The organism is Schaalia radingae (assembly GCF_900106055.1).
In the GTDB taxonomy this organism is placed as follows: Bacteria; Actinomycetota; Actinomycetes; order Actinomycetales; family Actinomycetaceae; genus Pauljensenia; species Pauljensenia radingae_A.
Map to the genome: position 1 here is coordinate 1,268,775 of NZ_LT629792.1, position 57,671 is coordinate 1,326,445.

The 57,671-nt window shown below is 59.2% G+C and carries 52 protein-coding genes and 1 tRNA gene (1 of these 53 only partly in view); 39 read left to right on the forward strand and 14 right to left on the reverse strand.

The genetic code is table 11. The features are described 5' to 3' along the window. Nucleotides 1-76 precede the first annotated feature (76 nt). From rplS to BLT69_RS05640, 8 genes are all read left to right on the forward strand, one after another. Nucleotides 77-430: a 50S ribosomal protein L19 gene (gene rplS / locus BLT69_RS05605; protein ID WP_058236715.1), complete on the forward strand. Its 354-nt coding sequence runs from the start codon at nt 77-79 to the stop codon at nt 428-430. 64 nt (nt 431-494) lie between these two features. Next, a complete protein-coding gene (gene lepB / locus BLT69_RS05610) occupies nt 495-1,223 on the forward strand; it encodes a signal peptidase I (RefSeq protein WP_227469358.1) in 729 nt (242 codons plus the stop codon). Continuing rightward, a complete protein-coding gene (gene rnhB / locus BLT69_RS05615) occupies nt 1,223-1,906 on the forward strand; it encodes a ribonuclease HII (RefSeq protein ID WP_092648592.1) in 684 nt (227 codons plus the stop codon). Before lepB ends, rnhB begins: the two co-directional genes overlap by 1 nt. A gap of 7 nt (nt 1,907-1,913) precedes the next feature. After that, entirely contained in the window at nt 1,914-2,216 is a 303-nt protein-coding gene (locus BLT69_RS05620; protein WP_058236717.1) for a DUF2469 domain-containing protein, read from the forward strand. Between the two features lie 144 nt (nt 2,217-2,360). Beyond that, nucleotides 2,361-2,801: a YraN family protein gene (locus tag BLT69_RS05625; RefSeq protein ID WP_092648593.1), complete on the forward strand. Its 441-nt coding sequence runs from the start codon at nt 2,361-2,363 to the stop codon at nt 2,799-2,801. Further along, the gene (locus tag BLT69_RS05630) at nt 2,798-4,375 is read left to right on the forward strand and encodes a YifB family Mg chelatase-like AAA ATPase (RefSeq protein ID WP_058236718.1); all 1,578 of its coding nucleotides are present in this window, start codon (nt 2,798-2,800) and stop codon (nt 4,373-4,375) included. Before BLT69_RS05625 ends, BLT69_RS05630 begins: the two co-directional genes overlap by 4 nt. Then, entirely contained in the window at nt 4,350-5,522 is a 1,173-nt protein-coding gene (gene dprA / locus BLT69_RS05635) for a DNA-processing protein DprA (RefSeq protein WP_092648594.1), read from the forward strand. Before BLT69_RS05630 ends, dprA begins: the two co-directional genes overlap by 26 nt. Before the next feature lie 9 nt (nt 5,523-5,531). Continuing rightward, the gene (locus BLT69_RS05640; protein WP_257590269.1) at nt 5,532-6,464 is read left to right on the forward strand and encodes a tyrosine recombinase XerC; all 933 of its coding nucleotides are present in this window, start codon (nt 5,532-5,534) and stop codon (nt 6,462-6,464) included. A 9-nt stretch (nt 6,465-6,473) separates the two neighbouring features. On the opposite strand, the gene BLT69_RS05645 is transcribed toward BLT69_RS05640, so the two are convergent. Further along, complete coding sequence (locus BLT69_RS05645) at nt 6,474-6,980, reverse strand: M23 family metallopeptidase (RefSeq protein ID WP_070727394.1); 507 nt, start codon at nt 6,978-6,980, stop codon at nt 6,474-6,476. A gap of 372 nt (nt 6,981-7,352) precedes the next feature. Here BLT69_RS05645 and rpsB point away from each other — a divergent pair, with 372 nt between their 5' ends. The 13 genes from rpsB to BLT69_RS05710 all read left to right on the forward strand — a co-directional run bounded on the left by rpsB (nt 7,353) and on the right by BLT69_RS05710 (nt 20,048). Then, nucleotides 7,353-8,258, forward strand: coding sequence for a 30S ribosomal protein S2 (gene rpsB, locus BLT69_RS05650; protein WP_092648595.1), 906 nt, complete (start codon nt 7,353-7,355; stop codon nt 8,256-8,258). A 45-nt stretch (nt 8,259-8,303) separates the two neighbouring features. After that, on the forward strand, nt 8,304-9,134 hold the full coding sequence (gene tsf / locus BLT69_RS05655; protein WP_070727228.1) for a translation elongation factor Ts: 831 nt from the start codon (nt 8,304-8,306) through the stop codon (nt 9,132-9,134). Between the two features lie 60 nt (nt 9,135-9,194). Continuing rightward, a complete protein-coding gene (gene pyrH, locus BLT69_RS05660; RefSeq protein ID WP_371935789.1) occupies nt 9,195-9,929 on the forward strand; it encodes a UMP kinase in 735 nt (244 codons plus the stop codon). 2 nt (nt 9,930-9,931) lie between these two features. Continuing rightward, nucleotides 9,932-10,489, forward strand: a complete 558-nt coding sequence (gene frr, locus BLT69_RS05665) for a ribosome recycling factor (protein ID WP_058236723.1) — start codon at nt 9,932-9,934, stop codon at nt 10,487-10,489. A 77-nt stretch (nt 10,490-10,566) separates the two neighbouring features. Then, entirely contained in the window at nt 10,567-11,391 is an 825-nt protein-coding gene (locus tag BLT69_RS05670; RefSeq protein ID WP_257590270.1) for a phosphatidate cytidylyltransferase, read from the forward strand. Further along, on the forward strand, nt 11,388-12,620 hold the full coding sequence (rlmN, locus tag BLT69_RS05675; RefSeq protein WP_092648597.1) for a dual-specificity RNA methyltransferase RlmN: 1,233 nt from the start codon (nt 11,388-11,390) through the stop codon (nt 12,618-12,620). The genes BLT69_RS05670 and rlmN overlap by 4 nt, the downstream gene beginning before the upstream one ends. Next, on the forward strand, nt 12,613-13,164 hold the full coding sequence (locus tag BLT69_RS05680) for a DivIVA domain-containing protein (RefSeq protein WP_058236726.1): 552 nt from the start codon (nt 12,613-12,615) through the stop codon (nt 13,162-13,164). Before rlmN ends, BLT69_RS05680 begins: the two co-directional genes overlap by 8 nt. Next, on the forward strand, nt 13,164-14,396 hold the full coding sequence (gene dxr / locus BLT69_RS05685) for a 1-deoxy-D-xylulose-5-phosphate reductoisomerase (protein WP_092648598.1): 1,233 nt from the start codon (nt 13,164-13,166) through the stop codon (nt 14,394-14,396). The genes BLT69_RS05680 and dxr overlap by 1 nt, the downstream gene beginning before the upstream one ends. Continuing rightward, a complete protein-coding gene (locus BLT69_RS05690) occupies nt 14,396-15,649 on the forward strand; it encodes a M50 family metallopeptidase (RefSeq protein ID WP_092648599.1) in 1,254 nt (417 codons plus the stop codon). Before dxr ends, BLT69_RS05690 begins: the two co-directional genes overlap by 1 nt. A 50-nt stretch (nt 15,650-15,699) precedes the next feature. Further along, on the forward strand, nt 15,700-16,863 hold the full coding sequence (gene ispG / locus BLT69_RS05695; RefSeq protein WP_070727237.1) for a flavodoxin-dependent (E)-4-hydroxy-3-methylbut-2-enyl-diphosphate synthase: 1,164 nt from the start codon (nt 15,700-15,702) through the stop codon (nt 16,861-16,863). 77 nt (nt 16,864-16,940) lie between these two features. Next, on the forward strand, nt 16,941-17,813 hold the full coding sequence (locus BLT69_RS05700) for a carbohydrate ABC transporter permease (protein ID WP_058236729.1): 873 nt from the start codon (nt 16,941-16,943) through the stop codon (nt 17,811-17,813). Then, the gene (locus BLT69_RS05705; protein ID WP_058236730.1) at nt 17,800-18,654 is read left to right on the forward strand and encodes a carbohydrate ABC transporter permease; all 855 of its coding nucleotides are present in this window, start codon (nt 17,800-17,802) and stop codon (nt 18,652-18,654) included. Before BLT69_RS05700 ends, BLT69_RS05705 begins: the two co-directional genes overlap by 14 nt. A gap of 29 nt (nt 18,655-18,683) precedes the next feature. Continuing rightward, a complete protein-coding gene (locus BLT69_RS05710) occupies nt 18,684-20,048 on the forward strand; it encodes an ABC transporter substrate-binding protein (protein WP_092648600.1) in 1,365 nt (454 codons plus the stop codon). A 39-nt stretch (nt 20,049-20,087) separates the two neighbouring features. On the opposite strand, the gene BLT69_RS05715 is transcribed toward BLT69_RS05710, so the two are convergent. Further along, the gene (locus BLT69_RS05715) at nt 20,088-21,158 is read right to left on the reverse strand and encodes an aldo/keto reductase (protein WP_307876259.1); all 1,071 of its coding nucleotides are present in this window, start codon (nt 21,156-21,158) and stop codon (nt 20,088-20,090) included. A gap of 110 nt (nt 21,159-21,268) precedes the next feature. On the opposite strand from BLT69_RS05715, the gene BLT69_RS05720 reads away from it, so the two are divergent. The 3 genes from BLT69_RS05720 to BLT69_RS05730 are packed head-to-tail and all read left to right on the forward strand — an operon-like array spanning nt 21,269 to nt 24,402. After that, nucleotides 21,269-23,044: a proline--tRNA ligase gene (locus tag BLT69_RS05720; RefSeq protein WP_371935806.1), complete on the forward strand. Its 1,776-nt coding sequence runs from the start codon at nt 21,269-21,271 to the stop codon at nt 23,042-23,044. Then, nucleotides 23,044-23,535, forward strand: coding sequence for a peptide deformylase (gene def, locus BLT69_RS05725; RefSeq protein ID WP_070727246.1), 492 nt, complete (start codon nt 23,044-23,046; stop codon nt 23,533-23,535). The genes BLT69_RS05720 and def overlap by 1 nt, the downstream gene beginning before the upstream one ends. A 3-nt stretch (nt 23,536-23,538) precedes the next feature. Continuing rightward, the gene (locus BLT69_RS05730) at nt 23,539-24,402 is read left to right on the forward strand and encodes a class I SAM-dependent methyltransferase (protein ID WP_092648602.1); all 864 of its coding nucleotides are present in this window, start codon (nt 23,539-23,541) and stop codon (nt 24,400-24,402) included. Here the strand turns inward: BLT69_RS05730 and BLT69_RS05735 are convergent. Further along, the gene (locus BLT69_RS05735; RefSeq protein ID WP_058236735.1) at nt 24,389-25,144 is read right to left on the reverse strand and encodes a DUF981 family protein; all 756 of its coding nucleotides are present in this window, start codon (nt 25,142-25,144) and stop codon (nt 24,389-24,391) included. The genes BLT69_RS05730 and BLT69_RS05735 overlap by 14 nt on opposite strands. Nucleotides 25,145-25,357: 213 nt before the next feature. Here BLT69_RS05735 and BLT69_RS05740 point away from each other — a divergent pair, with 213 nt between their 5' ends. The 5 genes from BLT69_RS05740 to aspA all read left to right on the forward strand — a co-directional run bounded on the left by BLT69_RS05740 (nt 25,358) and on the right by aspA (nt 31,219). Next, a complete protein-coding gene (locus BLT69_RS05740; protein WP_092648603.1) occupies nt 25,358-25,858 on the forward strand; it encodes a DUF3145 domain-containing protein in 501 nt (166 codons plus the stop codon). Nucleotides 25,859-25,861: 3 nt separating this feature from the next. Next, nucleotides 25,862-26,179, forward strand: a complete 318-nt coding sequence (locus tag BLT69_RS05745) for an acyl carrier protein (protein ID WP_058236737.1) — start codon at nt 25,862-25,864, stop codon at nt 26,177-26,179. A 53-nt stretch (nt 26,180-26,232) separates the two neighbouring features. Continuing rightward, on the forward strand, nt 26,233-28,947 hold the full coding sequence (locus tag BLT69_RS05750) for a fumarate reductase/succinate dehydrogenase flavoprotein subunit (RefSeq protein WP_092648604.1): 2,715 nt from the start codon (nt 26,233-26,235) through the stop codon (nt 28,945-28,947). Continuing rightward, nucleotides 28,944-29,699, forward strand: a complete 756-nt coding sequence (locus tag BLT69_RS05755) for a succinate dehydrogenase/fumarate reductase iron-sulfur subunit (RefSeq protein WP_058236738.1) — start codon at nt 28,944-28,946, stop codon at nt 29,697-29,699. The genes BLT69_RS05750 and BLT69_RS05755 overlap by 4 nt, the downstream gene beginning before the upstream one ends. A 62-nt stretch (nt 29,700-29,761) precedes the next feature. Beyond that, nucleotides 29,762-31,219 (forward strand): aspartate ammonia-lyase, encoded by a 1,458-nt coding sequence (aspA, locus tag BLT69_RS05760; protein ID WP_227469364.1) that lies wholly within the window; start codon nt 29,762-29,764, stop codon nt 31,217-31,219. Nucleotides 31,220-31,310: 91 nt separating this feature from the next. Here the strand turns inward: aspA and aceE are convergent, their stop codons facing one another. Beyond that, complete coding sequence (gene aceE, locus BLT69_RS05765) at nt 31,311-34,061, reverse strand: pyruvate dehydrogenase (acetyl-transferring), homodimeric type (RefSeq protein WP_070727254.1); 2,751 nt, start codon at nt 34,059-34,061, stop codon at nt 31,311-31,313. 301 nt (nt 34,062-34,362) lie between these two features. Here aceE and BLT69_RS05770 point away from each other — a divergent pair, with 301 nt between their 5' ends. Then, on the forward strand, nt 34,363-34,764 hold the full coding sequence (locus tag BLT69_RS05770) for a DUF3052 family protein (RefSeq protein ID WP_058236741.1): 402 nt from the start codon (nt 34,363-34,365) through the stop codon (nt 34,762-34,764). 81 nt (nt 34,765-34,845) lie between these two features. Further along, nucleotides 34,846-34,919: transfer RNA gene (locus BLT69_RS05775), tRNA-Val, on the forward strand. A gap of 3 nt (nt 34,920-34,922) precedes the next feature. Here the strand turns inward: BLT69_RS05775 and BLT69_RS05780 are convergent. From BLT69_RS05780 to BLT69_RS05795, 4 genes are all read right to left on the reverse strand, one after another. Continuing rightward, nucleotides 34,923-35,798 carry a Cof-type HAD-IIB family hydrolase gene (locus tag BLT69_RS05780; protein ID WP_227469359.1) on the reverse strand — a complete coding sequence of 292 codons (876 nt, stop codon included), beginning with the start codon at nt 35,796-35,798 and terminating at the stop codon, nt 34,923-34,925. Between the two features lie 45 nt (nt 35,799-35,843). Continuing rightward, entirely contained in the window at nt 35,844-36,077 is a 234-nt protein-coding gene (locus tag BLT69_RS05785) for a hypothetical protein (protein ID WP_092648605.1), read from the reverse strand. Between the two features lie 84 nt (nt 36,078-36,161). Further along, on the reverse strand, nt 36,162-37,622 hold the full coding sequence (gene der / locus BLT69_RS05790; protein ID WP_371935766.1) for a ribosome biogenesis GTPase Der: 1,461 nt from the start codon (nt 37,620-37,622) through the stop codon (nt 36,162-36,164). A 5-nt stretch (nt 37,623-37,627) separates the two neighbouring features. Beyond that, nucleotides 37,628-39,190 carry a UDP-N-acetylmuramoyl-L-alanyl-D-glutamate--2,6-diaminopimelate ligase gene (locus BLT69_RS05795; protein WP_092648606.1) on the reverse strand — a complete coding sequence of 521 codons (1,563 nt, stop codon included), beginning with the start codon at nt 39,188-39,190 and terminating at the stop codon, nt 37,628-37,630. 66 nt (nt 39,191-39,256) lie between these two features. Between BLT69_RS05795 and pepN the strand changes: the two genes are divergently transcribed. From pepN to BLT69_RS05830, 7 genes are all read left to right on the forward strand, one after another. Continuing rightward, the gene (gene pepN, locus BLT69_RS05800; protein ID WP_092648607.1) at nt 39,257-41,821 is read left to right on the forward strand and encodes an aminopeptidase N; all 2,565 of its coding nucleotides are present in this window, start codon (nt 39,257-39,259) and stop codon (nt 41,819-41,821) included. Beyond that, the gene (locus BLT69_RS05805; RefSeq protein ID WP_058236747.1) at nt 41,818-42,630 is read left to right on the forward strand and encodes a DUF881 domain-containing protein; all 813 of its coding nucleotides are present in this window, start codon (nt 41,818-41,820) and stop codon (nt 42,628-42,630) included. Before pepN ends, BLT69_RS05805 begins: the two co-directional genes overlap by 4 nt. 2 nt (nt 42,631-42,632) lie before the next feature. Beyond that, nucleotides 42,633-42,965 carry a small basic family protein gene (locus BLT69_RS05810; RefSeq protein WP_058236748.1) on the forward strand — a complete coding sequence of 111 codons (333 nt, stop codon included), beginning with the start codon at nt 42,633-42,635 and terminating at the stop codon, nt 42,963-42,965. 10 nt (nt 42,966-42,975) lie between these two features. After that, nucleotides 42,976-43,713 carry a DUF881 domain-containing protein gene (locus tag BLT69_RS05815; protein ID WP_092648608.1) on the forward strand — a complete coding sequence of 246 codons (738 nt, stop codon included), beginning with the start codon at nt 42,976-42,978 and terminating at the stop codon, nt 43,711-43,713. A gap of 106 nt (nt 43,714-43,819) precedes the next feature. After that, nucleotides 43,820-44,257 carry an FHA domain-containing protein gene (locus BLT69_RS05820; protein WP_058236910.1) on the forward strand — a complete coding sequence of 146 codons (438 nt, stop codon included), beginning with the start codon at nt 43,820-43,822 and terminating at the stop codon, nt 44,255-44,257. Beyond that, the gene (ftsR, locus tag BLT69_RS05825) at nt 44,254-45,021 is read left to right on the forward strand and encodes a transcriptional regulator FtsR (RefSeq protein ID WP_092648609.1); all 768 of its coding nucleotides are present in this window, start codon (nt 44,254-44,256) and stop codon (nt 45,019-45,021) included. Before BLT69_RS05820 ends, ftsR begins: the two co-directional genes overlap by 4 nt. Before the next feature lie 154 nt (nt 45,022-45,175). Further along, complete coding sequence (locus BLT69_RS05830; protein WP_058236911.1) at nt 45,176-45,700, forward strand: MerR family transcriptional regulator; 525 nt, start codon at nt 45,176-45,178, stop codon at nt 45,698-45,700. Nucleotides 45,701-45,702: 2 nt separating this feature from the next. Here the strand turns inward: BLT69_RS05830 and BLT69_RS05835 are convergent, their stop codons facing one another. The 4 genes from BLT69_RS05835 to BLT69_RS05850 are packed head-to-tail and all read right to left on the reverse strand — an operon-like array spanning nt 45,703 to nt 53,552. After that, nucleotides 45,703-48,204 carry a YhgE/Pip domain-containing protein gene (locus tag BLT69_RS05835; protein WP_092648610.1) on the reverse strand — a complete coding sequence of 834 codons (2,502 nt, stop codon included), beginning with the start codon at nt 48,202-48,204 and terminating at the stop codon, nt 45,703-45,705. After that, nucleotides 48,205-50,871: an MMPL family transporter gene (locus tag BLT69_RS05840; protein WP_092648611.1), complete on the reverse strand. Its 2,667-nt coding sequence runs from the start codon at nt 50,869-50,871 to the stop codon at nt 48,205-48,207. It abuts the gene before it with no gap. 36 nt (nt 50,872-50,907) lie between these two features. Then, the gene (locus BLT69_RS05845) at nt 50,908-52,428 is read right to left on the reverse strand and encodes an Hsp70 family protein (protein ID WP_092648612.1); all 1,521 of its coding nucleotides are present in this window, start codon (nt 52,426-52,428) and stop codon (nt 50,908-50,910) included. A gap of 5 nt (nt 52,429-52,433) precedes the next feature. Continuing rightward, entirely contained in the window at nt 52,434-53,552 is a 1,119-nt protein-coding gene (locus BLT69_RS05850; RefSeq protein ID WP_058236754.1) for a hypothetical protein, read from the reverse strand. Nucleotides 53,553-53,689: 137 nt separating this feature from the next. Between BLT69_RS05850 and BLT69_RS05855 the strand changes: the two genes are divergently transcribed. Then, nucleotides 53,690-54,055, forward strand: coding sequence for an RNA polymerase-binding protein RbpA (locus BLT69_RS05855; RefSeq protein ID WP_058236755.1), 366 nt, complete (start codon nt 53,690-53,692; stop codon nt 54,053-54,055). Here the strand turns inward: BLT69_RS05855 and lnt are convergent. Together lnt and BLT69_RS05865 are read right to left on the reverse strand one after the other, a co-directional pair. Further along, nucleotides 54,052-55,623: an apolipoprotein N-acyltransferase gene (lnt, locus tag BLT69_RS05860; protein ID WP_058236756.1), complete on the reverse strand. Its 1,572-nt coding sequence runs from the start codon at nt 55,621-55,623 to the stop codon at nt 54,052-54,054. The two genes, BLT69_RS05855 and lnt, sit on opposite strands and share 4 nt — an antisense overlap. Beyond that, nucleotides 55,608-57,671, reverse strand: partial view of a DEAD/DEAH box helicase gene (locus BLT69_RS05865; protein WP_092648613.1) — the 3' portion only. 693 nt of this gene lie beyond the right edge of the window; the window shows 2,064 of its 2,757 coding nt (coding positions 694-2,757); its start codon lies off the right edge, out of view; its stop codon occupies nt 55,608-55,610. The genes lnt and BLT69_RS05865 overlap by 16 nt, the downstream gene beginning before the upstream one ends.

Below are 57,671 nucleotides of genomic sequence, written 5' to 3' on the forward strand. Positions count from 1 at the left end.
ATCTGCTCAAGAATTGCGGACCAAGATCCGCCGTATAAACGGGACTGACCTGCGGCAGAAACGTTGAGGAGTAAAAATGCAGAAACTGGATGCTGTTGATGCACCGTCATTGCGCGATAACATTCCGGTTTTCCGTGCTGGAGACTCGGTGAAGGTTCACGTACGAGTCGTTGAAGGTAACCGTAGCCGTATTCAGGTCTTCCAGGGGATCGTTATTGCACGCCGTGGTCACGGCGTGTCCGAGACGTTCACCGTCCGAAAGATCTCATTCGGTGTCGGCGTTGAGCGTACCTTCCCGATCCACACGCCTACCATTGACCACATTGAGGTCACTTCCCGCGGTAATGTGCGCCGCGCGAAGCTGTACTACCTGCGTGATCGTCATGGCAAGGCGGCGCGTGTGCGCGAGCACCGCGAGTTCACTGAGTGAACGAGACTCACGAGCGCCCGGTACCTCCACGGTACCGGGCCTCAGTTTCAGAGGAAGTCGACGCGTGAACTACCAACCGATCCAGCACAGGAAGCGCTACCACGACTCCGACCAGGATGACTCTTTGCAGAAGAAGCCAAGCGGTTTCTCATGGTTGAAAGAGTGCGCCATCATCGTGGTGGGCGCACTCGTCCTGTCCACCGTCATTCGCGCTTTTATTTTCCAGATGTTCTGGATTCCCTCGCCCTCGATGCGTTCCACGCTCGTCGAAAATGACCGCATCGTCGTCTCACGAATTTCGACCTTCCGAGGCGATATCGAGCGCGGTGACGTGATCGTGTTCAACGATGCAAAGGGATGGCTTCCTCGCGCAGAATCAGAAGGTGCAGGGAGAATCCTGCGTTCGGTGGGAGAATTTATCGGCATCCTCCCAGCCAACGGCGAACAGACGCTGGTCAAGCGCGTCATCGGAGTAGGCGGAGACCGTGTCCAATGCTGCACCGCGAACGGCGCACTCACCGTCAATGGCCAGGAGATCACCGAACCGTACATTCCTGCAGGCGAACCAGCATCGCGTATGGAATTCGACGTCACCGTCCCCGAAGGATCAGTGTGGGTGATGGGGGACAATCGCCCGAATTCCGCTGACTCACGTTTCCATATGGACCCGCTCGAGAATGCATTCATTGACACTGACGAGATCGTCGGCCGCGCAACGATGGTGCTGTGGCCCCTCGGTCACTGGAGCTGGCTAGGCGATCGTGATGTTTTCTCAGCCGTGAAAGATTCGTGATGCGTCAGCTTCGCCGCATTGCCACACGTGACGTCGAGTGCGAATTGCTGCAGTCATATCCCACCGTTTTAGGTGTGGACGAAGTGGGACGCGGCGCAATTGCTGGTCCCGTTGCCGTGGGAGTCGCCCTCGTGACTGAAAAATCGGGACCTGCTCCTGTTGGACTTGCAGACTCAAAGATGCTCTCTGCACGCGCTCGAGAAGAGCTCGTTGACCCTATTCACCAGTGGGTCGCCGCCTCGGCAGTCGGCATGGCCAGCCCCGCAGAAATTGACGAGGGTGGCATCATCGGCGCTCTAAGATTGGCAGCATCGCGGGCGATTGAAGCGGTGAGAGGGGATGGTGCCACTATCGGGGTGACTTTACTTGATGGTGTTCATAACTGGCTCGCTGCAGATCTTCTGGGTGTTTCTCCCGTCGGCACTGACGTTTCCATCATGACGCGCGTGCATGGAGATGCAGAATGTGCAGTCATTGCCGCTGCGTCCGTTCTGGCGAAGGTGGAGCGAGACAGATTGATGTGCTCGCTGGAGGATCCAGGATACGACTGGATTCACAATAAAGGGTACGCGTCGCGCACCCATATTGACGCCCTGAGCCGCATGGGTGCGTGTGACCAGCATCGGCGTTCGTGGAAACTTCCCGGCGTGGAGCCCAGCACGAATTTGACGAACAGGGCATGATGATACCGTGAGCGCAGATGATCTGGAAGGCTACGAGAATAGCCTCGAACTTGACCTGTTTCGTGAATACCGCGACGTGATCGGTCTGTTTTCGTACGTGGTGGAAACCGAGCGACGCTTCTATCTGTGCAACAAGGTTGATGTGCAGGCCCGACCGATGGGCGGCGACGTTTTCTTCGAGCTGACGTTGACTGATGCATGGGTGTGGGACATTTACCGCTCTTCTCGCTTCGTGAAGTCAGTGCGGGTCATTACGTATAAGGATGTCAACGTCGAAGAGCTGTCGAAGCCTGAGCTTGACATCCCATAGGCCCTGTAACCTGTTCAAATAGCTCTATCCACAGGATACTTCCCGGAAGAGATCCTTCCACAGATGCCGTGTGTACAGGCATCGCATCCACAGATACTGAAGCCGCGATAGCCACTGACTCGACCTCGTTGGCACGGTTGCACTATGACAGCAACCGACGAACGCATCGACTGGCGAGGCACACTGGGCCGCGCCGGAGAAGACTGCGCTTCCCGCGTCGTACAGGAGTGTGGATACGAGGTCCTCGCACGTAACTGGAGAAACGGGACTCGCGGCGAGATTGACCTCATTGCGCGTAGCAGCACAAGGATGACCACCTTTATTGAGGTGAAAACGCGTATTGGTGACAGGTTCGGCAGTGGCCTCGAAGCCGTGACACACGTTAAGTTCACGCGCATCGCGCAGGCAGCGGCCGCATGGTGCGCGGCCAACCGGCCGGAAGCGCCGATCAGATTTGATGTGGTCTCAATCGAGGTCAGCCCCAGCCAGGCAGCATGCTTGAGTCGCGCACTTGAGAGCGCCCACGGCGCTCAATGGCTGCGTCGCAATGCGGATATCACCTGGTGTCAGGGCATTCAGCTATGAGCGGGCAGACGGCCTCGATCCGCACGATTGCGTTGATCGGCATGGATGGTCACATAGTCAATGTGGAGACATCTGTCGCGAACGGTGTGGTCTCATTTACTCTGGTCGGTTTACCGGACGCGTCTTTGCGTGAATCCAAGGACCGTGTGCGCTCCGCACTCAGTGCCTGCGGGCTGGGCCTTCCCAACCAGCGCGTCACCGTCAACCTGTCACCGGCCGGCCTACCCAAGTCAGGATCAGGGTTTGATTTGGCGATCGCACTGTCTGTTCTGCTGGCCAGTGGACAGATCCCGCCCGACGCTGTGGTGGACACGCTTTTCTTGGGCGAACTGGGGCTGGATGGGTCGCTGCGGCCTCCGCCTGGCCTTCTCGCAGCTGTCATAGGTGCTGCACGAGGCGGTACCACGGATATCGTGGTCCCAGCAGCAAGTGTCGCTCAGGCGGCGCTGGTGCCGGGTGTATCCGTCCACGGCTACGAGCATCTGGCGGATTTAGTCGAATCTGTTGGCGGCATTGCCCAGCGCAGCGGAAGCGTAGGCTTCTCCCATCCTTCCGAGGGCGAGTGCGATCACTACAGTTCCAGCGCGCAGTGTCCGTCCTTACTTGATTTGAGCGATGTACGAGGCCAGTCTTATGCCCGGACAGGCCTTGAGATCGCCGCAGCAGGGGGACACCACATCATGCTGATAGGGGAGCCAGGAGCCGGAAAGACCATGCTTGCGCGCGCGTTGCCGACCATCCTGCCACCTTTGGATACTGACACATCACTCACGACGACCGCGCTGCATTGTCTGGCGCAGGCGTGGAGCGCAGAGCACGGACTGATCACTCAGCCTCCGATCGAAGCTCCACACCACTCGGCATCGATGCCGGCCCTCGTGGGTGGGGGACAATCAGTGGGGCGACCAGGCGCCATCTCCCTTGCACATGGGGGAGTGCTGTTTCTTGATGAAGCTGCTGAGTTTGCCCCCTCAGTGATGGATGCCTTACGTGAACCGTTGGAAAACGGTGTGATGACGATTCACCGCTCGCGCGCCACCGTCACGTTCCCGGCATCTTTTCAGCTCGTCTTGGCGACCAACCCGTGCCCCTGTGGTAACCGGAACTCCAAGCATGCTCGATGCACATGTACCTCCATGCAGCAGCGCCGCTACTTGTCGCGCCTGTCTGGACCGCTTCTTGATCGTGTCGACATTCAATTGAATGTGTCCAGACCTACCGCGGGAGACTTCGCGATGGATACGGGGGAGACTTCGGCATGCGTTCGCGAGCGTGTGGAGGAGGCCCGCCAGCGACAACGCCGCCGCTTCGAGGGGACACCCTGGAGACTCAACCGAGAAGTTCCTGGCTCCGTCCTGCGGCGGGATTTCATGCCCGACGAGGCAATCGCATGCGCAATGTCGCGCGCAGTGGATTGCGGCTCACTGTCAATGCGCGGCGCGGACAAAGTCCTGCGAGTGGCATGGACGATCGCTGATCTGGCAGGTCACAACCATCCCACCATGAATGACTTCACGATGGCGTATTCACTTCGAACAGGAGAAGATTATGACGATCCCCCTACTGCCCGATGAGCATCATATTGCTGCCTGGTGGTCCAGTGTGATCGAACCGGTTGACGTGTACGCCCATGCGCTTCGCCTCGCTCTGGGCGATGATGAGGCGATCGCCTGGGTGTGTGCAGACACGCCGGGCAGCTTGCCACTTGCACTTGAGCGAACTGCGCAGGGAATTCCTCGGGATTGGGAGACTGTCTGGAAGCGTTGGCATCCACGAGCCGTGGTCGCCGACCCGGCCGGGGACCTTGAATGGATTGAACGCGTCGGTGGTCAGCTGCTGATTCCGAGCGATAGCAAATGGCCTGAGGCTTTGAACGACTTGGAACACGAGCGGCCGGTGTGCCTATGGGTGCGAGGCCACCTGCTCGATCGCCCTACCGTCGCCATTGTCGGATCACGAGCCTGCACCCGGGTTGGTGAGAAGACTGCTGCCGACATGGGATACGAGCTGGCGTCCAAAGGTATGTGCGTGGTGTCCGGAGGCGCGTTCGGCATTGACATCGCAGCACATAGGGGAGCACTCGCCTCGCCTCCGGGCCCCACTATTGCCGTGATGGCTGGCGGACTCGAACGGCCGTATCCCGTAGCACACCGTCAACATTTTGACGAGATAGTCAGCCATGAGGCGGGTGCGCTGATGAGTGAGGTACCGCCACGGTGGCGCCCTGCACGCTGGCGTTTTCTCACGCGTAACCGCGTTATCGCGGCGTTGGCACAAGCGACCATCGTCGTTGAAGCCGATCAACGATCCGGAGCGCTGGCAACAGCGCGGCGCGCCATGGAGCTGAGACGGCACGTCGGAGCTGTTCCAGGCCCTGTTACATCAGCAATGTCACGAGGCTGCCATCGGTTGATTCGTGAGGGCGGCACGCTGATCCGCGACAGCGCAGATGTTATTGAGATGGTCAGCACCCTTGACCTGAACATCGGAAACACAGAACCGCTCTTCGACCAGCCTCAATCACCCGACCACGGCATCGACGCCCTGCCTTGCCACCAGCGCAGAGTGTGGGAAGCGCTGCCCAGGCGCGCCGCTTCCAGCGTGGATGCCATAACCGTCACGGCAGGGATGAGCATAGAGGATGTGATGAGCGCATTGGGCGCTCTCGAGCTTGCAGGGCTCGCAGCGCACACACACGGTCGGTGGAAGCGCACCGCGTAAAATAGGCGCGTGAGTGATGCTAGGACACAACCGGTACGGGAGCTCATCGACGTGTGGATTGATGAGCTCGCGCACTCGCGTGGCCTGTCAGCCAACACTGCGCGCGCCTATCGAACTGACCTGAATGAGTTTGCAGATTTTCTGGACCAGCGCATCGCAAACGGCACCACACTGGATCAGGCAGTGACCACCAGCTCGATTCGTCAGTGGCTCGCCCACATGGCCAATGATGGGATGAGTCGGGCGACCCTGGCTCGGCGCATCGCCTCCATCCGCGGATTCACCAGCTGGGCGCACCATCACGGGCATCTGAGCGCAGACCCCGCCCTCCTCGTCACCGCACCTTCGCGTGACCAGCGCCTACCACATGTCCTCGACATTCAGGCGGCGCGCGCACTCATGGACTATGCACGTCAGGAAGCGCGCGACGGCGATCCGGTCCATATCCGTGACTGGGCAATGGTGGAAACGCTCTATTCAACCGGCATACGCGTCTCCGAGCTATGCGGTTTGGATCTGGGGTCCTTCGCATTCGACCGGCAATGCCTGAGAGTGCTCGGCAAGGGCGACAAGGAACGCGTTGTTCCCCTGGGCGATCCGGCAGCTCAGGCACTGCATATGTGGTTGGATCGTGGTCGCGTCGCCCTCGTCGATGCGCGCGTGACAACGAACGCCGCATTTTTGGGTGAGCACGGCAAACGTATCGACCCGCGTGTTGTTCGAGCTCGCCTGCATCGACTGGCAGCCAGGGCAGGTGTGCGGGACGTTGCGCCGCACGCGTTGCGCCACAGCGCCGCCACGCATCTTCTTGAAGGCGGCGCCGACCTGCGCGTTGTTCAGGAGATCCTGGGGCACTCATCATTGCAGACCACGCAGCGCTACACGCATGTCGATGCTGCGCGTCTGTCGGCGATCTACCGTCAGGCACATCCGCGTGCGTGACCCCTAGCGTCACTCCCACGGCTTCAAGACAATCGGTCCAACGAGGAATCTGAGCGGGTCATGGTAGGTCCGGGGGCCAGACTTCACGCCCCAATGCAAAGCGCCGGGGGAGTGGCCACTGGCAACATGGCCGATCACATCACCCTTGCGAACCTCATCGCCGGGCGTGACCGTGGCTTCAACCGGCTCGAACGTTGAACGCACCGATCCGTGCGACACAGAGACCACCGGCCGATCGACAATGACGCCTGCCACCACAACTGTGCCGTCCGCTGGCGCGTAAACCGGTGAGCCGACCAGCACATCCAGATCGACCCCTCGATGCCCCGGCAGCCAATTGTGCTCAAGGTCGTCGAAAGCGCGTGCGACCGGCACAGGATCTCCACTGGGCCATAACCACGGCTCGCGCGCATCGCGCAGTGGCTGCGCTGCACCCGCCCACGCGGCGACCGATACGGATAGCGCCCCTGCGAGCATGCATAGCACCCGACCCGCGCTTTGACCTCTTACTCTCATGCCGACACTGTCACCTACCTGTGCTTTGTACGCAATCGCTTGCCGCGCTCCTGTGGACACGTCGACGCGACGCATCTACCTGTGGACACGTTCTGAAACGGACGTTTAGGGACGGGCTTCACAGTTCCGGAAGGCGGAGATGCCCACCACGTGGACTACAATGTGGGGAGCGTCCGCATCAGCGGGCGACTTCGCGTGTCATTTCCGCACTCGAGTTTTCACACGAAAATTGACGAGGGCGGGGCACGGATGCCACGGTCCCTACGGGGCGGCATCCGGTCATGGCACCAGGATCGGCATAATGCCGATAACAACCGAGAACCGGTACGCATCTGCGTGCCCCGACCTGCGCATTGCGCAGAAAGGACGATCATGGCAGTCGTCACCATGCGCCAGCTGTTGGAATCTGGCGTTCACTTTGGCCATCAGACCCGTCGCTGGAACCCGAAGATGAAGCGCTTCATCCTCACGGAACGCAACGGCATCTACATCATTGACCTTCAGCAAACAATCGCTGACATCGACATTGCATACGACTTCGTGAAGGAAACCGTTGCTCATGGAGGCAACATTTTGTTCGTCGGCACGAAGAAGCAGGGCCAGGAAGCCATTGCAGAGCAGGCCTCACGTGTTGGCATGCCGTATGTCAACCACCGTTGGCTCGGCGGTATGCTGACCAACTTCTCCACCGTTTCCAAGCGACTGCAGCGTCTGAAGGAACTCGAGCAAATCGATTTCGAAGATGTCGCATCCTCCGGACACACCAAGCGCGAGCTGCTCATGATGAACCGCGAAAAGGACAAGCTTGCCCGTACCCTTGGTGGTATCCGCGACATGTCCTCCCTGCCGTCAGCGCTGTGGATCGTTGATCCCACGAAGGAGCACCTAGCGGTGGCAGAGGCTCAGAAGCTCAACATCCCGATCGTTGCCATCCTCGACACCAACGCTGATCCTGACGAGGTCGACTACCGCATCCCCGGTAACGATGATGCGATCCGCGCCGTGTCCCTGCTGACCCGCGTAATTGCTGATGCAGCAGCCGAAGGCCTCCTCGCACGCAACTCGCGCCGCCAGAAGGATGCTGAAGCTGACGACAGCACCGAAGGCGAACAGTCCGAACCACTGGCAGAATGGGAACGCGAGCTGCTTGAGGGCAACAAGGCTGCTGAAGAAGCAACCAAGGACAAGGCTGAAGAAAAGGCCGAAGAAAAGGCTGAAAAAGCCGCACCCGCGTCAGAAGAAGCATCCGAGAAAGAAACCTCAGCTGACGCTCAGTGAGAGCTTCAGCAAACCACTACACTTTTTGCGAAAGGACTGACAGCAATGGCGAATTTCACCGCTGCTGACGTCAAGGCTCTGCGTGAACAGACCGGCGCAGGCATGATGGACGTCAAGAAGGCACTGACCGAAGCTGACGGCGACCAGGCCAAAGCTCTTGAAATCATCCGACTCAAGGGCCTCAAGTCCCTGTCCAAGCGCGAAGACCGTGTTGCCTCGGCTGGACTGCTTGTCGGCACCGTTGTCGATGACAAGGCCGGCATCCTGGTTGAAGTCAACTCTGAGACCGACTTCGTTGCCAAGAACCAGAAGTTCATTGACTTCGCCCATTCGGTTCTCGAATCGGCAGTCAACTCCGGCGCAGCCACCCTCGAGGATCTTTTGGCAGCTTCCCATGAGGAAGGAACCGTGCAGGATGCGCTCAACACGATGGGCGCCGTGATCGGCGAAAAGCTTGAGATTCGCCGTATCGTCCGTCTCGAAGGCGAACTGGTCACCCTGTACCTGCACCAGACCAGCCCTGACCTACCTGCGCAGGTCGGCGTTCTCGTCTCCACTGACGAAGCTGGCCGCGAGATTGCACACGACGTTGCTATGCACATCGCTGCCTACCAGCCGATGTACCTTGACCGCGACCACGTTCCGGCCGATGTACTGGCACAGGAGCGCTCGACTCTCGAGAAGATCACGCTGCAGGAAGGCAAGCCTGAGAACATCGTTCCCAAGATCGTTGAAGGCCGCCTGAACGCATACTTCAAGGACAACTGCCTGGTCGACCAGGAGTACGCTCGTGACCCCTCCAAGACCGTTGGACAGGTTCTCAAGGAAGCCGGCGCAACTCTGACCGACTTCGTTCGTCTCCACGTCGGAGCCTAAACAGTAGCCATGATGGCCCCGCCCACACGGACGGGGCCATCATCACAATAAGGAGAGTGCATGGCGATGTCTCAGCGCCGAGTATTACTGAAACTGTCAGGAGAAGCATTCGGCGGTGGCAAAGTAGGTCTCGATCCTACCGTCGTCAGACAGATTGCCGAACAGGTCGCGCAGGCAGTTCACCAGGGCATCCAGGTCGCCATTGTGGTGGGCGGGGGCAACTTCTTCCGAGGTGCCGAATTGTCACGCTCTGGACTGGACCGTGCACGCGCCGACTATATGGGGATGCTCGGTACTGTCATGAATGCCCTGGCATTGCAGGACTTCATCGAACAGGCTGGCGTCCCCAGTCGTGTGCAGACCGCCATCTCCATGCAACAGGTCGCTGAGCCCTATATTCCGCTGCGCGCCATTCGTCACATGGAAAAGGGCCGCGTGGTCGTCTTCGGTGCTGGTGCCGGAATGCCGTACTTTTCGACCGACACTGTCTCCGCTCAGCGCGCACTGGAAACCCACTGCGACGAACTACTCGTCGCGAAGAATGGGGTCGACGGTGTTTACGATGACGACCCGCGTTCCAATCCGAATGCCCGTCGCTTCGATTTTCTGACATACTCGGATGCATTGGCTCGCGGCTTGAAAGTTGTAGATGCTGCCGCATTTGCTCTGAGTCGTGACAACGGACTGACCATGCGCGTGTTTGGAATGTCCGAACCAGGAAACATCACTAAGGCACTGATGGGCGAATCAATCGGTACGCTAGTGACTGCAACACCTTCAGATGACGAGGAGTAAACGTGATTGATGATGTTCTGCTCGAAGCAGAAGACAAAATGGACAGCGCCATCGAAGTGGCGAAGGAAGACTTCGGCAATATTCGCACTGGACGCGCCAACGTCGGCATGTTCCAGCAGATCATGGTGGACTATTACGGCGCACCCACACCGATGCAACAGCTGGCCTCGTTCCAGATTCCCGAGGCGCGCACCGTCCTGATCTCTCCTTACGATCGCAATTCGACCGCAGAGATCATGCGCGCTATCCGCGAATCTGACCTGGGTGTCAACCCCTCGGACGACGGCAACGTCATCCGTGTGGTGCTGCCATCGCTCACCGAGGAGCGTCGCCGCGACTATGTCAAGCAGGCCAAGACCAAGGCTGAAGAAGCTCGCGTGTCCGTGCGCGCCGTGCGACGCAAAGCCATGGATCAGCTCAACAAGATGAAGAAAGACGGAGACGCTGGGGAAGACGAGATCGAACGCGCGGAAAAGTCTTTGGAAAACACGACCCGCGAACACGTCAGCCAGATCGACGAGCTTCTCGAATCGAAGGAAAGCGAACTGCTGACGATCTGATGGCACACGCCTCGACACGCACCATCATCACACAGGTTTTTCGTCCAGGGCCCACCCAGGATCACAAACCTCTGTCAGTGTCCGGACGCGCCGGACGTAACCTTCCAGCTGCGATCGCGACGGCAATCGTCCTCATCACGATTGTCGGCGTAGCTGTCGCTATTGGCCGGTGGGCCGTCGCCGCAGTCGTATGCGTGATGTCCTTGGTCGCCATCTGGGAGCTGGCCGCTGCTGTGCGCCGTGACGGCATTATCGTCCCGACTGCACCCCTTTATGTCGGTGCCGTTGCGATGATCGTCTGCGCCCGCCAGGGCGGGATTGGAGTAAGCGCCGGAATTCTGGCTCTCACTGTTGCCATCGCCAGCGCATGGCGTCTGCTCGACCCCGACGGTGGCCGCCCGCACGGACGAGACCTCGTTTACACGGCTTTTATCGCCGTATACGTACCGTTCTTTGCCTCATTCGTTGCCACAATGATCTCGGGTCAGTCGTGGCGCTGGGTTCTGGTGATGTATCTGGCGGTGACCTGCTCAAACGATCTGGGCGGCTGGGCCTGCGGTGTTCTCGTCGGCCGTCACCCGATGGCTCCGCGCATCTCTCCGAAGAAGTCGTGGGAAGGTTTTATTGGTTCGGTGGCCATGTGTATGGCTGTGGCAGCGTGTTTCATTGTGCCTCTCGGCGGACGCTGGTGGTGGGGTCTGGTTGTGGGTCCGCTCATTGCCGTGGCTGCCACCGTGGGTGATCTGACCGAATCCATGCTCAAACGCGACGTGGGACTGAAGGATATGTCGGGTATCCTGCCAGGCCACGGCGGAATGATGGATCGCCTCGATTCAGTGCTGATGTGCGCCCCGGTCTTCACGTTCATTGTCAGCTATGCATTGCCAGGGACACTGCTATGAGCACCCGAGAAGTACGCCCCACCGATCAGGCACCGGAAGGCGCGACGCATCCTAATGCCAAGCCGGTCCTGTCTTTCACCGCACGCCGTCGCGGCAAGGCGCCGCGTCACCTCGTTGACCTGGACCTTGCTGAACGTAAGGAAGCTGTGGCAGCGGTTGGTATTCCTGCGTTCAGAGCCGATCAGCTGTCGCGCCACTATTTTGAGCACATGCTCGGTGACACTGCGCAGATGACGGATCTTCCTGCATCACTGCGCCCGAAGCTGGGGGAGGAACTCTTCCCGAAGCTCCTGACGGAAATCACAGCGCAGCACGCTGACAAGGGCCAGACGATTAAGACCCTGTGGGAGCTTTTCGACGGCGCCCGCGTCGAATCGGTTCTCATGCGCTACCCTCACCGCACGACGCTGTGCCTGTCTTCTCAGGCCGGCTGCGGGATGGCGTGCCCGTTCTGCGCGACCGGGCAGATGGGGCTGACACGCAACCTATCCACCGGTGAGATGGTCGAACAGGTGCGCGTCGCCCGCTTGGCATGTGCCCGAGGCGACATTGGTGATGGGCCGACACACCTGACTAACGTCGTTTTCATGGGGATGGGGGAGCCGCTTGCCAACTGGCGTCACCTGGTGGGCACGCTGCACCGACTCGTGCGCGATGTGCCTGAGGGATTCGGCATGTCCGCCCGTAACATCACCGTCTCAACTGTCGGCCTGGTTCCTGCGATCGACAAGCTGTCAGGCTTGGGAATCCCGGTGACACTGGCAGTGTCCCTGCATGCACCCGACGATGACCTGCGCGATGACCTCATTCCGATTAATTCACGCTGGAAGGTCGGTGAACTCCTGGATGCTGCGAGGCGGTATTTCATGGCGACCGGCAGGCGCGTGTCAATCGAATACGCGTTGATTCGCGATATGAACGATCAGCCGTGGCGCGCGCAGCTCCTCGCTGATGAGCTCAATAAACGAGGGCGCACGTGGGCCCATGTCAATCCCATTCCGCTTAACCCCACGCCAGGGTCCATCTGGACGGCATCGACACAATCCGCCCAAGATGAATTTGTTGACACGTTACGTCGTGCAGGGATTTCGACCACGATACGTGATACACGTGGATCCGACATTGATGGGGCGTGTGGTCAACTCGCAACCGCCGTTGAGAAGGTAAGCTCATCTCGTAAGAAGCGGCCCGTCCCGGTTCACATCGAACGCAGGAGTGAGAATGAGTGACTCTTTTCCGAAAGTGAGTGTCTTCAAGCGCGGCTACGACCCGAAGCTCGTTGACGAATTCTTCACCGAAGCGCGCAGTGCTTACGAGGGCGGTGTTCCTGCAGAACAATTCAGCGCCGAGCAAGTCCGCCAGGCGACCTTCCTGCTCAAACGCGGCGGATACGCGTGTGAAGCAGTGGATGCTGCGATGAGCCGTCTGGAAGATGCGTTCATTCAGCGTGACCGTGCCGACCATATTGCCGTCAACGGCGAATCCGCTTGGTATGAACGCGTGGCAGACCGTGCAACGACTCTGTACCCCCGCATGCTTCGCCCACGAGGGGAGCGCTTCTCCCATCCTGCATCCGGCCGAGGTTACAACGCACAGGAAGTGGACGATCTTCTGGACCGCTTGGCTGACTATTTCGATGACCGCGGTGAAGTCACTGTCGAGGACGTACGCCTGGCAACGTTCCGTGATGCAAAAGGCACGAAGGCCTATTCTGAAGGGCCTGTGGATGCCTACCTGGGGCGCGCCGTTGAGATCCTCCTCGCTGTCAACTGATGCACACCGATCCTTTTGTGCGCGATGTCGTAATCCTCGGGTCCACCGGGTCGATCGGCACGCAGGCCCTTGATGTCATCGAACGCCACGAAGAGGCGTTCCGGGTGCGCGCGCTGGCAGCAGGTGGCAGCAACATTGACCTGTTCGCCCGTCAAATCAGGTATTTTCGCCCCGAACGCGTCGCCCTCGCCCAGCCCGTAGCACACCAGCTTGCCGCTGCCTTGGACGAGATGGGTACTGCGCGTCCAGACATTACCGAGGGCGCCGACGCCGTCGCACAGCTTGCCGGAGCTTACCCCAAGGCCACAGTCCTCAACGGGATCACAGGCCAAGCCGGCCTGGAATCCACACTGGCCGCGCTGACCGCCGGATCCACGTTGGCACTGGCTAACAAAGAGTCCCTCGTTGTCGGTGGCTCCCTCGTCCGGAAAGCAATGCAGCGCCCCGGGCAGATCATTCCCGTCGACTCGGAGCATTGCGCGATCGCACAGGCCCTCAGCTCGGGGATCCATGAGAAGGGTCTAACGGCGCCGCGAGTGACCGGCCGAAGCGAAGTTGCCGAACTGGTGCTCACCGCCTCAGGAGGCCCATTCCGCGGGCGCACCCGCGCTGAACTGGCACACGTCACCGCGCAGCAGGCTCTGGCTCACCCAACGTGGGCAATGGGGCCGGTGGTGACGATTAACTCATCAACCTTGATGAACAAGGGGCTGGAGCTGATTGAGGCGCATCTGCTCTTCGATATAGCGCCTGAAAGCATTATTCCCGTCGTTCACCCACAGTCGATCGTGCACTCGATGGTGACGTGGCGTGATGGCGCCACCATTGCTCAGGCCAGTCCGCCTGATATGCGCCTGCCGATCGGCTGGGCACTGTCGTACCCGGAAAGGCTAGGCGACATCGCCCAGCCGCTGACGTGGTCAGCATCGCAGTCGTGGACCTTTGAACCCGTTGATTCTGATACCTTCCCCGCTCTTGACCTGGCTCGCCAGGCCGTGGCCGCTTCACCGACGCACCCGGCCGTATTAAACGCCGCCAATGAAGTCATGGTCGATGCATTCTTGCGCGGCCAGGTGCGGTGGCTCGACATTGTGGACACTGTTGGGGCTGTCCTTGACGCGCACGAGGGCGTCAGCGATCCAACACTGGATGATATCCATGAGGCCGCACGGTGGGCTGCTGACCGTGCCCGTGCCGTAGCGGGTCTGGGATCTGAACGAGGGGACCACTAGTGGCGGGAGCCGTTGGCATTATCGTCGTCATCATTGGGCTTCTGCTCTCGGTTGCCTTGCACGAGATCGGTCACATGGTGCCAGCCAAACGCTTTGGAGCTGCCGTCAGTGAGTATTCCGTTGGTTTCGGGCCGGTAATCGCTCAACGCACCTGGCGCGGTACGCGCTACGTGATTCGGTGGATTCTGCTGGGAGGCTACGTGCGCATCCTGGGCATGCTGCCTCCCGCGCAGCCTGGCACACGCACGCACCGCGGCTCGAAGCTTACTTTGGCCGAACAGGCACGTCGCCAGTCCGCCGAGGAAATGATTGACGAGGGTGCAACCGGCATTCCGTTCTATCAGCTGTCTGTGCAGCAGAAAATCACTGTCATGATGGGCGGACCGGTTATGAACCTGCTGATCAGTGCTGTTCTGACGGCAGTGGCACTGATGGGAATTGGCATTCCGACCGCATCCCTGACACTGGCGGACGCGCCACAGACCATCACGATGCGCGACGGGGAAGAATTCCCCGGCCCTGCCTATCAGGCCGGCATCCGCGCAGGCGACACGGTGCGTTCCTGGGGTGACACGTCGGTTCACCAGTGGGATGATCTGGTCGGCGCGATCACGCACACAGGATCTGAACCCACCGCCGTGACAATTGAACGCGACGGCGTGGAGCAGACGATGACCGTGACGGCCCACCAGGTGTCTGATGGCTCGTATATCACCGGAATTGTTGCCGGGGTGGAGCGACGCTCAGCTCAGGTTTCAACCGTGGGCAGTGTGTGGGCACAGATGGGTATCGGCACAGCGGCAATTGTGGTCAAGCTCCCTGTGGCAGTGTGGAATGTCGTGGAGTCGCTTTTCACGGGCAAGGACCGTGGCGAGGACTCTGTCATGTCTGTTGTGGGGGTGGGTCGCGTCGCGGCTGAAGTCTCCTCCAGCGCAGCGCACGACACACAATCAGGTGGAACGGATTTTGCCGGTGCTGCCGGAACGCTGCTGATGCTGCTTGCTTCACTGAATATGGCGTTGTTCGTGTTCAATCTGATTCCGCTGCTACCGCTGGACGGCGGCCACATCGCAGGCGCCCTGTTCGAGGGGACCCGTCGCATGTGGGCGCGCCTTCGCAATCGTCCAGATCCCGGACCGGTTGACACGGCGCGTATGCTGCCTGTGACCTACGCTGTGATGCTGATTCTGGTGGTTATGACGATTGTGCTGGTGATTGCCGACATTGTTGTCCCTGTCACGTTGCCCCTGTGAGATCGTCGTTAATCGCTGCCAACTGCCATGCTTCGGGAGATAATGAGCCCATGAGCCAGCCAATTGCATTGGGAATGCCCTCCACTGCGGATGTGGGATTTCCTCGGAAGAAGACTCGTCGCATCCACGTAGGGTCAGTCCCTGTGGGGGGCGGCGCGCCGATTTCTGTTCAGTCCATGACCACCACGAAGACGCATGACATCGGGGCGACACTTCAGCAGATCGCGGAGCTGACTGCAGCTGGGTGCGACATTGTGCGTGTGGCATGTCCGACTGATAAGGACGCTGCTGCGCTCAAAGTAATCGCGCAGCAATCCACCATCCCTGTTATTGCGGACATCCATTTCCAGCCCAAGTACGTGTTCGCGGCAATCGAGGCGGGATGTGGGGCAGTACGTGTCAATCCAGGCAATATTCGTCGGTTCGACGATCAGATCGAGGCCATCACTCAGGCTGCTACAGAACACGGGACCTCGATCCGCATCGGTGTCAACGCCGGCTCGCTGGACAAACGTATGTATGAAAAGTTCGGCGGCCCAACCGCTGAAGCTTTGGCTGAATCAGCTGTCTGGGAAGCCTCGCTGTTTGAGCAATACGACTTCCACGACTTCAAGATTTCTGTCAAGCACCACGATCCTGTCACAATGATCCGTGCCTATGAGCTCTTGTCCGAACGAGGGGACTGGCCGCTCCACTTGGGTGTCACGGAAGCTGGACCGGCCTTCCAGGGCACCATCAAGTCGGCTACCGCCTTTGGCGCCCTGTTGCGTGAGGGCATCGGTGACACGATCCGCGTGTCCTTGTCGGCACCGCCCGTCGAGGAAGTCAAGGTTGGCATTCAAATTCTGCAGTCAATGGGGCTGCGCGAGCGCACACTGGAAATCGTGTCATGCCCGTCATGCGGCCGCGCGCAGGTCGATGTGTATTCCCTGGCTAACAGTGTGACTGAGGGGCTGAAGGATTTGACGGTTCCCCTGCGCGTCGCCGTCATGGGATGCGTCGTGAACGGACCAGGTGAAGCACGCGAAGCCGACCTGGGTGTGGCATCCGGCAACGGGAAAGGCAAGATCTTCATCAAGGGTGAAGTGGTCGAAACAGTGCCGGAAGATCAGATTGTTGAAACACTGATTCGCCGCGCAAACCTGCTCGCCGAAGAAATGGGCCTTGAAGAAGGCGACGGTCACGTCGAGGTCATCCCTGCCGGAGCACGGTGATCACCGTGAGGTGCGCGTCGAGCGGGGATATTGTGTACCGTTGAAAGATAGCCTGGAAGTGCGGAAGGGAGCGGCTCGTGGGTAGTAATCGCCTGGGTCGAACCGTGACAGGTTATGCGCTCTTGGTGCCCAGTTTGATCGGTGTGCTCGTTTTCCTTCTGGCACCCATCGGCATTGTGATCTGGCTGAGCTTTCAGCGCTGGGATTTGATCGCACCGCGCCAATTCGTCGGATTCGACAACTGGGTATCTGTCCTTACCGGACCTGACCTGGTGAACTCCCTGATCGTCACTGCACTCCTGGTGCTGTTGGTAATTCCCATTCAGACACTCCTCGGCCTGCTGATGGCTGCTCTCATGGTGAAAGGACTACCAGGCTCGGGAGTGTTCCGCGTTATCTACGTCATCCCGTGGGTGTGTGCGCCACTGGCTCTGGGCATCGTGTGGAAGTGGATTTTTGCCCCCACCGGCGGTGCCCTGAACGCACTGATCGGCGCCCGGGTCGAATGGCTGACCGATCCGACATTAGCCCTGCCAGCAGTCGCATTCGTATCCATCTGGTCCCAGGTCGGCTACGTCGCCCTGTTTTTTATGGCCGGTCTGGCAGCGATACCAGAAGACATCATTGAGGCAGCGCGCGTCGATGGAGCATCCGACACGCGCATCTTCTGGTCAATCAAGGTGCCCCTCATCCGCCCGACGATGTTCTTCGTACTGGTTACGTCCACCATTTCCGTCTTCCAAATGTTCGACCAGATTTTCGCGCTGACCGAGGGCGGCCCGGCCAAGCGGACAGAGGTACTGTCCTACCGGATCTACAACCTGGCGTTCACGAACTTTGATCTGGGCAGAGCGTCGGTGACGGCGTTGGTTCTCTTCGTCATCCTGGTGGCAATCACGCTGATTCAGAATCGCTACTTTTCCCGGAGGATGACCTATGAGTACTCCTAGGAAGCGTGGCGTTGCCGCGGTGTGGACGAACACCCTTGTCTACGCAATCTTGGTCATCGGTGCGGTTCTGGTTCTGGCACCGTTCGCGTTGTCTGTCATGACGTCGTTGAAGACACCAAGGCAGTTCGCTACCTCGTCGCCTCTTGAACCTCCCGCACCGCCGACTCTGGACAACTTCACGAACCTGTTTGCAGGTGGAACGAAGGTCGACTTCAGCCGCGCCTTCGGCGTAACGTTCGCCGTCGTGATAGTTGTCCTTGTGGGCCAACTTCTTTTTTCCATCATGGCCGCCTATGCTTTCGCGCGTATCAGTTTTCCTGGTCGTGACGCCGTCTTCTGGGTGTATCTGGCTACGCTCATGGTGCCGCAGGTCGTCACGATCGTTCCGCTGTATCTGATGATGGCGCAAAGTGGGCTGCGCAATACGTTCTGGGCATTGGTGCTGCCGTATGTCTTCGGCTCCCCGTATGCGATCTTCCTGCTTCGTGAGTATTTCCGCTCCATTCCTCAGGACCTGATCGACGCAGCGCGCCTCGATGGTGCTGGAACTATCCGAGTATTGACTCGGATTGTCGTGCCTATGTCCCGCCCGATTATCGCAACTCTTGCGTTGATCACGGTAGTGACGCACTGGAACAACTTCATGTGGCCGTTGATTGTGACAACCGGCCAGGACTGGGCAGTGATCACCGTGGCGACCTCGAGCCTGCAGTCCCAATACACCAATAACTGGACGCTGGTCATGGCTGCCACCACGATTGCAATGGCACCGTTGATCCTCATATTTGCGCTCTTCAATCGTCGTATTGTCGATTCCATTGCGATCACGAGCTTTAAGTAGACCCCACCACAACACGAAAGGATGAAGCGATGACACATCTGCGAAAGCCGCTTCTTGCAGGAATTCTGGGCATGGCATTGGCTCTGGCTGCCTGCAGCTCAGGAGGATCCGGTCAAAGCGGCGAAAGCGGGGGGACCGCTTCGAATTCAGGAGCTGCCACCACTGTGACCTTGAGGCTGTGGGACGAGGGGGCCGCCGGCGCCTACGAAGAATCACTCGCTGCATTTCACGAACAGAATCCTGACATAGCTGTGGAGACTTCCGTCGTCCCGTGGAGCGACTACTTCACCAAGTTGCGCACGGATATCGCTGCCGGCTCGATGGATGACCTGTTCTGGATTAACAACTCGTCCTACACGTCCTACGCCAAGAGCGGCAACATGGTCAATATCGACGAGGCATTGGGCGCCGAAGCGCGCGACCAGTGGGATGCCAATGTTGTCAAGGCCTTCACCCTCGATGACACATTGTGGGGCGTGCCGCAGCTGTCGGACGCTGGAATTGCGCTGTACTACAACAAGACTCTCCTCGATGAAGCTGGCGTGACACCGGACGACCTCGCCAATGCGAAATGGTCACCGCAGGGCGGCGACGACACGCTGATCAACCTGCTCAAGAAGCTCACGAAGGATGACAGCGGCAATACTGCTGACTCAGCTGACTTCAACGCAGATTCGATCACCCAGTACGGCTACAACGCGGCTCAGGATCTCCAGGCAATCATGCTGCCCTTTATTGGCTCCAACGGCGGCACGTTCCAGAACGGTGACCGATTCACCTTCTCTGACGCCAGGACCACACAGGCCATGCAGTACGTTGTCGACCTGATTACCAAGGAACACGTGGCTCCCTCGGCAGCCGATACGAACATGGACGGAGAATTCACTCGTAACCAGTTCCTCCAGGGCAACATGGCGATCTTCCAGTCCGGCCTGTACAACTTGGCCACCATTGCGGAAAGTGCCGATTTTGAGTGGGGGACAGCGCTTCTGCCGGAGGGTCCCGCAGGCCGTGTCTCTGTCACCAACGGCATCGTCGTTGCGGGCAATGCGAAGAGTGAGAACCCCGAGGCTGTTGCCGAGGTTCTGGAGTGGCTCGGTTCCCAGGAAGGCAACGAATATATCGGAAAGAACGGCACGAATCTGCCTGCGGTCACAGCGGCGCAGCAGGTCTACTTCGATTTCTGGAAGGACAAGGGGATCGACATTCAACCGTTCTTCGACGTTGTCGCCGATGGTGCGCCCACCATTGATCCGCCTGTAGGCGACAACTTCACGGCCGCGTCAGCCGCGTACACCGAAGTCCTTAACGAGGTCTTTCAGGGACGCGTTCCCGTCGCTGAGGGTATGAAGACAGCGGACGAGAAGGCGAACGCCGCCATGAACGGCGAATAAGACGTCTACCACTTGCGCGGCCGTGAGGCAGTCGGTGCCTTACGGCCGCGTTTCAGTTGCGCCCCACCATTGGTTGATGCCTGAATCCACCGCATGCTCGTCGATGGCCTGCAGTTCCTCGTCGCTGAAGTCAGTGGCGTCGAGTGCTCCGAGAGAATTCGACAACTGCTCCACGCTGGAAGCTCCGACCAATGCGGTGGTCACGGTGCGCGCTCCCTGATCTCGCAGCACCCACGCGATAGCCATTTGAGCCAGATCCTGTCCACGCTCATGAGCTATATCGTTGAGGGCGCGAATGTGATCGAGCGTCTCATCGGTCAAGAATTCGCGCGAAACTTTACCCACGCCGAGCCGTGAATTCTCAGGAATGCCGTCCAGGTACTTGTCGGTGAGCATTCCCTGCGCCAGAGGAGAAAACGCGATGACGCCCATCTTCTGTTCAGCGGCAGTATCCAGCAGCGAGGGCTCGCCTTCTTCAACCCACCTGTTCAGCATGGAGTACGACGGCTGATGAATCACGAGGGGAACGCCGAGTTCACGCATGATCGACTGCGCCTGAATGGTTGCGTGCGCACTGTAGGACGAAATCCCGACGTAGCGTGCTTTGCCCGATGCCACAGCATCACGCAGCGCCATCATCGATTCTTCCAGGCGCGTTTCGCCTTCAGGACGATGGTGGTAGAAGATGTCCACGTAATCGAGCCCCATACGGGTCAATGACTCATCCAGAGATGACAACAAGTAGTTGCGGGAACCGCCCTGGCCATAGGGACCTTCCCACATGTCCCATCCCGCTTTCGTTGAAATGACGAGCTCGTGGCGATGTGCCCGCAAATCCTTCGCGAAGATCCTCCCGAAGTTCTCTTCCGTGCTCCCCGCTGGCGGACCGTAGTTATTGGCTATGTCGAAGTGGTAAATACCGTGATCGAATGCGAAGCGAATAATGTCACGCTGTGTCTGGAACGGGCGGTCGTCACCGAAGTTGTGCCACAGTCCCAGTGCAATGCGAGGGAGCTGCAAACCTGAGTCCGCGCAACGCGCGGTCGGCATGGTCGAATAACGGTCCGTCGAAGGCAGCCAGGGAGTACCGGTTGGAAGAAAATTCATCATGGTTCTATTGTCTCGTGCTGCTGGTCGCCTCGCGTGGATTCCGACATCTCAGGGACAGGATCTGACAGGAAGCGCAGTGGTGAACTAATCTGGAAGACGTGCTGAAAACTATGTCATCTTTCTTTGTCCGCACGTTGCGTGAAGATCCCGCCGACGCGGAAGTCACCTCTCATAAGCTCCTGGTGCGCGCTGGTTACATTCGACGTGCCGCACCCGGTATCTACACGTGGCTCCCGTTGGGCCTGCGCGTGGTGCGCAAGGTGGAGCAGGTTGTGCGTGAGGAAATGGACAGGATCGGTGCGCAGGAAGTGCTGTTCCCAGCTCTGCTTCCAGCCGACCCGTACAAGCAGTCCCATCGCTGGGAGGAATACGGCCCTACGCTCTTCAAGCTGCGTGACCGCAAAGAGGGGGACTATCTGCTTGCCCCCACTCACGAAGAGATGTTTACCCTGCTGGTCAAGGATATGTACTCCTCGTACAAAGATCTTCCCGTCACGCTGTACCAGATTCAGACCAAGTACCGTGACGAGGCTCGTCCTCGCGCCGGTCTGATCCGCGGACGCGAATTTATCATGAAAGATGCGTACTCTTTCGACCTTGACGATGACGGGCTGGATGCCTCCTACGACCTGGAACGTTCGGCATACGAAGCGATCTTCAAACGTCTGGACCTTGAATACGTCATCTGTTCGGCAATGTCCGGCGCAATGGGCGGATCACGCTCTGAAGAGTTCCTGCATCCGTGCACGATTGGCGAAGATACATTTGTGCGCTCTGCAGGTGGGTATGCGGCCAACGCGGAAGCTGTCAAGACACCGGCACCGGACCCGCTGCCAATCGAAGGTCAGCGCCAGGCAGTTGTCTATCCGACGCCGGATTCCACGACGATCGACGCGCTCGTGACGTTCGCGAACGACGAGCATCCGCGTGAGGATCGCCTGTGGGAAGCATCCGACACATTGAAGAACGTGGTAGTGGCGTTGACGCATCCTGACGACACGCGTGAAGTCGTGGTGATCGGTGTGCCAGGTGACCGAGAAGTCGATATGAAGCGCCTAGAGGCCGCTGTTTCACCGGCGCGCGTAGAGATCGCGACCGGCGAGGATCTGGCGCAGCATCCGGAGCTGGTCGCCGGTTACATCGGCCCTGACGTCCTGGGCCCCAATGCACGGGGCATTGAAAACCCTGTGCGCTACCTGCTCGATCCGCGCATCGTGGATGGCACCTCGTGGATCACAGGCGCCAATGAGGTCGAACGGCACGTCTTTGGCCTTGTCAAGGGGCGTGACTTTACTGCAGATGGCTGGATCGAAGCGGCCGAGGTACGCGAGGGCGACCCCGCACCTGACGGCTCCGGTCCGTTGCACCTGGAACGCGGCATCGAAATCGGCCATATTTTCCAGTTGGGACGCAAGTACGCCGAGGCGTTGGGCCTGACCGTTCTGGATGAGAACGGCAAATCCCGCATCGTCACGATGGGCTCCTACGGTATCGGCGTGTCTCGCGTGATGGCGGCCTTGGCTGAATCGACCAGCGATGAGAAGGGCTTGTCATGGCCCGCACACATCGCACCCTTCGATGTTCATGTCCTCGCAACGGGCAAGGGCGAGGAGATCTTTACGACGGCGCGCGATTTGGCCACTCAGTTGGATGCTGCAGGTCTCGATGTGCTCTACGATGACCGTCCGAAGATGTCGGCAGGTGTCAAGTTTGCTGACAGTGAGTTGATCGGCATTCCGATCACCCTCGTCGTTGGGCGTGGCCTGACTGACGGTGTCGTGGAAATCCGTACGAGAGCGACAGGTGAGCGCCATGAAGTTCCCGTGGACGAAGCGCTCATGCGTGTCAGTGAACTTCATCAAGACCTAATGAATCAGGGGCAATAATGGCAATTCGTGACATTCGCATAATCGGAGATCCCATCCTGCGTACGCCGTGTGAGGAGATCACGACGATTGATGACCACGTGAAGATGCTGGTCGAAGATTTGCTTGAGGGCGTTGATATGGAGGGGCGTGCGGGTCTCGCGGCCAACCAGATCGGCGTTGGTTTGCGTGCGTTCTCGTGGAACATCGATGGGGAAGTGGGCTACATCCTGAACCCCCGGATCGTCGAGTTGTCCAAGGACGAATATCAGGATGGCGATGAGGGTTGTCTGTCAGTTCCTGACTTGTTCTTCCCAACTGAGCGTGCCTGGTATGCCCGTGCCGAGGGGATTGACCTGGATGGCAAGCCAGTTGTCGTCGAAGGCGAGGAGCTGATGGGTCGGTGTATTCAACACGAATGCGACCATCTGGACGGCAAGATTTACATTGATCGCCTTGACCGCAAGAACCGTAAGGAAGCGATGCGCGCGATCCGCAAGATGGGTCTGTAGCTGATGCGTGAGCACGGTGACGCACTCTGCCTCAATCACGCCTTCTGGCAGGAGCAGGCATCACGTCACGCTCAGTCACCGTTTTACGACGTTGACGCTCTGGTGAACGATCGCGCGAAGATTCCTGAGGCCATACGCTTGGATCGACCGTACCTGGAGGGCGCTGACATCGAGGGCGGCGACGTCATCCATCTTCAATGCCATATCGGCACCGACACTGTGGGACTGGCACGCTTGGGGGCGCACCGTCTGGTTGGCCTTGATTTTTCCGAAGAATCCCTGGAGATTGCACGCGGCATTGCCGACCGAGCAGGCCTCCACATCGACTACGTCTGCTCGGATGTTTTGTCTGCCCATGAGGCGGTAGAGGGACGCTTCGACATTGTGTACACCTCGGAGGGTGCCCTTGCATGGGTGCCTGACATACGCCGGTGGGCTCATGTCGTCGCTTCCTTGCTGAAACCAGGCGGCACGCTGGTTGTACGTGACGTGCATCCTCTTGTGGGAACATTGAAGGACCCGGTGCAATGTGACGCCCTCGAACTTCATTTCCCGTACTTTGAAACCCGTGAGGGAATCACATGGGACGACGACTCAAGCGAATCCGACTACGCAGGCTCTTCTGTGACCCCAGGCAAGAACGCGACGGTGCAGTGGAACCACTCAGTTGGGCAGATTGTCAATGCGCTCAGTGACGAGGGCGTCTTTGTTCAACGCCTTGATGAGATTGATGAGTTATTTTTCCCGATGTCGCCCGATATGAAACGGTGCGGACCCAGCAGCTGGAAGCTACCGGAATCCGCACCGACACGTGCCCTTCCTCTGTCATTCAGAATCGTGGCAACTGCAGATCTCACATCGTGTTGACGATCAGACCGATGTGCGTGTAGAAGTTCAGGCATCCGAATAGGCCGATTGCAACGCCGCATGCCAGCCACAGCCACATGACAGCGTTGAGAATGCCGCCTCCACGCGATTCAGATGTGCCTTCTTTATCAGCGCGGAACACGCCGATTGGGAACAGGACGCAGCCCAAACCGATGACAAAGAAGAACAGTGACATGAAGATCGCTTCGAACCACGGCCACTGTGCAAACCAACCGGAAATGGGCTCCTGCGGGGGAGCGGTGAAGAGTCGGTACATCACGCCGGCGAAGGCGATGCCCCACAGTCCCAATCCCAGTCCGCCGGCGAAAATCGACAGCGGCTTTGCGGCGTGGAGCAGTTCGCTCAGAGCCTTCTGTGAACGGGCAATGTGGTCACGCTGCTTCCAGAGATAGAAGCACGCGAACAGCAAGAGTGATCCAAAGCCCAGGCAGGTTTCACCGAAGATCACATTGTCGTAGGCGAAACCGCCAGCGGCCAGCGGCCACGTCGTCGTCATGTGCAAGCCGGTGGTTGTCAAGATCAAGCCAAGAGCACCGAACGCCATGGCGTATCCGTCGACCCGCACGGCAGTCTTGCCGGAGTTCGAGCGAACTTCCCTGAAGAACATCGCAAGCCCGATGAGCGCTGCACCGGCTGCGACTGCCATTAATGTGTTGTAGGTCGGCATGCTCGGCCAATCGATCATGCCGGGGCTTTCGACACCTCTGAAAAAGTCGTCCATCTATTCTTTTCTTTCCTCGACCCATGTCTCCACACAAAATGGAGCCGCGCCGTCTGCGCAGTGGGGACACTACGATGCTAACAGGCTTTCACGGCGTGGCACTGGAATAGTCGGCGTAGACGCGTCATAATGGGTGTAACGCCACGAATCAGCGTGTCTGTTTCCGGTTGAGAACGTAGGGGAAGACGATTCTCACGCGAAATGGAGGTCACGATGAGTAGGTCTTACACCCGTGGTGTACTTTTCGTGCACTCAACTCCGCCAGCGCTGTGTCCACACATCGAGTGGGCCGTTGGAACAGCGCTCGGACAGGAAGTGCACCTGCAGTGGACTGATCAGGATGCTGCACCCGGGATGGTACGCTCCGAATTCTCATGGATAGGCCAGACCGGGTCAGGCGCCCGCCTCGCGTCGGCACTTCGCGGCTGGGAACACCTGCGATACGAAGTCACCGAGGAAGCCACCGCGACCACTGACGGTGGCCGCTGGTCTCACACGCCTTCACTGGGCATCTTCCACGCCCAAATGGACACGGCAGGCAACGTTGTCGTGCCGGAAGGAAGGATTCGCGCAGCCCTCGACGAATCACATTCCCCGACAGAGATGATCGACAAACTCAATCTTGCGCTCGGACAGGCGTGGGATGATGAGCTCGAACCATTCCGCTATGCCGGTGCCGGAGCTCCGGTGCGCTGGCTCAACCGCGTGGGGTAAGACATGGGATCGATCGGCGACCAGCTTGGCATCGATTTGACCGAACTCCTCGACATGGACGAACCGCCTCAGAGCGATCAGGAGGACAACGATACGGTCGGTGAAGCCGTCATGAACGCACTGCTGGAAGAAACCTCCATCGAACCAGACCGGATGCGCGCAGACCTGACACTCGAAGGTGACCTCGACCTGGACACCCTCGGACGCTACTCAGTGATCAGCCAAATCGAGCACGAACTCGGCATCACCTTGATCGACCGGGACGTGGATGCACTCACAACGGTCGAGGACCTGCTCAACCTAGCTCGCTCGACGTCCTGAACCGCACACGAGCCCTCCCGAACCCGATAGGCTGGATATGAGGAGGATCGGACATGACGATCAACGGCACGTTGACGCCCACCGCGCGGCGCGTCACGATTCCAACATGGGTGTGCAAAGTCGTCATGGCAATCACAGGCCTGATCATGGCGGCGTTCGTCTTCATCCACATGGTCGGCAACGTCAAGATCCTGACCGATCCTGCTCAGATGGATCACTATGCGCAGTGGCTGCGCACGATCGGTGAACCGGCTCTTCCGTATGGGTCCGTTTTGTGGATCCTGCGCGTGATCTTACTGTCGTGTGTTCTGCTGCATATCTGTGGCGCACTCATCTTGTGGCGCCGCGGCGCGTTGACCCACACGCCCGGTGTGCGCAGGCTGAAGCATCGCGGCTGGGCAGCAAAGCTCATGCTTCCGACCGGACTTGTCCTCATTGCCTTTATCGTGATCCATCTCCTTGACCTCACCATTGGCACAGTGGTCGAATCGGCCGCTTTCCGCCATCCCGACTCTCGCTTCTACGCCGCTGCCAATGTGGTGGCATCGATGAGCAGGCCTGTCATGTTCGCGGCATATGTCATCGCCCTTATTGCGATAGGCCTTCACCTCAGCCACGGCATTGAGCGAGCCTGGCAGGATCTCGGTGGGCGCTCACCACGTATCGGCACTGTTGTGCGCATCGCTGGCTATGCGATCGCTTTGGCAGTTGTGATCGGAGACCTCACCGTCATCGCCGCTTCGCACATGGGAGCGATCAGCGCCGCCCTCGCACTTCCGCTCGCTGCCGGACGCACGCATCTGCGCATTGACGAGGGCGCCCCTGTTGACGCCCATGAACCTGAAGTCGAACCCGAACGCATGTGGGACGAATTTGTCTCCCACGCGCGCCTCGTCTCACCCGGGAACAGGCGTACATTCAGGGTGGTTGTTGTGGGGACCGGTCTGGCGGGCGCCAGTGCCGCAGCGGCTCTGGCTGAACTGGGCTTTGGGGTAGATGCGATCACAACTCTGGATACGCCGCGACGCTCCCATTCAGTGGCAGCTCAAGGCGGTATCAATGCGGCGCGGGCACGACGAGTCGACTCGGACAGCGTGCAGCGGTTCGTCACCGACACGATTAAGGGCGGTGATTTCCGCGCCAGAGAGTCTGAAGTATGGAGACTGGGTATTGAATCGGCGCGCGTCATCGACCACATGAACGCGCTGGGTGTGCCGTTCGCCCGAGAATATGGCGGATCGTTATCCACACGATCATTTGGCGGCGTGCAGGTTTCACGAACGTACTACTCGCGAGGGCAGACGGGCCAGCAACTTCAGGTGGCAGCGTCCTCGTCCCTCATGCGTCAGGTGGCTGCAGGCCGCGTGACGTTATGGGTGCGCCACGAAATGCTCGACGTCGTCGTTGCTGACGGCCGGGCCGCCGGTGTGATCACGCGTGACATGATCACCGGACGCACCCGCTTCCATCCCGCACACGCAGTTGTGATTGCCACAGGCGGATACGGCAACGTCTACTACTATTCGACGCTGGCAAAGAACTGCTCGACAACAGGCATATGGCGAGCTCACCGTGCCGGCGCCGCTCTCGCTTCACCGAGCATGATCCAGTTCCACCCCACCGCATTACCTGTCTCATTCCCGTGGCAATCCAAGACCACGCTCATGAGCGAATCTCTGCGTAACGACGGACGCATCTGGGTGCCACGCAGCCCTGGCGATGACCGAGACCCGAACACCATTCCCGAAGAGGAACGCGACTACTACCTGGAGCGCAAGTACCCCGCGTTTGGAAACCTCACGCCTCGCGACATTGCCTCTCGCGCTGCGCGCGAGCAGATCGAATCGGGCCATGGGGTCGGTCCCGAACGAAACAGCGTGTACCTGGATTTTAGGGACGCACTGGAGCGGGTGGGCCGACGCGTCATCGCTGAGCGCTACGGCAACCTCCTTGACATGTACCTCGATGCAACAGGGGAGGACCCCTACACTCGCCCCATGCGCATCGCTCCCGGCGCGCATTTCACAATGGGTGGCTTGTGGGTCGACTTCCGCCTCATGACCACCATCCCGGGACTGTTTGCAGCCGGCGAGGCGAACGCGGCCTACCACGGGGCCAACCGTCTGGGAGCCAATTCCTTGCTTGCCGCCTGCGTCGATGGTGCTTTCACAATCCCGCGCACAGTACCCGACTATTTGGCAGGCATTTTAGGCCAGGAGTTGCTCTCCGTCGATGATTCCCGCGTGATCGCTGCCCGTGAGGGGGTCGAATCGCGACTGCAGGGCCTGCTCCACATCGATGGAGCTACTCCGACGGACAGTTTTGCCCGCAAGTTGGGCGATATCATGTACCAGGGGTGCGGCGTTGTGCGCAGTAAGGAGAGCCTGGAGGCTGCGCTCAGCGACATCGACGCACTCCAACAGCGCATGGGTGCCGACCTGCGTGTCAGTGGCGAGACAGGACACTTCAACACCGACTTGGTTGCAGCTGCCAGGCTTCAGGACAGCATTCAGATGGCCACACTCATGTGTGTGGACGCGTGGCATCGCGAGGAATCCTGCGGCGCGCACTTCAGAAGTGAATACCAGACGGAGCAGGGGGAGGCGCAGCGCCGCGACGACCAGTGGATGAACGTATCCGCCTGGACCACTGACGGGTGGCATGACCTGAGGACAGATGGCGCAGCTCCCTTGGCAATTACCTGCACTCACCACGCCGAAGAGCTGACGTTTACTACCGTCCCCCTGGCAACGAGGAACTACCAATGAAACTGATCGTCGACGTGTGGCGGCAGAAAGCCCCGGAAGCTGTCGGAACATTCCACTCCTACGAACTGGACGGGTGCGATGAACGCATGTCGATTCTGGAGCTCCTCGATCACCTCAACCGCAACCTGAGTTCCCGCGGCGTCGAGCCGGTTGCGTTTGATTCGGATTGCCGCGAAGGAATCTGCGGTGCATGCGGCATTCAAGTTGATGGAAGGCCCCACGGATTCAGTGAGAATCTGCCGGCTTGCATGCAGAGGGTCGGCGCTCATGCCGATGGCACGCATGTGCGCCTGGAACCGTTGCGATCGGGCGCCTTTCCAGTGATCCGTGACCTTGTGGTAGATCGCAGTGTCCTCGACCGGATCACGATGGCGGGAGGATTTGCTTCCGTTGATACCGGTCTGGCTCCTGATGCGGACGCGATTCCGATTCGTCATCAAGATGCCGAAGGTGCACTTGACCTGGCCGCGTGTATCGGCTGCGGCGCGTGTGTTGCGGCGTGTCCGAACGGCTCAGCCGCGTTGTATGCGGGTGCACGGATGGGTCACCTGGCAGCGTTGAACATTCCGGGGTTGGAGCGGGCAGAGCGTGCCCGGCGCATGAATGAGGCGATGGATCAGTACTTTGGCTCGTGTTCTGGCTACGGCGAATGCATCAGAGTGTGTCCTGCGAATATTCCTTTCGACGTTGTTGCCGTTGCCTCACATGAACGTCTCAGGGCACTATGGTCGAGGTGGCCTCAGCCTCGCTAAAGCACCACTACTATAGACATTGAGATGAGATGCCCGACGATGGGCTGACATGAACGGAGGATATTGTGGGAAATCGGTCCGAAGAAGATCTTTTGGGAAGTCGCGACGTTCCGCAGGAAGCCTACTGGGGTATCCACTCCTTGCGCGCGCAGGAAAACTACCAGATTTCCGGTAGGACGATCAATGAAGTGCCTGAGCTGATTCGGGCATTCGCTCAGGTCAAGAAAGCCGCCGCGCTGGCGAATAAGGATTTGCGAGTGCTCAAGCCCGCCACGGCAGATGCAATTGTGCAGGCCTGCGATGCCATCATCGACGAGGGCGCGTGCCTCGACCAGTTCCCGATCGACCAGTTCCAGGGTGGTGCGGGCACATCGGTGAATATGAACGCCAACGAGGTGATCGCCAATCTCGCTCTCGAGATGACCGGTCAGGAGCGAGGGCGCTATGATCTGATTAATCCCAACGACGATGTCAACCACTCCCAGTCCACCAACGACACGTATCCCACAGCTTTTCGACTGGCCGCCTACGAGAAGGTCGACCAGCTGCGGCACGCCGTGAATGATCTGGCCGACGCGTTTGAGCGCCTCGGTGCCCGCTATCAGCATGTCCTCACTATGGGGCGCACACAGTTGCAGGATGCCGTCCCCATGACGATTGGTCAGGAAATGACCGCGTTCGGCGTGACTTTGCGTGAAGAGGACCCACGTCTGGTCAACGTAGCCAACCTGCTTCTGGAAACAAACCTGGGCGCCACTGCGATTGGCACTGGGCTCAATACGCCTCCGGGCTACCAGAAGGCAGTGGTCGCTCATCTGCGTGAGATCACGGGCCTGGACGTGACAGCCTCCGAAGACTTGATCGAAGCGACATCGGATGCCGGGGCGTATATCTCCATGCATGCCACGATGAAGCGCACCGCTGGCAAGCTGTCCAAGATCTGCAACGACCTGCGTCTGCTCTCATCGGGTCCGCGAGCCGGCTTGAACGAGATCAACCTTCCGCAAAGGGCTGCCGGATCCTCAATCATGCCCGCGAAGGTCAACCCGGTGATACCCGAGGTGGTCAACCAAGTCTGCTTCAAAGTCATCGGCAACGATGTGACGGTCACGATGGCAGCCGAGGCCGGCCAGCTTCAGCTCAACGTCATGGAACCGGTGATCGCCCAGTGCATGTTTGAATCGGCCACGTTGCTCACCCACGCATGTGACACGCTGCGTGAAAAGTGTGTGGACGGTATCACCGTCAACGAAGAAAACTGCCGAAACATGGTGATGAATTCGATCGGTATCGTCACCTATTTCAACGATGTCATCGGGCATCATGCCGGTGACGTGGTGGGTAAACGAGCTGCGGCAGAAAACAAGAACGTCGGTGATCTGATCGTTGAGATGGGCTTCCTGTCTCAGGAACAGGTCGATGAGATCCTGTCTCCGGAGAACCTGGCGAACCCGCAGTATCGTGGCGCCAAGATCAGCGATGATCCTGAAACCCCCAAGCAGGCGTCAAGTAAGCACTAGCGCGTAATTCTGCCAATTGCAGACACACGAAGACGCCCTCGTCACTCTCACTGAGTAGCGATGAGGGCGTCTCCACGTCTGCGTTCACATCTTATTCGTCTGAAGCTGCAGCCTCATCGGCACCGATGCGCACATTGTGCAGCTGGTACTTCTCGATGGCCTGTTCGACGACTGCGCGGTCAACCTGGTTTTGATCGGCCAGTGCCTGCAGCGTGCGCACCACCATTGATTCTGCATCGATGTGGAAGTAGCGTCGTGCTGCGCGGCGCGTGTCGGAGATGCCGAAGCCGTCTGCGCCCAACGTGTACAGGTAGCCGGGAACCCACGGACGGATCTGATCAATGATCAGGGCATCGTAATCGGACGTGCCAATGAAGGGGCCTTCAGAGCCCGACAACTTGGTTGTCAGGTAGGCGTAGCGCGGATCCTCATTCGGATGCAGGAAGTTGTGCTCGTCAGCTTCCACGCCATCGCGACGCAGTTCGTTCCATGACGTCACCGACCACACGGCGGCGTCCACGCCCCAGTCCTCGGCCAGGAGCTTGCGGGCCTCACGTGCCCACGGCACCGCCACACCTGATGCCAAAAGCTGAGCCTTCGGGCCCTGCCCTGTATGGTCATCAACCTTGTAGATGCCCTTGATAATGCCGTCCACGTCCACATTTTCAGGTTCTGCGGGCTGATGAATCGGCTCGTTGTACACCGTCAGGTAATACATGACATTCGGGTCACGCGTATCCGAGGGATCGTGCTCGCAGAACATGCGCTTAATGCCATCCCACATGATGTAACGGATTTCGTAGGCGTAGGCGGGGTCGTACAGCACGAAACCGTGGTTGGCTGCACCCAGGATCGGGGAATGGCCGTCCAAATGCTGAAGACCCTCGCCGGTCAGGGTGGTACGTCCAGCTGTCGCGCCCACGACGAAGCCACGAGTCAGCTGGTCGGCAGCAGCCCAGAACTGGTCGCCGGTGCGCTGGAAACCGAACATCGAGTAGAAGATGTAGAACGGAATCATCGGCAGGTTGTGCGTCGCATACGAGGTGCCCACGACCTGCAAGGCAGCCGCAGATCCAGCCTCGGTAATACCGGTGTGCATCACCTGCCCCTGTTCGGATTCCTTGTAGGACAGCATCATGTCCGCGTCCACGGCAGTGTAATTCTGACCGTGCGTGTTGAAGATCCTGGCTGACGGGAAGATAGCGTCCAGACCGAACGTGCGTGCCTCATCGGGAATGATCGGCACGATGTGCCGACCAATATTCTTATCACGAAGCAGGTCTTTGAGCAGTCGGACCAGTGCCATTGTCGTGGCCACTTCGAGTTTTCCTGAGCCCTTCGACAAAGCCTCGAACGGCTTCATCGCAGGTTCAGGCAGGTGTGCATCGTCATGGGCACGACGCTCAGGCAGGTATCCGCCCAGCTTCTCCCGACGCTCCTTCATGTACAGCAACGCAGGATCGTCTGCCGGTGGCATGTAATACGGCGGCTTGTACGGATCTTTCTCGAGCTCCTCGTCGCTGATCGGGATCTGCAGACGGTCACGCAGCGCCTTCGCATCCTCCAGAGTCAGCTTCTTCATCTGGTGCGTCGAGTTGCGTCCTGCAAAATGCGTGCCGAGCGCGTATCCCTTAATGGTGTGCGCCAGGATGACGGTAGGCTGTCCGGTGTGCTCCATCGCAGCCTTGTAGGCGGCGTACACCTTGCGGTAGTCATGGCCACCTCGGCCCAGAGCCCAGATCTGCTCATCGGTCCAGTCCTTCACGAGCGCCTTGGTTCGCGGATCACGTCCGAAGAAGTGTTCACGAACGTATGCACCATCTTTGGCCTTGAACGTCTGGTAGTCACCGTCGAGGGTCTCATCCATCAGGTGAACGAGGGCATTGTCCTTATCTGCTGCCAGCAACTGATCCCAGCCGCGTCCCCAGATCACCTTGATGACGTTCCAGCCGGCGCCCTTGAAGAAGGCTTCGAGTTCCTGAATGATCTTGCCATTGCCACGTACAGGCCCGTCGAGGCGCTGCAAGTTGGCGTTGACGACGAAGGTGAGGTTATCCAGGCCCTGCTGTGCGGCGAGCTGCAGCATGCCGCGCGCTTCCGGCTCGTCCATTTCGCCGTCACCCAGGAATGCCCAGGTGTGCTGCTGAGAAGTGTCCTTAATGCCGCGCAACTGCAGGTAGCGGTCAAACCACGCCTGGTAGATTGCCTCGGCCGGTCCAAGTCCCAGTGACACGGTGGGGTATTCCCAAAAGTTGGGCATTTGGCGTGGGTGGGGGTAGGAAGGTAGTCCGCCGTCCACACTGACCTGCTGACGGAATCCGTCCATCTCTTCTTCGGTCAGGCGGCCTTCGAGGAATGCGCGTGCGTAAGGGCCGGGGGAGGCGTGTCCCTGGAAGAAGATGTGGTCGCCGCCGCCCGGGTGGTCTTTGCCGCGGAAAAAGTGGTTGAGACCCACTTCGTACAGGGTAGCGACTGATGCGTAAGAGGAAATGTGGCCGCCTACTCCGACACCGGGGCGCTGAGCGCGCGTGACCTGAACGGCGGCATTCCACCTGATCCAGCGGCGGTACTGACGCTCCATCGCTTCATCGCCGGGGAAGTAGGGTTCCTGGTCAACGGGGATCGTGTTGACGTAGGGCGTGGTGTATTCCTGAGGCAGCTGCACATCGCGTTTGCGAGCCTCGTCCATCATGTGCAGCAGGATGTAGCGTGCGCGAGGTCCGCCTTTTTCATCGATCAGGCTGGTGAGCGAGTCGATCCATTCCTGGGTTTCGTCAGGATCGTTGTCCGGAATTTGACTGAGCAATCCGTTGATGACGGGATGCTTTTGGTTTGTGCTCACAGATACCCCTTTTTATCTCGTGCTGACAGACCTGTAGGTCGCCAATGTCCTGGTGGTTCTATTCTCACCCGAAAGTCCCAGATTTGCGACTTCTTTAGGGCTTAAGACCCATGAGAATCGCCTCAATTTTGATTCATTGACGAGGGTGACGCCTTCCGCCCGTACTCGCAGGTCCCGTCAAGCCACATCGGCGGCGACTTTCGGCGCAAATATTCTTCCCAGGTGCAGATCTGCTCTACTATAGTGCCGTTAGATAGTTCACGAGCCCAGCGGGTTCGCGTGTGGAAGGTGGTTACACAACGTGGCGATCAGCCTCGGATTCACCCAAAATCAGGTTGTCCAGGAATTCTACGTAGACGATGACAGCGATGAAGCTGTTCGCGATGCGGTTGCACGCGAGACTGGTCACGAACTGGTCGATGTCGATTATGGCGACGTTGTCGACGGCGCACTGGTATGGTGGCGCGCTGACGACGCTGAAGAGGAAGACCTCGGTGACGTTCTGGTCGATGTTGCGTCAAACCTTGACGACGGCGGCATGATCTGGGTTCTTTTCCCCAAGCCTTCTGATCCGAACACTGTGCCCGTGGCGGACATTGCCGAAGCAGCCAGTGTGGCAGGTCTGCATTCTACGTCCGCGTTCTCAATGGGGGACACGTGGACCGGAATCTGCGTCACGGCTCGTCCGCGCGCACACCGGTAAGACATCTCACGCACGTCTCAAGTGCGTCTGCGTACCTGTGTGCGTTAAAGTATGCCTCGTGCCACGTCAGTGGCACGTGTCGGGCCTGTAGCTCAGTTGGCCAGAGCGCTGCGTTTACACCGCAGAGGTCGTCGGTTCGAGACCGGCCGGGCCCACCGTTAAAGCGCCAGTAGCGCGCGTACCACAGTCATGACACCGTGATCAATATTTGACGGCGCGCGGTATCGGGCTCGTGCTGTCACATCCGGATGAGCGTTAGCCATCGCGTACGAATAGTCGGCATGGTCGAAGAGCTCCAGGTCGTTCAGGAAGTCGCCAAACACAACCGTGTGCTCCGGACCGATCCCCAGCGATTCCTGCAGGGCAGTCAACCCTCGTCCTTTATTCGCCACAGGATTCATCATATCGACCCAGTGGCGCGAAGATTCTGCCACCTGATGCGATTGACGCAAGTGGGGAACCTGATCATCAACGAAGGCAGAAATATCCGTGAAGTCATACGTTGCGAGTTTCAGGACGTTATCGTGCGCCGCGGCCTGCTTCAAGTCGTCGACGACTTCCAGTTGTGCATAGTATTTGTGGGCTTCAGCGTAAAACTCGGCATCTGTGCGTTCAACATACGCGCTGTTCTGCCCGCACACGACCAGACCGAGGTTGTAGCTTCCGTCAGAGCTCACACGCCGCGTCACATCGATCATTTCATTGACTGTCGGCATGTCGATGCAAGTGGTCGACACAACCTGCCCGTGGAACGTGACGATGGAGCCATTTTCAGCAATGTAGGAGTGACCGGCGTCTGTGCCGGAAAACATGGTGTCGAGGGTGGCGAGCTGACGGCCTGACGCGGGCACGAACGCAATGTCACGTACAGCCAGTTCATGCATGAGCGGCCAGAACTCGTCCGGTAGATTCGAGTTGCCATCCAGCAGCGTCCCGTCCATGTCGCTGGCGATCAGTCGAATGTCAATTGGCCCATCGGGCAGTGTCATCATGGGCGTATCGTTCACGTCGGCTCTCCGTTCTTGTCCGGTCATGACTGTATCATCGACCGGCCTCCCGCACGGGTCACCCTCGTCAATTCACTCCTTCATGCGCGTTGCGTGACGACACTGCACATAGCAGATCGACAGATAGATGCCATACATGCCGAAAACAACAGTCAGGACGACAAACCAGCGCCAAGTCAGGTAGGCCATCAGAGCCCAAAAAGCGGCGAACGCAAACGTCCATATAACCTGCGCACCCAGTGGCAGCTTCTTCGTCGCCAAGAGAGGCGCGACGGGCAGTTGATTCGAATTTTCGCGTCGAGACATGGCATCCTCACCTAGTAGCGAATGAAAGGTACGTTATCCGCCTGTTCGACCGAAGTCAAGAGTAAATAGAGCATCGCCCTGAGTTTATTTCCTGCGCCGCTCCCGCACGCGCACAGATATCTGAACGGGGGAGCCGGCGAAACCGAAGTCCTCACGCAGACGCCTCTCAATGAAACGTCGATATCCGGGGTCGAGGAAACCGGTCGTGAAGAGCACGAAGCGTGGGGGAGCGGATGACACCTGCGTTCCGAACAGGATCCTGGGCTGTTTGCCACCGCGCAGCGGATGCGGGTGTGCGGCCACAAGCTGCCCCAGAAAAGCGTTCAGCTTACCTGTCGAAATTCGTGTTTCCCACCCGGCCAGGGCCGTATCCAACGCCTGCACGATTCTGTTCGTATGCCACGTCGTTGCCGCCGAAATATTGATGCGCGGCGCCCACGCGACCTGCACGAGTTCGCGTTCGAGTTCAGATTTGAGTTCCTTTTGGCGTTCCTCGTCCACCAGGTCCCACTTGTTGTTGACGATCACGAGTGCCCGCCCGGCATCAACAACCTGCTGCACGACGCGCACGTCCTGCTCGGTCAATACTTCCGAGGCATCAAAAAGGACGAGGGCGACTTCGGCTTTTTCAATCGCAGCCTGTGTTCTGATCGACGCGTAGAAATCAGCTCCCGTTGTTCGGTGCATTTTGCGGCGCACACCGGCCGTATCCACAAATTGCCACTGGCGGTCGCCCAAAGTGACGATCTCATCGACCGGGTCACGCGTAGTGCCAGCTGTTGAGTCTACGACGACGCGCTCATGTCCAACGAGCGCATTGAGCAGTGAGGACTTGCCGACGTTCGGTCGTCCCACCAGAGCCACGCGGCGAATGTTGGGATCGCGTGGTTGACCGGCTCGTGCCGAGCGCTCAGGGAGAACTGCCAGCACTCGATCCAGCAGGTCACCCGTGCCTCGACCGTGCAAAGCGGAGATGGCGTATGGTTCGCCCATACCCAAACCCCACAGGTAGGCAGCGTCTGCTTCCTGCATGGCGGAATCCACCTTGTTAGCCGCCAGAATGACCGGCTTGCCGCTGCGGCGCAGCAACTCCACGATACGTTCATCAGTGGTGGTAATTCCCACCGTCGCGTCGACCACCAGCAGCACTGCATCTGACAGGTCGATCGCCACCTCGGCCTGGTCGGCCACATTGCGATCCAGTCCGCGCACGTCGACTTCCCAGCCGCCCGTGTCAACGACGAGGAATTCGCGACCAGCCCATTCTGCCTGGTAGGTGACACGGTCACGCGTGACACCCGGCGTATCCTGCACAACCGCTTCGCGGCGCCCCAGGATGCGGTTCACCAGCGTGGACTTGCCGACGTTGGGTCGCCCGATCACAGCAAGGACCGGTAAGCCGTCCATCTCAGTGCTGGAGGGCAGGTCGCCCTCGTGATCGTCAAGGATCTGCAAGTCGGATTCACTGAGCTCATAGTTGTCCAGTGACGACCGCATCGAGCGTGCGCGGGCTTCACCTGTGTCAATATCCTGCTCTTCGCTCACGTTTGTCATCCTCGCTTGCGGGGTTCACTGTATTCCAGCACTTCGCGTGCAACCGGCACGTCATTGTATCGGTGATAGACATGATCTATCTCCTGATACCACTCGGCACCCTTCCCGGTGATCAGGACGATGTCATTCGCACTGGCGTCCTGAATCGCGCACCGTACCGCATCCCGGCGGCACGTTGTAACCTCCGTGACGTTGGTCAGGTCGGGACGCACGTTGCGGATTCCCTCCATCAGCTCGGCGCGAATTGCCGCCGCGTCCTCGGTTCGGGGGTTCTCATCTGTCACCCACAACACGTCCGCGTGTCTCGCCGCAACTTCAGCCAGCGGTATGCGTTTGGAGGCATCCCGGTCACCGTCCGTGCCAAAGACCAGGACGACGCGGCCGCCAGCCAGTTCGCGCGCATCCTTGAGAATCCATTCCAGAGCTTCGGGGGTGTGCGCGTAATCAACGATCACGAGCGGCTGATCGTCACAGTCCGGATTGATTTTCTCCATACGCCCAGGAACCTGCGGTGCCCGCTCGAGGGCAGTGACCGCCTGATCTGGATCCGCACCCACTGCCGTCGCCGCTGCGATTGCCACAGCGCAGTTTTGCACGTTCACTTCTCCGAGTACCGGGCTGTGAACCTGGTGGGTGTGCCCCGCCGGATCGGTCAGGGAGAAAACGGTTTGTGCGGTCTGCGGATCCGGATGAATATCACTGACGTGCCAGTCTGCCTGTTGCGAGCTCAAGGCCGCAACAGTCGTGATCGGGATCGTGGCCTCACGTGCCAGTCGCTGGCCCCATTCATCGTCCACGCACACGATTCCACGCCGGGCATGCTCGGGCGTGAACAGGGATGCTTTGGCCTGGAAGTAGTGCTCCATGTCGTGATAGAAGTCCAGGTGATCGTGCTGCAGATTCGTAAAAATGGCGACGTCAAAGACAATGCCGTCAACACGATTCAAGCTCAATGCATGAGAGGACACTTCGATGACCGCATTGTCAGCGCCTTGTTGCTGTGCGCAGGCAAGAAAGCGATGCAGGACCGGTGCCTCGTTCGTGGTGCGCGTCGCCAAGATCGTCATGTCACCGATGCGGGTTTCCACGGTGCCGCACAGCGCAGGAACATCGTGTATGGCGCCCAACGCGGCGCTGACCAGATAGGTTGTGGTGGTCTTTCCGTTTGTGCCGGTCACTGCTGCGGTCGTCAGTGACTGATCGGGGTTTCCGACCACTCGTGCAGATACGAACGCTGCCGCCTGGCGAGGGTCGTCGACAACTGCAATAGGGACGCTCGCGCCACTGTCACGCAGGATCCGCGCACCTTTCTCATCAGTGATGACGCCGGCCGCGCCAGCCTCAAGCGCACCTGCGGCAAATTCGGCGCCGTGGTGGGAGTATCCGGGGATTGCCACGAACACCCATCCGGCATCAATGTCGCTGGAAGAGACCGTCACGCCAGTGACGGCACAGGTGGCCTTGTCTTCATTCACCCATTGATGAACATCGAGGTCGCGGACCAGTTCACGAAAAGTAATCGCTGATGTGCGAGGACGCAGTTCATTAATGGTAGTCATGGCGCACACTTTACTACTCGGGCGCGCCCCAATGCCTCAACTCGCGCGCGCTCTTACAATCGAGACATGTTTAACCTCACGCGATCCCAGGCACGTCAGCGTGCTCAGACAGTCTCAGTGTCCCACATTGACGTGACGGTGGATCTGACGCGTGCAGGTGATCTTGACGAGACACATTATCCTGTCACCTCTGTGTTCACAATGACGCTCAACCGTCCCTCAACATTTGTTGACGTGGTGGGAACGGTGGACGAGGTTCTGGTCGATGACGCTCCGCATGCGTTCCACCATGACGGATCTCGCCTTGACCTTGATGACCTTCCAATATCACGTCCGATCACGCTCACCGTGCGCGCCCACTGCAGCTTTTCACGCACAGGGGAGGGGCTCCACCGCTATCTCGATCCTGAAGATCACCGCATCTACCTGTACACACAGTTTGAGCCCACCGATGCGCGCAGGGCCTGGCCGTGTATGGATCAGCCCGATATCAAGCCGCGCTGGACCTTCCACGTCCTCGCGCCGAAAGAATGGACTGTCACGTCCAACGGCATCGACACACCGACGGATGCCGGCACCTTCATTCGGCACGACTTTTTCACCACACCACCTCTGTCCTCCTACATCACCGCAGTTGTTGCAGGCCAGTGGGCCGTAGTTGACGGCGGTACCTGGGAAGGTGGAGCCGGCGACGGCACACATGTCGCAATCCCGCTGCGTCTGATGTGTCGCGCCGCCCTCGCGCCTTTCATGGACGACGACGATATTCTGACTGTCACCCGACAGGGCCTCAACTTTTATCATCAGCACTACGGTGTGACATTTCCGTGGGGATCCTACGATCAGGTATTCGTGCCTGAATACAACCTTGGCGCAATGGAGAATCCCGGGTGCGTCACGTTCAACGAGCATCTCCTGTCGCGCGACACCCCCACATTCGCGCAGCGTCAGCACCGCGCCAACACGATCCTTCACGAAATGTGCCACATGTGGTTCGGTGATCTCGTCACGCCCGCATGGTGGGATGACCTGTGGCTCAAAGAATCCTTTGCTGACCACCAGGGCACCAACACGGCTGCTCACGCCACCGCCTACACAGGGGAGTGGACGTCATTCGCCATTGGCCGCAAAGCCTGGGCCTACGAGCAGGACCAGTATCCAACCACCCACCCCATCGCTGCAGATATCCCGGACGTGGAGGCAGCCAAGAACAATTTCGACGGCATCACCTACGCCAAGGGTGCAGCCGTCCTCAAGCAACTGTTCGTCACCCTTGGTGAGGACGCGTTTTTTGCCGGTGCACGACTCTACTTCACCCGCCACGCCAACGGTGCGACGAAGCTGACCGACCTTCTGAAAGCCCTGGAAGAAACGTCCGGGAAGGATCTGACTGAGTGGAGCAGGCTATGGCTGGAAACCAGCGGCCCATCCAGGCTCTCCGTCGACGTGCAATTCGACCATTCGGGCCGTCTTTCCCGCTTCGACCTGGTCCAGGACCGCCTCGTTCGTCCACACACACTTGAGGTATCCACGTGGGCGATTGACGAGGGAGCCCTGAGGCGCACCCACACCTATAGCCTGCATACTGAGGCCGCCCGTATCCGCATCACAGACGACACACTTTCACGCGGGGAATGCGATTTGATCGTGTTGAACGACCACGATCTGACGTATGCGATCTGCAGGTTTGATGCGCACAGCGCGGACACGGCATTGGCTTACATCGGAACCTGCCCTGATCCGCTCACGCGCGCCGTTGTGTGGGCGAACCTATGGAATATGGTGCGCGATGGGCTCATGCGCGCAGACCGCTATGTTCGCGCAGTACTCACGCAGGCACTCACCGAAGATCACGACGCGGTTGTGGACAGACTGCTGTCCAGTGTTCAGTACGCCATCGCGCATTACTGCCCGCGCTCACAACGAGCAGCATTGCACGAACAGGTCGTCGCCACTGCACTCGACATCCTCTCACACACCACTACCGTGGACCCCCAGCGTCTGTGGCTCGGAGCGTTGCTCAGCTCAGCACCCTGGTGCCCCTTGTCACCTGCAGCGACCAGCACGATCACAGCCGTGGCGGGCCGGCACAGTATTCATGGACTGGAAATCGGTCCCGAACTTGCCTGGCGTGCACGCCGCGCGCTTGCTGCGCGCGGCGATGTCGACCGCGCTCGCCTCGACCAGTGGCTGGACAACGAACGCACAGGGGAGACTACCATTTTCCACGCTCGCGCTGTGGCTGCTCTGCCCACAGCCACTATCCGTGAACAGTCATGGAAACGAGTTCTCACCGGGGACATTTCCAACGAGGAAACCTCAGCGATCCTCTTCGGCCTGGCGGAGTCCACGTGGGAGGGCGATGAGCTCGACCGTGAGTTCTTCGCGCACCTCGCTGATTTTTGGGCCACCCACTCCATCGGCATGGGTATTCGCTTCGTGCGTGCTGGCGCTCCACATCACGTCGACTGCGATGATCCGGATGCGGTAGCCACCCTCGTCAATGAATATGAACAATGGCTGGAGGGCAATACGGATGCACCTGCTGCCCTGCGACGGCTCGTAATCGAGAACTTTGACGACGTTCAGCGTGCTCAACGCGTCCAGGAACTTTGGGAGGAGACGCTATGAGCACTGCCTCGCCCCGAAAGGACCCTGCCGCATCGATGTCGCAGCTCAACCAGCTTCTTCGCAATCCGCTCGATGCTGCCTACCACGCATACGCAGCCGATCCGAATGCCCGCCGATCCGGCCCGGCAATGCGCGTCCTCGTCATCATCATGGCGATCGCGCTGGGGATCGCCTCCGGAATCGCAGTGCGATACTTACGCGCCCCCGCTGATACGACAGTGCGAAACTCATTGACCTCGCGCATCGAAACCGTCCAGACGCAGGTTGACTCGCTCAGCCAGGAAGTGTCCGACCTGTCCTCCACGATGCGCTCAGCTGCCGATATCGCCCCGACATCTGCACCGCAACTGGAGGCAAGCGTGGCGATGGCCAGTGCGGCTCACTCCGTGCACGGACCGGGTCTGACTGTTGCCCTCAGCGACGCCACAGATTCCAAAACTGAACGACCCCAGGCGGTTGTGCGCGATCAGGACTTGCGAATGGTGGTCAATGCCATGTGGGCGGGCGGAGCTGAAGCCATTGACGTCAACGGCATTCGCATCGGGTCGGGCACCTTCATCCGCACCGCAGGTTCAACGATCCTGGTCAACACCACGGCCATCCAGTCTCCCTACGTCATCAATGCCATCGGAGACGGGTCGGATCTGTCGGTGGCACTGGTGCGTGGCGGCACCGGTGATTATCTGTCTACCGCCCAGTCAGCTCGAGGTATACAGATCACGACACGGGCCGCAAACTCCATTGAGATGCAGGGCGTTGATCAGCGCTCGACGCGCTACGCTGAAACTCGAGATGGTGCTGGAGGCTAAACATGATTGCTGTCCTTGGACTGATTGCAGGAATCGTCATTGGATTCATGGTCGATCCCACGATCCCGGTGTGGATTCAGCCATTCCTTCCCGTTGCCGTTGTCGCTGGGCTTGACGCTCTTTTCGGCGCCGGGCGCGCGTGGCTCGAAGGTGTCTTCTCCGACCGTGTCTTCATCATGTCGTTCTTCTGGAATGTCCTCGTAGCCTGTCTGTTGGTATTCCTAGGACAGCAGCTCGGCGTCGGATCCGCCATGACGACCGCTGTCGTCGTCGTTCTCGGTATCCGTATCTTCTCCAACGCCGCGTCCATCCGTCGTCTTATTTTCAAGGCGTAGGTGCACGACAATGGCACGTAATTCTGCGAACAAACCCCAGATATCGCGCGGTTCACGGCTGCGAGAGGCTCTTTTGGCCAGTCCGAGGCCGATCCATATTCTTCTTGTCGTCATCTGCATGATGCTCGGTATCGCATTGGTAACTCAGGTGCGCGCCCAGCGTGCCGACCCGCTCGACCAGATGACCGAGCAAGACCTGGTGGTGCTGCTCGATGAGCTGTCTGGACGCGAGGAAACACTGCGCGGCGAGAAGGCTGAGCTCGAGTCTGAGCTGGCTGACCTGGAGAATGCTGTCTCCCAGCAGCAGGCTGCCGACGAAGCGGCCCGCAAGAGTGTCGAGCAGGCACGTATCAATGCCGGAACGGTCCCTGTTGAAGGCGAAGGCCTCACCATGATCGTTACCGATCCGCAGGGAGGTGTCAATGCAGTCCAGTTCGTCATGACCCTTGGGGAACTGCGCAACGCCGGAGCTGAAGCTGTGAGCATCAACGGTATCCGTGCCAACGCGCAGACCTGGTTTTCCATGTCGGATGTGGGCATCATCATGAACGGTCAGGTGATCCACTCGCCCTACCAGTGGAAAGTGATTGGAGATTCGGACACGATTGCCACTGCACTGGAGATTTCTGCAGGTGCGGCTTGGCAGATGCGTTCCAAGAATGCGGACGTGGAGATCATCAAATCCCAGCAAGTCGTGATCGATGAAGTTGCTCCTACTCCGATCCCTCAATATGCGACAGAAAAATAGAGGCGTGACATAATTGTTATCAATGAAACAGCAATGCGCCGGCGTACCTTTTTTGCGTACACTGGGGTGCATCTGAATTCCGGTGTACTCGCGGAAGAGGGAAATGATGGAAGATCACAGTGACTTTGACCCGACGGCAACCTCGGTCTTCGGCCTGCCAGGCTCGGAGGAAGAAGAGGAAACTGCTCAACCGCTGCCGTTGTCTGCTCGCGACCGCGAGGCAGTCGAGGCCCTTCCTGCCGGTTCCGCACTGCTCATCGTTCAGCGTGGCCCGAACTCCGGTGCGCGCTTCCTGCTCGATCCAGGCACAACTAACGCCGGACGCTCACCCAAGTCGGACATTTTTCTTGACGACGTGACTGTGTCCCGCAAACATTGCCAGTTCATCGCACAGGACGGTGGCTACATTGTCCGCGATTCAGGCTCCCTGAACGGCACTTATGTCAATCGTGAACGTGTCGATGAGGCACATCTGCAAGAAGGCGATGAAGTCCAGATCGGCAAGTACCGCATGACCTACCAGCCGTCCCCGCAGCAGGCATGAACACTGCCCACGCATACGCACTCGAGGAGAATCCACAACAGGGACAGTGGCCACGTGGCTTGAGTGCAGAGCCGACAATGGCCATCGGCCAGGTCACAGAAGCTCTGCAAAAAGAGTTCCCCACCGTCTCAGTGTCAAAGATTCGTTTTCTGGAGGATCAGGGACTCATCTGTCCGAGCCGTACGAGTGCGGGTTACCGAAAGTTTTCCGAGTCCGACCGTGAGCGACTGCGCTATATCCTGCGGCGCCAGCGCGATTCCTATTCGCCCCTCAATGCCATTCGCGATGAGCTGCGGGCATTGGACGCCGGCCATGACGTGGATCTTGCTCCGAGCGCACGCATTGTTGCTTCCGATGGGGAAGTAGTTGTCCCTGCGAACCAGTCAACCATTTCCACGCGTGACTTGGCTGATCTGACAGGCGCCACTGTCGAGACTCTTGAACGCTACACTGCACTCGGATTGATCGCTCCAGACATTGCTGGCTATTTTCCATCTCGCACGGTTCACGTCGTGCACCTGCTGGTGGCCCTTGAAGCTGAGGGCATGAATGCGAGGATCTTGCGTTCTGTGCGCACAGGTGCCGAGCGCAGTGCGGATGTGATTGATCAAGTCGTGTCCTCACAGCTGTCACGCCAACGCGCCACCGATCGTGAGCGTGCACACGCACGCTCAATGGAATTTGGTGAAAAGCTCGCTGACCTGCACCGGGAACTATTGCGCATTTCATTGTCGAGGCTCAACGGCGACTCACCTTCAAGTTGAACTTGAGGCTCGCCGTTTGAATTGTTGACCGACGACCGTTCGGGAATTAGCGTTAGAGAGTACACACAGTGAGCCCATTCAGTGGCTAAGAGTCCGAGGAGCATACGTGAGCGCGAATCCGGCTGATTCAGTAGCCCCACAACCACGACAGGCCATGCTCTTCGGCGACCCTCTTGAAGGCCTCAACGAAGACGAAACCGGCTATCGCGGCCCGGTTGCGTGCTCCGCGGCCGGCATCACCTACCGTCAGCTCGACTACTGGGCTCGCACAGGGTTACTCCAGCCGTCGGTGCGCGCTGCGCGTGGATCCGGTTCACAGCGCTTGTACTCATTTCGCGACATCCTCGTCCTGAAAGTCGTCAAGAAGCTTCTTGACGCCGGCGTGTCACTCCAGCAAGTCCGCCAGGCAGTCACGCAGCTCGGTAACCGTGGAATCGATGACCTCGCGTCGATCACGCTGATGAGTGACGGCGCATCCGTGTATGAATGCACGTCATCCGATGAGGTCATTGACTTGCTCCAAGGCGGACAGGGCGTGTTCGGTATCGCAGTGGGGCGCGTGTGGCGCGAAGTTGAAGGCTCCCTGGCTGAACTGCCAGTCGAGCGGCGCGACGAAGATGACACGGTTATTGACGATCTAGCTGAACGCCGTCGCCGCAGGCACCGTTCCGTTTCCTAAGTTCACATCGGAACAACGTTCAACGCTTCGCGAACCTTCTCGGGCGAGAGCGTTCGGCGCTGCGTAACCGCCACCGCCGAACCAATGAAGCTCACCAGGCCCCATCCGATCAGCGACAGGAGCGGGGGCACCCACGAGGATCCCACACCCAGAACGCTGGTCTGCAGGCCTCCGGCAAGTTCTCCCAACGGCAGCAGCGCGTTCATTGTAGATAAGGCGTCAGGTGAATCCTGGTAGGGCATCAGCCCGATGAGGGCAACGACCTGCAATGTGAAGAACAGGAGCGAGACGACACGCCCGATCCGGGCACCGCACACTGCCAATAGCATCTGGTGGACCAGGACTGCCACAATTGCGCCGACTATGATCAGTGCACCTGTACCAGCGAGACTGACCGGAAAGACCTTGAACAGCAGCGCTACACAGATCACGCCCAGCACGGAGATTGCCACTACGCCGGACGGGGCGCGCAGCGAATCAATGACCGCCCGAACTGCACCGACTGGACGAGCCAAGACGCGACCGCGAAGGCCCGGCATCATCAAGAATGCACCAAACGCACTGATCCAGATCAGGACTGCAGCGGTAAACGGGAAAGCTGTTCCGATGGTGCTCTGCGTCGTGGCATCCTGCTCTGTTTGCACCGGACGCATCGCCATGGACACAATCCGAGTGCGTTCCGCATCTGAGTAGACGGGGATTTGCGAGACGCCCTCGTCCAGGCCATCCGCGAGCTGGGACGATCCGTCGCGTAGCTGGTCGATGCCTGTGGAAAGCTGATCGGCTCCGTTTCCGAGCTGTCCGAGTCCGTCTGCCAGTTGGCTGGAGCCGTCAGCCGCTCCCTGGGCTCCCTCGTTGAGCTGGCTAATGCCACCCGAGAAGCGGCCCACTCCAGCCGACAATTGTGCCAAGCCGTCGGCTAGGCGATCGGCTCCGGTGACCAGTCCAGGCTGGCCTTCTGTGCCGTCAAATCCGTCCTGGAGCTGATGCACCCCGTTCTGTAGCTGTGTGACGCCCTGAACGAGGCCTATCGTCGAGTCTGTTCCATTGATGCCATCCGCCATTTGACGCGCTGCACTGGCAAGCTGTTGGGATCCTGTGGCCAGTTGGCTCACCCCTGCGAGTAAACCATCCGGACCGACAATCTGGGCGATGTACTCGTTGTAGTGGTCAACGAAATGTTGCGCGTCGGCAAGGCCGTCCGCGAATTCGTCACTGGAAATCTTCGCCAGGAAATCGTCGAGGGCAGCGAGGGAATCGGTTGCAACCGTGGGCAGGCCATCAATGAAAGGCACAATCAACTGCCCAAACTCCTTCATATCGGCACAGTATTGTGGGAACGTTTCAGCGGGGCATCGATCGATAAGGCCGAGCAGCGAGCTACGTAGCTCGTTAATGACATCCTGATCGGTCATGATTGGTTCAAGCCTGCTGAGCACATCGCGCGCATCCCGAGCCACCTGTTTCATCACATCGACAATTTGCTGAAGATCGATGGTGATCGTTGGCAGGTCAGCAGGATCGAAATCCTCGGGAATGAGGGCACGGATCGTGTCCAACCCGTTGTCAAGTCGCGCGATACCGTCGGCCAGCTGTTCGGTTCCTTCTGCCAGCTGGAGTGAGCCACTGGCCAGCCCCGGCGTCGTACCGTTTCCCAGGATGCCGTCCGCCAGCTGGTCGACGCCGCCGGTCAGACCGGGGGAGGAGGCTGATCCGGCGATTCCGTCGCGCATCTGGTGGATGCCGCCTGACAGTTGTTCCGCACCGGCATGGAGCTGTCCGATACCGCCCGAAAATCCTGCCACACCGCTCTCCAGTGCTGCCGTGCCGTCGGCAAGTTGGGCAAGTCCTCCGGCAAGTTCATAGGTGCCATCCGTGCTCTGGTGGACGCCGTCGGCCAGCTGATGGGCACCCTGTCCCAAGGACCCGATACCGGAATCGAGTTGCCTGGCTCCGTCTGCAGCTGCTCCCAGCTGGTCTTTCAGCTGGTCGAATCCCAGATAGACACCGTTGAGAACCTGCGTGCCCAGCGTCTGGCCCAAGGATCGCGCGGCGGCTTCCGTCACCGCATGGGCCAGTTCGTTCATCATAGGTGCAGTCGCATCAGAACTGGTCAGTGAGACAATGCCGGGATTTGCGTCAGTTTGCCCGATCGTTGCCACCGCTGTCGAGAAGTTTTCCGGAATGGTCACGATTGCAGCAACGTCACCGTTCTTAATTGCGTCGTGCGCACTGTTGACCTGCATCAGCTCCCATTGGAACGTTGCGGTTCCATCGTGCGGTTTGAGCAGTTCGGCGGACAGTTGGCGTCCGAAAGGGACAAATTGGGTTGAGCCGTCGGGCAGCGTCATTTCCGCGCCCTTGTCCAGGTTTACGATCGCCGCTTTCAGGCGTGTAATGTCCGAGCCTGTACTGTTTCCACCGATTGACCACATGGACAACGCGGCGAGCAGGATCGGTACGATGACGGCGACCAGCAATAGGCGTGCATCTCGTAATCGCATTTATGCGTCGCCTCCAATCTTTACCGTCCGTGTGACCACAAAGCCACTGTTGCCAGCCTGAGGTCCCACAATCAGTGCACCTTCTTGTTCCACTGTCGCACTGATGAGCTGGTCTCGCACCTGTTCGGTTACCGGGCAGTCCACGAGTACCAGGTTCTTGTCCGACTCTTCAGCATCCGACGCAATCATGTGGGCCCATGAGGCTCGCAACATGATCGGAATGTTAGCGCGCATCCAGCTGGATCGATCGCGCGCGTCGTTATCGCGCACCACGATAATTCCCTGGTCAGCGCGGATAAGGCCCGCAGCCGCGCACATGAGTGTGCGCACCTGGCTGGGTGGCCCGTCCAGTTGGATGACCTCACCGGGCCAGACAATCAGCTCATCGCACGAGGCCACGGTCTGGCCACCCTCGTTAATGCGGACATCTTCCATGCGCAAGATTGCCGGTCCGTTGACACGTTTCCACTCCATGTGATCGCTGAGGTGATCCATAGCGACGCCCTCGACGTCGACGTGAGGCACCACCCGGTCCAGTGCGCGCGGAAAACGCCAGGCTCGCTTACCAAGCACCATCATGACCGCTGGAATGAGCGTCATGCGCACGATGAATGCGTCAATAGCAACGCCAACCGCCAGCGCCAGTGCGATGGGCTGGACGTAGAAGGAACCTGAGGGAATGAATCCGAAGAAAACCGACACCATGATCAGCGCTGCAGCCACCACAACAGGTGCGGAGGAGGCGAATCCCTTCTTGACTGCCTGCCGTGCATCCTCGCCGTGAGTCCAGTACTCGCGCATGCGGGTGACGAGGAAGACCTGGTAGTCCATCGCCAGGCCAAAGAGCACACCCAACGCCATGATCGGCATGAAGCAGATGACCGGCCCGGTATTGGAGATGCGCAGCGGTCCGGTGAACCATCCCCACGAGAAGATCATGGACGTGACGCCGAATGCTGCGCCGATCGACAGGAGGTATCCGATCGTTGCGATCAGCGGCACCCACAGTGACCTGAAGACTACTGTCAGCACAATCAACGCCAGCCCCACCACCAGTGAGGCAAACGGCACCAGCGCATCCGTCAGGCGAGCGGTCACATCCATTCTGGCGGCAACCATGCCGGTCACATGAATATCCTCGACGCCCAGTTCACGCTCCCACGTGTCGGCAGCTTCGCGCAGGTTCTCCAGTGCTTTTTCGGTTGCAGGATCGTTCGACGCGGCCTCGGGGATCGCAATGACGGCAGCAAGGTCAGCGTTCCTGTTCGGGGTGGCTATCTGAATTGACCTGATGCCATCAACCTGTTCAACCCGGTCGGCAAGTTCATCGACCAGACCGAGCGGGTCCTCAGACTGGATGATGCCACCGATGATCAGCAGGGGAGCGTTGGCTCCGTCTCCGAATTCGTTCGCCACCAGCTCGTATGTGTCCCGTGCGGGAGTGCCCACCGGCTCGGTTCCATTGTCGGGAAGGGACAGGCGCAGATCTTTGGCAGGAATGACGACGGCGGACAGGAAAACTAGGACGACAGCGATCGTGATCCACGGGCGGGCAGTGATCACTGATACCCACCATTGGGAAGCACTCTGCTTCGAGTGCTTCGCTGCATGTCTGCGAGTCTCTTCCTGACCGGAGCGCCGCGATGCGCGTGCGTGGCGTGGGCGCAGTCGCTCACCCATCAAACCCATCAGAGCCGGGATGGCCGTCACCGCAATCACAGCGGACACGGCCACAGCGGCCGCGGCACATAGACCCATCACTGCCAGGAAGGGGATGCCGGAGACGATCAGACCGCATAGTGCGATCACAACGGTGATGGCGGCGAAGATTACGGCACCACCTGATGTCGCATTGGCCATCGCAATGGAATCAACGACGTTCCAGCCGTGAGCCAGCTGGGAACGATGGCGGGAGACGATAAAAAGACAGTAGTCAATGCCGACCGCCAGACCGATCATGATCGCCAGCGTGGGAGTAGTGGTGGAAATGTCCACCCACTGCGCAACAATGAGTACACCTGTCATCGCGATGCTCACGCCGAGCAGTCCGGTGATCACGGGCAGGACTGCAGGCAGCAGCGCGCGGAAGGTGATCGCAAGGATGATGAGCGCAATGGCCACACCAACCAGTTCAAGAGGGGAGAGGGGCACTGATGTTAGCTGGTAGATCTGGCCTCCGACCGATGCCGGCATCCCGGCCTTTGTGCTGTCGGCAGCGACCGTTTCGATAGTGTCCAGTGCGCCGTCGTCATCTTGCCCGAGCGCCAGGTCAAGTTGGACGTTGATCAGGGCGAATCGTCCGTCCGTACTGATTGTGGGAGTGCGCAGCAATTCTGACCACGGGTCGGCTGCCTGAGTGACGTGAGGGACGGCGCTCAATTGATCGACGACGCGCTGCACCTGGTCGCGGTGTGTCTCGATGGGGTGGTCATCAGGAGATTCCACGATGACCTGTGCGGTCAGTCCGGCCAGTTCGGGGAATCGTTCCGAAATAATGTCGAGGCCGTCCTGGGCCTCTGTGCCGGGAATCTTGAAATCATTGGACAGTTGCGGGCCTGCCTGCCACACCCCGATTCCGCCAATCAGCAGGACAGCAATCCACACGAGGAGCGTGCGGATCCCGTGGCGCGCGCAGACGGCACCTAACTGACGCAGAAAAGTAGACACATTACATTGTCTAACGTTTGAGGAGCTCCTGCAGTGTTATTTACTTCCCAGTGATTGCGAGACAGTGTAACCCGTGTCGCAGTCGGTGATGGCGACGTGAACGATACCGTGCCGATCCACCGTGTACTTTTCTTCGATTAAGGGTCCGTCCTCCGTGCGGCGCACACTCACGGCATGGGGGTCGAGGGCGTCGCCCATATCCTGCAGTCCGCGGGCGAAGGGGAAAATCAGCTCGCCATATGGCAAGACGTCGCCTCGCGGCACGCCCTGGTCGTCGGTTGCAGTGTATTCAACGAAGCGGAACCACCCGATATTGTGAGCGGCACGGTAACGACGCGTGACGCTGACGGAGTCCTGTGTGGAGACTCTGAGGTGAGCATCCAGCAGAGGATCAAACGACACCATCTGCCCTGACTGCATTTCGCGGAATACGCCGACTCCACGTGAAAGCTGTTCACGCAGGGTGAAGCCGGACTCGGGATCAGCTGCGATGGCCAGGCCGATCGCGGTTGATGCTGCGGTGTGAGGGGAGCGGTGGACACGTCGCCCGAAGCGGCGTCGCAGTTCGCGCAGGACGTGCGGCAGTTGGGACCCACCACCCACGACGTACAATCCCGCAACATGGGGTCCCAGTTCCTCTCCGCCTTCTGAATCGATGGCGAGCAGCGGCTTCATTGTTTCGACGGTGGAATCGATCAGGTCGATGCAGTGAGCATAGAAGTCCGCGACCGGCACTGTTACATCGCGTGCGCCCACCGTCAATGAGATTCGCCTGGTCTGAGGTGTCAGTGCCTCCTTTGCGTCGCGTGCCTGTTCGAGCAGGTCGTCCATATCGGAGTCGCTCAGATCGACAGAGGTTGCGCCGACTGCGGCCAGTGCGCACTGGGCGAGTACCTGATCAAAGTCGTCCCCGCCGAGCAGGTTATTGCCGTGTGATCCGAGGATCTCGTGAGATGTTCCTTCCACGCTGACCAGTGAGGCGTCGAAAGTTCCGCCACCGAGGTCATATACGAGGATCTGTTGCCGGTTGGTCGATAGCGAAGCGCGATGTCGACTGGTGTATTCGAAGCCTGCTGCTGACGGCTCGTTGATCATGGCAAGAGTGGTGAAGCCGGCTGCCCGGAATGCTTCCAGCGTCAGGAAACGTTGTGCCGAGTAGGCGTGGGCGGGAATACCGATGACGGCTTCCAGTGGTTCTTCGTCTGGGATCTGACTCACTGACGAGTTCGTGCGAATTTCGTGGGCCACGTAGGTGAGGAACTCGGTCAGGAGCGTCAGGACGTTGATGTCGCGGCGGTCAACCCGCACCGTTGTTTCGCTTGTGACAGCTGGATCGGAGATCAGGCGTTTGAAGGAGCGCAGATGCGGAGCACCCTGGCGCGCCAGTTCTACCGCGTCGAAGCCGTAGACGCGATGGTCACCGTCAAGCGCCATGAGGGAGGGGATGTATTCACACACGTCGTCGTCGACGTCACTGAAAGCTACAATAGGGTAGTTGCCTCGATCAGCTGCCGCAACAGTGGTGCGCGTCGTACCGAAATCTACTCCGAGTCTCATATTTCCTACTGTAGTAGTTGATCGGCAGAATTCGAGCGACGCCACATGATGATCACCGACATTGACACCGATAGGTAGGCGGCGATCGCCAGGATGAAGAATTGGTTGGTGTAGGAGGCAAGCGAGTTGACCACAACGAGGTCAATGCCTACCGCCGCGAAGGCGATGCCGAATGGAATCTTGATGGAGGAGCGCTTCGGGAGCATCATGACTCCTGCAACCACGGCAAGCGCACCCGCGATAACGCCGCCGATGACAGCTGCGATTGACAATGTGCCCGTCCAGCCGTCTTGTGTCACATCGGGAACGACCTGGTCGAGCATGGCATGTCCCGACGCGTACGACACGAGGGCAGTCACGGCGCGTGCGACGTCTCCGATCGCCTGAATGAAGAGCATAACGGCTGCGACGCTCTGGAAGCGAGACGTGGGAACGTTTCTAACCCAGCGTGTCAGGCGTGTGCCGGCGTCAGATCCATCTCCGGGCAGATCATTTGCCAAGTCACTGAGCGCGTCGATGAGCAGGTGCTGTGAAGGAGAGGGGTTGAGGTTTCGGGCTTTGTCCAGGTGTTGTGCCATCTGAGCGCGGCGCATAGCCGGAAGGGTGCGATCCACACTCTGTTCGGCAATGTCGAGGGCCAGGTGCAGGTGCGCGGCAGCAGTACTGCGGCTTAGTCGTTGGAGAGCAAGCGCCCCACCAGCTAGCAACACCAAGAACACGTAAATAATGGTTGCGGCAAGAGGAAAGAAATAGTCATTATCTTGTGTGATGAATTTACCGACCTCGTCCACGAATAATCCGGCACCGACGCCACCGAGGATCGCACCTGCCCAGGACGCCCAGGAATTCGTCAATATCATCGCGCCGATCAAGCCAATAATGAGCAGCAAGCCGCCCCAGATCGCATGAGCAATGTGAAACACTTCGCCGCCAACTTGGGGATAACCAGTCAGAGCAAGGTATGCGCGTGTCACAGCGATCGTCAGCGCGCACACCACGCCAAAGACCACAACAAGCGCGGGCGCGTCGGATTTAAAGTAGGGACGCAGTGACAGACCGCGCGGCTGGGTTGTCCCTCGCGTGCGCTGACGTTGAGCGTGGACCGAGCTGCTGACCTCGGGCATGAAGATTTCCTTTCGCCAAGTGAGAGGGGATTTCACAATTTCCCACATCTGACATAATGTACATTATCGGATTGTGGTGGAGCGTGCGAACCTCTATCAGTTACAATATTCGAGCTCGCACGCATTTAGGAGGATTCATGGCTGATCGCGCCCTTCGCGGTATGCAAATTGGTGCAAAATCGATGGAATCAGAAGAAGGTGTCATCTTCGCCGACCGAGCGACTGCAACATACCTGTGCTCCAACGGCCATAAATTCCAGATTCCATTTTCCACCGAAGCGAATCCTCCGGCGACGTGGGAATGCAAATGCGGCGCCACCGCTGAAATTATCGGCGAAGAAGGCGAAGAGGAAGAACAGAAACCAGCCAAACCGGTTCGCACGCACTGGGATATGCTGCGCGAGCGCCGATCCCTTGAAGAACTCGACGTTGTCCTGAACGAGCAGCTCGAACTGCTGCGCTCGGGCCGTTTGCGTCCAGAAGGCGCCTACCGAAAGAATTAACGTCGCCGCACGCTGATGAGTGCGCGCACCACGGCGCAGATGGTGACAACTCCCCCTCCACACATTATTCCGACTGACGGAATTATGCCGAGTCTGGCTGCCCACGTCAGTGATGTACGCAACGGCAGCTGCGCCACCATGTGATCTGCAGTCTGTTTCACTGTCTGGCGCACGATCGTGCCATCAGGGCGCACAATCATCGAGACACCATTGGTGGAGGCCTGGATTCCCGATCGGCCGTACTCCATTGCTCGAAAACGCAGCATCTGAGCCTGCTGAGTGGACTCAGCTGAATACCGAAAATGGTAGTTATTCGTTGGAATGGCAATGATCTGACCGCCTCGATCCACACCGTCTCGAATCAGATCCTCATAAGCCACCTCGAAGCAGATTCCCATCACGAAAGGCACCTCGCGCCCATCGTTGAGCGTCACGGACAGCAGGCTCGGATTATCGACCGCAACCATGTCGACGTTGACCTGAGCTGCCTCGGTAGCCAGTTTTGAAATAAAGGAGCGCCACGGAATGTATTCACCAAACGGCACGGGGTGCTGCTTACCGTAAAGCTGATCGCTCAGACCCGAATCCGGGTACCACCAGCCAACCAGATTCGTGCGCGTATTGTCCTGACTGTCATACCCGTTGAAGCCGACCAGAATCGGAACGCCGAGCGCATCGACTGCTTCATCGACCAGGTTCGCTACGCCTGAATTGGCACGAGGATCGCGATCGGCTGCCGTCTCACCCCACACAGCCACATCCACCGCGTCGCCTTCCTCGGCCATTCGCAGCGTTTCGCGCGTGTGATTGCCAGTAACTTTCAGCGGCACGCTGTACGTCGCATTGCCCGGGATTTCAACGTTGCCCTGGACGACACCCACGCGAATCGATCCGGCTTCCTGCGCATTCGGTAGTGTGATCGCCAGCGGCAGGCACGCCAGCGCAGCCGCCAGCACCAGCATCAACGGTCTGTTCCACCAGTGCTCATCCGAGCGCGTTCTCAGGAGCGAAAATGTGCGCCGCAGCAGCACTGCGAGCATCATAGTGACTGCACTGACCAGCACTTCCCCACCCCACGGCGCGAGCTTTCCCCACGGAGCATCGACCATCGCATACGCCGTCTTGCCCCACGGGAAACCGCCAAATGGCACGGTTGAACGCAGCTGTTCGACCGCGACCCACAGAACGGCCCACGACAATGTCTGTCCCCACCAGGTGCGCACCCACACCAGTGCCCTGCTGATCGCAGCGCACCACGCCCAGATGCACAATGCAATGATCTGCGTGGCTGACAGTGTCACCCACGGCAACCAGCCGCCTGTTGCGATGGATGACCAGTGGATGTGCGGTAGCCAGAAAAGCGCGCCGACCAACGTTGCGTACCACATGCCTCGTCCAGTCGACGACCGATCGACGAGGGCGACTAGAAATGCCAGCCCGATGACGAAAAGCGGCCACCATCCCACATCCGGGAATGCCGCCCACAGACATACGCCGCTGATCGCGGCACACGGATAATCCAGCCATCTGCGCCGCGGGGGAAGTTTCAGTTTCAAACGGTCGACCATTCCACCACTCCATGTACGAGCATCCGTCGAGCGTCCCGGGCGCGTGTGGCCAGGCCACCCTGATCAACGTGCGAGAGCTGGTCGAGCAGATCCATCACCTGTCGCACCCAGCGCACAAAATCGCCGCCCGACAGGTCAGCTACTTGCAGTGCAGTGGTCAGCGACGCACCGTGCGCCCACGCATGCATAGCACCGACCAGCGAGATATCCGGCGGAGGAGTGGGTGTAGCTCCCGCAGACGTTTCTGCCTGCTGGATCTCCTGGCTGGCACGCCACGTTGCATCCAGTGCACGAGCGATCGCTGAATTGGCGCCACCAGGAATTGACGTGTCGGGATTGTTTTCCGCACGCGCCTCATACACGCAGGTGGAGACCACCGCTGCCAATTCAGCCGGATCTAGGTCGTCCCACGCCCCACATCGCACGGCGTGAACGACCAACAGATCCCGCTCACCAAACACGCGTCGCAGCTGTTGTCCCGCCGTTGTCACACGGTCGCCGTCAAGGAAGCCGAGGGATTCGAGCACCGCACACACACGGTCAAACTCCTTCGCGACCGTGTCGGTGCGCTCATTGATACGTTCAACCGTTCGCAGGTACTCCTTGCGAGCACGTGCCCATTCATGCCCCATCGCTGCATGCGACTCGCGCTGCGGGCAACGGTGAACCGGATGGTGACGAATTTCGTCTCTCATATATGCAATAGTGGGATCGTCACGGTGGGCTGACCGACGCGGTGCATCCAGTGCGCCTGAGCGTACACGGCGGCGAATTTCGCCGGCCACCTTCTCGCGCACCACACGTTTGCGCAGGTCACGTCCCATCGGGATTTTCATACTTCCAACCACGGCAAAGGCACGCATTTTCTGCGAAATAATCACATCGTGAATCTTCATATCCGTGCCGATTACGTCGATTCGCGGTGCTCGCCCCTCGTCGGCAGGCCGGATCACCACCCCATAGCGGGTCGCTCGCCCGGGCTGGTAGGCGACGATATCTCCGCGGCGCGCCCGGCGCAGATCCTTTTCCATGTCCTGCCGCACTACTGCCGACCGCGCCCTCGCCGAGGATTTCTCCAAACCGGACAGCTCTTCACGCAACTGGAAGTACTCCAGGGCATCGCCGTATTCACACTTGACGTGCGAGGCGACCTCATCCATATGTTTCTTCACCCGCGCAGCTTCGCGCGCAAATTCGACGACTCCGCGGTCGGCCTGGAACTGGGCGAATGAGGACTCGAGCACTTCGCGCGTCGACGCGCGAGAGGACCGTGCCAGCAGGTTCACCACCATGTTGTACGTTGGTCTGAAGGCACTGATCAGCGGGTAGGTTCGTTTCGACGCGAGCGATGCAACCTCTTCAGGCTCAACGCGTCCCTGGTAAAGCACCACTGCGTGGCCCTCACGGTCAATGCCGCGCCTGCCGGCACGTCCCGTCAACTGCGTGTACTCCCCCGCCGACAGTTGAACGTGCGCAACGCCGTTCCACTTCTGCAAGGATTCGATGACAACTGTCCGGGCGGGCATGTTGATTCCCAGCGCCAGCGTCTCGGTGGCATAGACCGCTTTAATTAAACCGCGAGTAAATAACCGTTCCACCGTCTCCTTCATGACGGGAAGCATTCCGGCATGGTGAGCCGCTATCCCTCGCTCCAGAGCGCTCGCCCATCGATGCAGCCCCAGCACGACATGGTCAGTGACAGGAATCTGCTCCATTGCCTCATCGACCGCATCCCTGATCTGGCGCGCTTCTTCCGGAGTTGTCAGCACCAACGGTGAGGCAGCTACCTGCTGTACCGCATCGTCACACGCAGCCCGAGAAAAGATGAACACAATTGCCGGCAGCAGGTGGGCCCGCTGCAGTGTCATCAGCACGCCGGCTCGACTTTCGCGGCGCTGCAGCCTGCCTCGTCGATTATGCTGCAAACCTCGGCCACTACCCGGTTGCGAGCTGCGGGCAATTTCATACCTGAGCTGCGGATTCACACCCGCCCGGCGGCTCGACCCCGGCGCGTACAGATCAAACAGGTGCGAATTGGCAATCATGTG

Excerpts from the sequence above, each read along its gene's own strand:
- BLT69_RS05710 (WP_092648600.1), top strand. The coding sequence starts at position 18,684 with ATGACACATCTGCGAAAGCCGCTTCTTGCAGGAATTCTGGGCATGGCA.
- BLT69_RS05625 (WP_092648593.1), top strand. The coding sequence starts at position 2,361 with ATGACAGCAACCGACGAACGCATCGACTGGCGAGGCACACTGGGCCGC.
- BLT69_RS05705 (WP_058236730.1), top strand. The coding sequence starts at position 17,800 with ATGAGTACTCCTAGGAAGCGTGGCGTTGCCGCGGTGTGGACGAACACC.
- BLT69_RS05795 (WP_092648606.1), bottom strand. The coding sequence starts at position 39,190 with ATGACTACCATTAATGAACTGCGTCCTCGCACATCAGCGATTACTTTT.
- BLT69_RS05785 (WP_092648605.1), bottom strand. The coding sequence starts at position 36,077 with ATGTCTCGACGCGAAAATTCGAATCAACTGCCCGTCGCGCCTCTCTTG.
- BLT69_RS05630 (WP_058236718.1), top strand. The coding sequence starts at position 2,798 with ATGAGCGGGCAGACGGCCTCGATCCGCACGATTGCGTTGATCGGCATG.
- BLT69_RS05855 (WP_058236755.1), top strand. The coding sequence starts at position 53,690 with ATGGCTGATCGCGCCCTTCGCGGTATGCAAATTGGTGCAAAATCGATG.
- pepN (WP_092648607.1), top strand. The coding sequence starts at position 39,257 with ATGTTTAACCTCACGCGATCCCAGGCACGTCAGCGTGCTCAGACAGTC.
- rlmN (WP_092648597.1), top strand. The coding sequence starts at position 11,388 with ATGAGCACCCGAGAAGTACGCCCCACCGATCAGGCACCGGAAGGCGCG.
- BLT69_RS05835 (WP_092648610.1), bottom strand. The coding sequence starts at position 48,204 with ATGCGATTACGAGATGCACGCCTATTGCTGGTCGCCGTCATCGTACCG.
- dxr (WP_092648598.1), top strand. The coding sequence starts at position 13,164 with ATGCACACCGATCCTTTTGTGCGCGATGTCGTAATCCTCGGGTCCACC.
- pyrH (WP_371935789.1), top strand. The coding sequence starts at position 9,195 with ATGGCGATGTCTCAGCGCCGAGTATTACTGAAACTGTCAGGAGAAGCA.
- rpsB (WP_092648595.1), top strand. The coding sequence starts at position 7,353 with ATGGCAGTCGTCACCATGCGCCAGCTGTTGGAATCTGGCGTTCACTTT.
- ftsR (WP_092648609.1), top strand. The coding sequence starts at position 44,254 with ATGAACACTGCCCACGCATACGCACTCGAGGAGAATCCACAACAGGGA.
- BLT69_RS05645 (WP_070727394.1), bottom strand. The coding sequence starts at position 6,980 with ATGAGAGTAAGAGGTCAAAGCGCGGGTCGGGTGCTATGCATGCTCGCA.
- BLT69_RS05780 (WP_227469359.1), bottom strand. The coding sequence starts at position 35,798 with ATGACCGGACAAGAACGGAGAGCCGACGTGAACGATACGCCCATGATG.
- rplS (WP_058236715.1), top strand. The coding sequence starts at position 77 with ATGCAGAAACTGGATGCTGTTGATGCACCGTCATTGCGCGATAACATT.
- rnhB (WP_092648592.1), top strand. The coding sequence starts at position 1,223 with ATGCGTCAGCTTCGCCGCATTGCCACACGTGACGTCGAGTGCGAATTG.
- BLT69_RS05755 (WP_058236738.1), top strand. The coding sequence starts at position 28,944 with ATGAAACTGATCGTCGACGTGTGGCGGCAGAAAGCCCCGGAAGCTGTC.
- BLT69_RS05805 (WP_058236747.1), top strand. The coding sequence starts at position 41,818 with ATGAGCACTGCCTCGCCCCGAAAGGACCCTGCCGCATCGATGTCGCAG.
- BLT69_RS05740 (WP_092648603.1), top strand. The coding sequence starts at position 25,358 with ATGAGTAGGTCTTACACCCGTGGTGTACTTTTCGTGCACTCAACTCCG.
- tsf (WP_070727228.1), top strand. The coding sequence starts at position 8,304 with ATGGCGAATTTCACCGCTGCTGACGTCAAGGCTCTGCGTGAACAGACC.
- def (WP_070727246.1), top strand. The coding sequence starts at position 23,044 with ATGGCAATTCGTGACATTCGCATAATCGGAGATCCCATCCTGCGTACG.
- BLT69_RS05680 (WP_058236726.1), top strand. The coding sequence starts at position 12,613 with ATGAGTGACTCTTTTCCGAAAGTGAGTGTCTTCAAGCGCGGCTACGAC.
- BLT69_RS05810 (WP_058236748.1), top strand. The coding sequence starts at position 42,633 with ATGATTGCTGTCCTTGGACTGATTGCAGGAATCGTCATTGGATTCATG.
- BLT69_RS05730 (WP_092648602.1), top strand. The coding sequence starts at position 23,539 with ATGCGTGAGCACGGTGACGCACTCTGCCTCAATCACGCCTTCTGGCAG.
- lnt (WP_058236756.1), bottom strand. The coding sequence starts at position 55,623 with ATGGTCGACCGTTTGAAACTGAAACTTCCCCCGCGGCGCAGATGGCTG.
- BLT69_RS05820 (WP_058236910.1), top strand. The coding sequence starts at position 43,820 with ATGGAAGATCACAGTGACTTTGACCCGACGGCAACCTCGGTCTTCGGC.
- BLT69_RS05715 (WP_307876259.1), bottom strand. The coding sequence starts at position 21,158 with ATGATGAATTTTCTTCCAACCGGTACTCCCTGGCTGCCTTCGACGGAC.
- BLT69_RS05815 (WP_092648608.1), top strand. The coding sequence starts at position 42,976 with ATGGCACGTAATTCTGCGAACAAACCCCAGATATCGCGCGGTTCACGG.
- ispG (WP_070727237.1), top strand. The coding sequence starts at position 15,700 with ATGAGCCAGCCAATTGCATTGGGAATGCCCTCCACTGCGGATGTGGGA.
- BLT69_RS05830 (WP_058236911.1), top strand. The coding sequence starts at position 45,176 with ATGCTCTTCGGCGACCCTCTTGAAGGCCTCAACGAAGACGAAACCGGC.
- BLT69_RS05850 (WP_058236754.1), bottom strand. The coding sequence starts at position 53,552 with ATGCCCGAGGTCAGCAGCTCGGTCCACGCTCAACGTCAGCGCACGCGA.
- dprA (WP_092648594.1), top strand. The coding sequence starts at position 4,350 with ATGACGATCCCCCTACTGCCCGATGAGCATCATATTGCTGCCTGGTGG.
- BLT69_RS05750 (WP_092648604.1), top strand. The coding sequence starts at position 26,233 with ATGACGATCAACGGCACGTTGACGCCCACCGCGCGGCGCGTCACGATT.
- BLT69_RS05735 (WP_058236735.1), bottom strand. The coding sequence starts at position 25,144 with ATGGACGACTTTTTCAGAGGTGTCGAAAGCCCCGGCATGATCGATTGG.
- BLT69_RS05720 (WP_371935806.1), top strand. The coding sequence starts at position 21,269 with ATGTCATCTTTCTTTGTCCGCACGTTGCGTGAAGATCCCGCCGACGCG.
- BLT69_RS05845 (WP_092648612.1), bottom strand. The coding sequence starts at position 52,428 with ATGAGACTCGGAGTAGATTTCGGTACGACGCGCACCACTGTTGCGGCA.
- BLT69_RS05745 (WP_058236737.1), top strand. The coding sequence starts at position 25,862 with ATGGGATCGATCGGCGACCAGCTTGGCATCGATTTGACCGAACTCCTC.